Origin of the sequence: Actinomadura sp. NPDC000600 (assembly GCF_040492135.1) — a bacterium.
Taxonomy (GTDB): Bacteria; Actinomycetota; Actinomycetes; order Streptosporangiales; family Streptosporangiaceae; genus Spirillospora.
The window spans coordinates 485,667-539,708 of the sequence record NZ_JBEUPD010000001.1 but is presented as its reverse complement, the minus strand read 5'-3'; the positions used below and the strand labels follow the sequence as shown (position 1 = coordinate 539,708).

Below are 54,042 nucleotides of genomic sequence, written 5' to 3'. Positions count from 1 at the left end.
GCAGCTTCGCGATGCGCTCGGCGGCGGTGAACTGGTCGGGCATGTCCAGTTCCCAGCCGTCCGGCGCGGGGCTGCCGGTCTCCGGCGTGAGCGCCTGGCCGAGGAAGACCCGGCTCATCGCCTCGACGCCGCAGCCGATCCCGGTGTGGACCGCCCCGGACGCGATCAGCCCGGCGACGATGTGCACGGCCTGCTGGGACGACCCGCACGCGCAGTCGACCGTCGTGCACGCCGTCCGGTACGGCAGGCCGGCGTACAGCCAGGCGTTGCGGGTCACGTTGTTGGACTGCTCGCCCGCCTGCGTCACGCATCCGCCGACGACCTGACCGACGGTCGCGGCGTCCACGCCGGCGCGTTCGAGCAGCCCGCGCTGCGTCGCCCCGAGCAGCTGCACCGGGTGGAGCCCCGACAGGGCCCCGTACCGCTTGCCGACCGGGGTCCGGACGGCGTCGACGATGACGGCTTCGGGCATGAAGACGCTCCTTCACTGCGAACACGCTGAACTGGGGCAAGCTGATCGGTCCGCCGCCGGTGGTCCGGCGGCGGCGTTCTCGGGGCCGGAAGTCAGGCCGTGGGGGTCTCGCCGGTGAGGACGCGTTCGGCCCAGCGGTAGTCGGCCTTGCCGCTCGGGGAGCGGACCACCGGGGTGAAGGCGACCAGGGCCGGGAGCTTGTAGCCCGCCAGGTGGGCCCGGCAGTGGGCGCGCAGGTCGTCGGCGGTGGCGGACGTCCCGGGGCGCAGTTCGACCACGGCGGCGACGCGTTCGCCGAAGCGGTCGTCGGGGACGCCCGCGACCAGGGCGTCCATGACCGCCGGGTGCGACTTGAGCGCCTGCTCGACCTCTTCCGGGAAGACCTTCTCGCCGCCGGAGTTGATACAGCCGGAGCCTCGCCCGAGGACGACCACCGTGCCGTCGGCCTCGACGCGGGCCATGTCGCCGAGGATCGACCAGCGCCTGCCGTCGATGACGGGGAACGTCCGGGCGGTCTTCACCGGGTCGTTGTGGTAGCCGAGCGGGACGTGACCGGAGCGGGCGACATAGCCGACCTCGTCCGAGCCGGGCGGAATCGGCTTCATGTCCGTGTCGATGACGGTGACGCGCGGGCCGGCGGCGAGCCGCATGAGGCCGTCCTCGCCCACGCTGATGCTCCCGTCGACACCGGACTCGGAGGCGCCGAAGCCGTTGGCGATGTGGAGACCGGGGACCAGCTCGGCGAACTCCTCCTGGACGCTCCGCGACAGGATCGCGCCGCCGGACCCGAGCACCTTGAAGGACGACAGGTCGTGGCGGGAGCCGTGCGCGCGGATCGCGTCCGCGAGCGGGCGGGCGATCGCGTCCCCGACCACCGCGACGATCACCGGCTTCTCGCGGTCGATCAGGCCGAGCGCCTCGACCGGGTCGAAGCGGCGCATCAGGATCGTCGCGGAGCCGGTGAACAGAGCCATCAGGAGCGTGTAGGCGGCGGCGCCGTGCATCAGCGGCATGGTGAGCAGATAGCTGAGCGCGAACCCTTCCCGTGCGGCCTCGGCGAGGGACTCGGCGGTGAGGTGCGGGTCGCCGTAGGGGTTCCCGCCCCTCACGGCGGCCATGTAGAAGTCCTCGTGGCGCCAGACGACCCCCTTGGGCAGCCCGGTGGTGCCGCCCGTGTAGAGGACGTAGCGGTCGTCGGCGCTGCGGCCTTCCCGGAGGGACGGGTCGGGCTCGCACTCGTCCGCCTCGTACGCGGTGACGTCGATCCGGGGCGGCCATGCCGCGGAGCCGCCGTCCGTCCCGACGACCGCCACGTGGCGGAGCGCGGGGCAGTCGCCGGCCACCCGGGCGGCGGCGGGGGCGAACTCCGCGTCCACGACCAGGCCCGCCAGCTCGGCGTCGGTGTAGATGTGGCGCAGCTCGCGGTCGGTGTACCGGTAGTTGACGTTGACCGGGACGGCGCGGGCCTTCAGGCAGCCGAGGAGCGTCTCGACGTACTCGGCGCCGTTCAGCATGTGGACGCCGACGTGCTCCCCGGGAGCGATGCCCGCCGCGCGCAGCCGGTGCGCCACCGTGTCCGCGCGCCGGTCGAGCTCGGCGAAGGTCAGCCTGCGGTCGCCGCAGACCAGGGCGGGACGGCCGGGCACGGCCGCGGCCACCGCCTCGAAGAGGGTCGCCAGGTTCAGCGTCATGGCGCGAGACTAGAATTCATTCTCATCAGCGGGCAACCGATGTCCCGCTCAGCGGTCGCCGCCACTCGCACTACCTGCGGACATCCGCTCAGCGGGACGCCCCGGGCCCGCGAACTAGAATACGTACTAGTCTCCGCGGCGGACGATCCCGAAAACACTGACCCGGAGGCTCCGATGAACGCTGACCTCTCCCTGGCGGGCCGCACCGCCGTCGTCACCGGCGCGGGCGCGGGGCTGGGCCGCTGCGAGGCCCTCGCTCTGGCCGCGCGGGGCGCCAACGTCGTCGTCAACGACATGGGCCCGGCCGCCGAGGAGGTCGTCGCCGAGATCAAGCAGGCGGGCGGCCAGGCCGTCGCGGTGACCGGGGACGTCGGCGACTGGTCGATGGGCGACACGCTGGTGTCGGCCGCCGTCGACACGTTCGGGTCGCTGGACGTGGTGGTCAACAACGCGGGCGTGCTGCGCGACAAGATGCTGTTCAACCTGTCGGAGTCGGACTGGGACGACGTCATCCACGTCCACCTGAAGGGCCACGCGTCGGTGTCGCGGGCCGCCGCCGTGCACTGGCGCGCCGCGAGCAAGGCCGCGGGCGGTCCGGTCTACGGACGGGTGATCAACACCGCGTCGGAGGCGTTCCTGTTCGGGTCGGCGGGCCAGCCGAACTACTCGGCGGCGAAGGCCGGCATCGTCGCCCTCACGCTGTCGACGGCAGCGGGCCTCGGCCGGTACGGGGTGCGCGCCAACGCGATCTGCCCCCGCGCCCGGACGGCGATGACCGAGGCGACGTTCGCCGAGGGCACCTCCCCCGGCGGGCTCGACTCCATGGCGCCCGAGCGGGTCGGGACGTTCGTCGGCTACCTCGCGTCCCCGGCGGCGGAGAAGATCAGCGGGCAGGTGTTCGTCGTGTACGGCGACATGGTCGCGCTGATGGCCGCGCCGACCGTGGAGCACAAGTTCACCGCCGCGGAGGGCGTCTTCTCCGTCGAGGAGCTCGGCGAGCAGATCACCCCGTACTTCGAGGGGCGGGACGCGCACCGGACCTACGCCGCCTACAGCGTCGCCTCGCTCGACAACACCGGCACCAGCAAGTACTGATGCCCCCGAACGCCGGTGGCCGCCCTCGGCGCGAGGGGCGGCCACCGGTATTCCACGCGGGCGGTCGCGCTCAGAAAACGTCCGGGCCGCGGAGGGTGGCCTCGGCGCCGCCGTCCACGTAGATGACCTGGCCGGTCATGTGGGTGTTGACCGGGGAGATCAGCCAGCGCAGCGCCTCCGCGATCACCTCGGGGCCGGCGAAGCCGTTCAGCGGCATCGGGACGGCCTCCTTCATGATCTCGAACATGCCCTCGTCCTCGAACAGCGGGACGGTCATCGGCGTCTTGACGACGCCCGGCGCGATCGCGTTCAGCGGGATGCCCGCGCCCGCCCACTCGGGGGTGGTGCAGACCCGGCGCATCCACTGCGCGAGCGCCGACTTCGACGACGGGTAGAGCCGGCCGCCGGCGCCGCTCTCCTCGACCTTCGTCGCCGCCGCGATCGCCGCCGGCTCGTCCAGCTCCAGGCAGGCGCGGACGGTGTCGTCGTCCACCGGGTGGGTGCCGGAGATCGAGCCGACCACGGCGGCGCGCGGCGCCTCGGCCTTCGCCAGCGCGGGACGCAGCCCGTCCAGCAGCCCGACGACGCCGAAGAAGTTCACCTTGACCGGCATGACCGTGAAGTCGGAGACGCCGGCGCAGGCCACGACGGCGTCGAGCCGCCCGCCCGCCTTCTCCAGGGTCTCCGCGACCGCGCTCGCGCGGCCGTCGGGGACGCTGAGGTCGGCGCAGACGTCCGCGTCGTGGCGGTCGATCCCGATGACGGTCTCCCCCGCGTCGCGGAGCATCCCGGCGAGGGACTCGCCGATGCCGGACGCCGAGCCGCTGACGGCGATGGTGCGTGCCATGGTGGGGTTTCCCCTCTCAGGTGTGGGCGCCGCCGTCGACGCGGAGGTCGGCCCCGGTGAAGTAGGCGGCGTCGGACGAGGCCGCGAACGCTATCGCCGCCGCGATGTGCTCGGGCTCGGCCGCGCCGTAGTAGGAACGGATCTTGCTGAAGTAGGTGAGGTCCAGCCCGTCGGGGAACATGCCCGGCGCCCTGGTGAGCGGGGTGTCGACGGCGCCCGGGGAGATCGGCACGACGCGGATGCGGCGGGCGGCCAGCTCGGCGGCGAGGCTCAGCGAGAACGCCAGCACGGCGCCCTTGGACGCCGCGTACGCCGTCATGAACGGGTTGCCCTGGGTCGCCGCCAGCGAGGCGGTGTTGACGATCACGCCGGTGCGGTCGGGGAGGTGCTTGAGCGCCTCGCGGCAGAACAGGGCGGTGCCGACCAGATTGACGGAGAACATCCGGTGCAGGTCGTCGACCGTGAGGGTCTCGATCGGGGTGGTCTTGTGGACGCCCGCCACATTGACGAGGACGTCGATGCCGCCGAGCGTCTCCGCCGCGCCCGCCACGGCCGCGACCACGGCGGCCTCGTCGGTCACGTCCGCCACGCGGGTGGCGACGGTGCCGGGGCCGCCCGCCGCGGCGGCCGTCTCGGCGAGGCCGGGCTCGGAGACGTCCACGGCGTAAACCGCGGCGCCCTCGGCGGCCAGGCGGATCGCGGTGGCCCGCCCGATGCCCGACGCGGCCCCGGTGAGCAGCACTTTCACGCCGTCAAAGCGATTCATGGCGGCACGCTAGCCGCCGCCGCGGGCCGTCCGCCGGGACCATCCCGATCACCGGGAGGCGTCGGTCCCGCCGTCCGGCGCGCCGCCCGTGCCGCCGCCTCCCGGGGCGTTCGAGCGGGGCGCGAGCAGCAGCTTGCAGGCCAGGCGGATGTCGCTCTCGACGTCGGCCATGGACGCGCGGCCGTTCAGGCTCGACTGGAGCACGCCGTACCAGCACTGCATCAGCAGCCGGACGAGCGTGACGTCCTGCGCGGTCGGCACCTCGATCCCCACCGCCCGCAGCAGGATCTCCCGGAACGTGTTGTCGATGTAGACGGTGTCGGCGACGGTCGCGACGTGCGCGGTGTTGGACGCGTGCAGCATCGACGTCGACAGCACGGGCTGCGCCATGAGGTGGCGGCTGGCCTGCACCAGCAGGTCGGCGACCGCGTCCTCGGGGCTCGTGCCGGGCGCGGGCTCGGTGACCTGGTCGCGGAGCCGGTCGACCTGCTTGGCCATCACCGCGGTGAACAGGTGGACCTTGGACGGGAAGTACCGGTACAGGGTGCCGATCGCGACCCCGGCGGCCTTCGCGACCTCGTGCATCTGGACGCGTTCGAGGGACTTCTCGGCGCCGATGCGGGACGCGGCGCGCAGGATGCGCTCGCGCCGGTCGTGCTGCTCCGGCGAGCTCGGCTCGGCGGACAGCCTGCCCGCTGCGATCCTCGCCACGGTCCTCCCCCGGTCCCCTCGTGTCCGGCCGGTCTCGTCCCGCCGGTCCCGTCCTGCTGTTCCCGTCCTGACAGGGAACAATATCCGGGCTCCCGGCCGTCCCCGCGAACGTCCGTACCGGTCAGTGGGACCGTCCGCCCCTCCCGGCGCGGGCCGCGCTCTACGGTGTGCCGCGCCGAGATCCCGAGGTCGGAGGGGCTGCCACATGGGACGAGCCGGGTGGGACGACGAGTACGACGTGGTGGTGGCCGGCTCCGGGGCCGGGGCGATGGCGGGCGCGCTCGCCGCCGCGTCGGGAGGGCTGCGCACCGCCGTCCTGGAGAAGACGGGCCTGCTCGGCGGGACGTCCGCGTACTCGGGCGCGGCGATCTGGCTGCCGGGGACGCGGGTGCAGGAGCGCGCCGGGCTCGCCGACTCGACCGAGGGCGCGCGGGCCTACCTGCGCGCGCTGCTGGGCGACGCCGAGGAGGAGCGCCGCGAGGCGTTCCTGGAGACGGCTCCCGAGCTGGTGGACTTCCTGGAGGGCGACCCGGCGATCGAGTTCCGGTTCCAGGCGTTCCCCGACTACTTCGACGCGCCGGGACGCCTCGACATGGGGCGGTCGTTCGTCCCGGTGGAGCTGCCTTCCGAGCGGCTCGGGGAGCTGGCGGGCCTCGTCCGGCCGCCGGTCGACCGGGACAGGGCGGGCCGGGGGCACTCCGCGTCCAAGCCGCTGGCGCAGGGCCGGGCGCTGATCGGGCGGCTGCTGCTGGCGTTCACCGCGACCGGCGCCGGGGAGGTCCGCACCGGCACCGCCCTGACGGACCTGGTCGTCGAGGACGGCCGGGTGGCCGGGGTCGCGGCGATGACGGCGGACGGCCCGGTGCGGCTGCGGGCCCGGCGCGGCGTCCTGCTGGCGGCGGGCGGGTTCGAGGCGTCCGCCGCGCTGCGGGCCGAGCACGGCGTGCCGGGCGGCGCGGGCTGGACGATGGCCCCCGACGGCGCGAACACCGGCGACGCGATCGAGGCCGCCGTCCGGATCGGCGCCTCCACCGGCCTGCTCGACCAGGCGTGGTTCTGCCCCGGCCTCGTCACCCCCGACGGCGGGCCCGCGTTCACGCTCGGGTTCCGCGGCGGGCTGATCGTGGACGCCGCGGGCCGCCGGTTCGCCAACGAGTCCCTCCCCTACGACCGGATGGGCCGCCGGATGGCCGCCGCCGAGGGACCGTTCCACCTGGTCTGGGACTCGCGGTCGGACGGCCTGCCGGCGGTCTCCGTCCCGCCGCTGCGGGCGGACGAGCAGCTCGCCTCGGGCGCCTGGGTCCGGGCGGACCGGCTCGACGAGCTGGCCGGGATGATCGGGGTCCCGGCGGACGCGCTCACCGGCACGGTCGAGCGGTTCAACGGCTTCGCCGCCAAGGGCGCCGACGAGGACTTCCACCGCGGCGAGGACGCCTACGACCTGTACTTCTCCGGCGGCGGGCCGTGCGTCGTGCCCCTCGACCGGCCGCCTTACCTCGCGGCGCGGGTCGTCCTCAGCGACCTCGGGACGAAGGGCGGGCTGCGCACCGACGCCGACGCCCGGGTCCTGGACGGCTCGGACCGCCCCATCGCCGGCCTCTACGCCGCCGGCAACACCAGCGCCTCGTTCACGGGCCCCGTCTACCCGGGGCCCGGCGTACCGATCGGGTCGGCGATGGCGTTCGCCTACCGCGCCGTTCAGGACATCAGGAGGAACCACACGTGAGATCCACCGGAAGGGCCGCCGTCGCGGCCGCCGCGCTGGCCGGGGTCGCGCTGGCGGGGGTCGCCGCCGCGCCCGCGCAGGCCGCTCCGGCGAAGCGCGGGACGCTGGTCGGCGTCCGGCCGCTGGCGAACGCGGCGGCGCTGCCCAGCGCGTCCGCCAACCGGTTCGTCACCTACGTCTCCGAGGGCGTGGGCGGGAAGCGGATCACGGTGTCGGGAACGGTCGCCGTCCCGAAGGGCACCCCGCCGCGCGGCGGCTGGCCGGTGCTGAGCTGGGCGCACGGCACCACCGGGACCGCCGACGCCTGCGCCCCGTCCGCGGACACGGCCGGCGGTCCGGCCCACGACTACCTGTCGATCACCGAGTCGTACCTGGACAGGTGGGTCGCGAACGGCTTCGCCGTCGTCCAGACCGACTACGAGGGCCTCGGCACGCCCGGCGGGCACCCGTACATGAACGGGGCCGGCGAGGCGAACACCGTGACCGACATCGTCCGCGCGGCCCGCAGCGCCGACCGCCGCATCGGACGCGACTGGTTCGTCGCCGGACACAGCCAGGGCGGGCAGGCCGCGCTCTACACGGCGGCGGCCGGTCAGAAGCCCCGCGACATCCGGCTCAGGGGCGCGGTGTCGATCGCGCCCGGCTCGAACATGAGCCAGACCGCGCAGTACGTCAGGGCGCAGTACCCGGGGGCGGAGACCGCGCTGCCGTTCCTGTTCGTCCTGCTGAACGGCGCCTATGCGGCCGACCCGTCGATGCCGCCCGAGGACCTCCTGACCCCCGAGGCCGCGTCGGTCGCCAAGGCGGGCCGGACGAACGCCTGCCTCGCGCAGCTGCGGCAGCTCGGCGCGAGCCTGCCGCTCGACAAAGTCTTCCGCCCGGACGCCGACCTGACGCGGTTCGAGAGCTACTACGACTCGCAGGAGGCGCTGGGCCTGACCCTGAAGGTCCCGACGCTGGTCGTCCAGGGCACCGCCGACCGCGAGGTCTCCCCCGCCGCGACGCGGAACATCGTCACCGACCTGTGCAAGCGCTACGGGACCGTCGCCTACCGGACGTTCGAGGGCGCCGACCACCGGGGCGGCGTCACCGCGTCCTTCGAGGCGTCGCTGGCGTTCGCCCAGGCCGTCCGCAGGGGCGAGACACCGTCCACGACCTGCTGAGCGCACGCGTGGTCCCGCCCGCGGTTCCGTCCACCGGACCGCGGGCGGGACCGCGCCCGAGGCAGCAACTTGACCCTCTATGGGCCCGATTCGGGTGGTGCTTATGACCGCCGCTCACTACATGTAGTAATTGTCCGACTGCATGGAGTGAACGACCGTCTGAGAGGAAGAAGATGACCACCTCAGGGCTCACCCGGACCTGCGCCGGCCTCGCGGGAGCGGCGATGCTGATCGGGACCCTCGTCCCCGCGACGACCGCCTCGGCCAAGGAGCCGCCGTCCGCCTCGGCCGCGGAGTCGCCGTCCACCTCCACGGCGATCGCCTGGCGCAGGACCATCGAGAACACCCTCACCGCGATGCGCGGCGAGGCCCTGGCGCATGCGAGCTACCACTTCTACGGCGAGCAGGCCGGGTACGAGCGCCTGCCCAAGGTGCGCGCCCTGTTCGCGAAGACCGCGCACACCGAGCTCCACGACCATTTCACCAAGGAGGCGCAGCTCATCCACTACGTCCGCGACGACGCCGCCAACCTGCGCAGGAGCATCGCGGGCGAGATGGAGGAGGCCACCCGCACCTACCCGCGGTTCGCCAAGGAGGCGCGGGAGGACAAGGACTACAACGCCGCCCGCCTGTTCACCGAGCTCGCGGGTGACGAGAGGTCGCACGCCCGCAACTTCGCGAAGGCGCTCTACGCGATCACGCATCACCGCGGGGAGATCCCGGAGGGCCCGACCATCGACCCCGTCAAGGTCGTCGCGGGCAAGCCGAAGGTGCACTCGGCGAGGACGCTCCGCAACCTGGAGACGGCCCTGCGCGGCGAGTCGTTCGCGAACGCGAGCTACACGCTCTACGCCGAGCACGCCAGGGCCCGCAGCCCGAAGCTCGCCCAGCTCTTCGAGCGGACCGCCGCGGTCGAACTCACCGAGCACTTCGCCGAGCTGGCGAACCTCGCCGGGTACGTCCACCGCACCAGGGAGAACCTGCGCAAGAGCATCGCCGGCGAGACCTACGAGGCCACGAAGATGTACCCGGGCTTCGCCCGCACCGCCCGCGAGGAGCGCGCCTACCGGGCCGCGGCCCTCTTCACCGAGATCGCCGGTGACGAGGCCGCCCACGCCCGCGCGTTCGCGTACGCGCTCAAGCACCTCCACCACCACGGTCACCACGGCAAGCACGAGGAGCACGGCCAGCACGGCCAGCACCACGGCCAGCACGGCCAGCAGAGCCAGCACCACATGATGGGCGCCGACTTCTGACACGGCCCCGGCGCACGCCCCCCGAGGGCGTGCGCCGGGTGTCAGACCAGGTTGTCCTCCACCTTGAGCCCGAACTCGCCCCGTCCGTACATGGACAGGGCGTGTTCGACGTCGTTGGCGACGTGGACGCTGCCGGCGTGGGCGTCGCGCCAGGCGCGCTCGATGACGTTGCCGCGGTGCAGGGAGTTGCCGCCCGCGGTCTTGAAGAGGATGTCGATGGCCTCGATGGCGCGCTCGGTGCCGCGGACCTGGTCGCGGCGGGCGCGCAGCCGCAGCTCCATCGGGATCTTCTCGTTGCGGACGGCGTACTCGTGGATCTCGCGGACGTTGCGGTCGGTCTGCAGGATCGCCGCGTCGATCTCCGAGGCGGCGCGGGCGACGGCGACCTGGGCGAACTGGTCCTCGACGAAGCGGCCGCCGCCGAGGCTGAGGCGGATCCGGTCGCGCATCCGGGTCACGTACAGGTCGTGGCAGCCGGACGCCATCCCGATGACGCTGGCCGCGACGGTGCTGGTGAAGATCGTCCCGAAGGGCATGCGGTAGAGCGGGCCCGTGTTGACCTTGCGGCCGGGGTTGCGGAGCTGGGCCTGCTCGAAGTTGCGCATCGCGCGGTGCGACGGGACGAACGCCTTCTCCACCACGATGTCGTCGCTGGCGGTGCCGCGCAGGCCCATCGAGTCCCAGACCTCGGCGATCTCGTAGTCGCGGCGCGGGACGAGGACGGTCATGAAGTCGACCGGGCGGCCCTCGGCGCCCACGACGAGCGCGCCGAGCAGCGCCCATGAGGCGAACTCGCAGCCGGACGAGAACGACCAGCGCCCCGTCACCTCGTAACCGCCGTCCACCGGGGTGAGGCGGCCGATCGGGGCGTAGGAGGAGGCGATGAGGGTGTCCGGGCCGGCGCCCCACACCTCGCGCTGCGCCTCGTCGGCGAACAGGCCGAGGTGCCAGGAGTGGACGCCGAGCACCGCGGCGACCCACCCGGTCGAGCCGCACGCCCCCGAGATCGCGCGGATCACCTCGTAGAAGGCGACCGGGTCGTCCTCGGCGCCGCCGTACCGGGTGGGCTGGAGCATCCGGAACACCCCGGCGGCGGTCAGCTCCCGGATCGACTCGGCGGGGATGCGTCCCTTCTCGTCCACGGACCGGGCCCGCTCGGCGATGCCGGGCAGCAGTCCGCGCACGGCCTCCAGGACCTCGTTGCTCATCCCCGCTCCTTTCCTAGTACGGCCATTGCAGGAGACCATGGTCGCGCGTCGGCGCGGGGACGCGCGTCCCGGCCACCGGGACTCGGCGGTCGGGACGGTGACCTGCGACCTAACGTTCGAATCACCCGTCCATCGCTGAAGGGATGATCCACGTGACCGCAACCGAGTCGGACGCCGTCCGCGCCATCGAGGCGGAGGCGATCAACCGCCGTTTCGCCCGGGGATGGCACTGCCTCGGGCTGGCCGAGAAGTTCCGGGACGGCAAGCCCCACACGGTCGACGCGTTCGGGCAGAAGCTCGTGGTCTTCACCGGTGAGGACGGCAAGACGAACGTCCTGGACGCCTACTGCCGGCACATGGGCGGGGACCTGTCCCAGGGCACCGTGAAGGGCAACGAGATCGCGTGCCCGTTCCACGACTGGCGCTGGGGCGGCGACGGCCGCTGCAAGAAGATCCCTTACGCGCGCCGCGTCCCGCTGCGGGCCCGCACCGCCGCGTGGCCGACGATGGAGCAGGACAAGCTGCTGTTCGTCTGGAACGACCCGGAGGGCAACAAGCCGCCGGAGGACGTGACGATCCCGGTGATCGAGGGCGCCACCCGCGACGACTGGACCGACTGGCGCTGGACGGAGACGGTCGTCCACACCAACGCCCGCGAGGTCATCGACAACGTCGTGGACATGGCGCACTTCTTCTACATCCACAAGTCGTTCCCGACGTACTTCAAGAACATCTTCGAGGGCCACACGGCCACGCAGATCATGAAGGGCCGGACGCGCGAGGACGCGCGCCGAGAGGGCGGGGGCGGCGGGCCGCGGATGCTCGGCAACACCTCCGTCGCGTCCTACCACGGCCCCTCCTTCATGATCGACGAGCTGACGTACCACTACGAGGGGTACGACCTGCACTCGGTCCTGATCAACTGCCACTACCCGATCGACGAGAACTCGTTCTCGCTGCACTCGGGGATCATCGTCCAGCACAGCGACGCGCTGCCGCCCGAGGCGGCCGAGGCGACCGCGCAGAAGCTGTCGGAGTTCATCCTCCTCGGCTTCGAGCAGGACATCGAGATCTGGCGGAACAAGGCCCGCATCGACAACCCGCTGCTGTGCGAGGAGGACGGCCCCGTCTACCAGCTGCGCCGCTGGTACGAGCAGTTCTACGTGGACGTCGCCGACGTCACGCCGGAGATGACCGACCGGTTCGAGTACGAGATCGACACGACCCGTCCGGTGGAGTCCTGGCAGAAGGAGGTCGACGCGAACATGGCCCGCCGGGAGGCCGAGGGGGCGTCGGCGTGACGACCCGCCAGGACGAGCGCCTCCTGGACGGGCCGCTGCTGCCGGTGAGCTGCCGCCGCTGCGCCGCCGAGGTGCTGGTGCGCAAGTCGAGCTGGGAGCAGACGAGCATCCAGTGGAACGCCGAGGCCAGGGAGGCGTGCACGGGTCTGGACGACCCGCACGCGACCTGCCCGGCGCTCCGCTCGGCGATCCAGGAGGCCGCGCTGAACGGCGCCATCACGGTGGTCGAGTGACGGGCGGTCCGGTGGCGGGCGGCCGGCTGGCCGGGCGGGTCGCGGTCGTGACCGGCGCGGGCGACGGCATCGGGCGCGGCATCGCCCGCCGCTTCGCCGCCGAGGGGGCCCGCGTGCTCGTCGCGGAGCTCGACCCGGAGTCCGGGGAGCGGGTCGCCGCGGAGATCGGGGCGGACGCCCGGTTCGTCCGGACGGACGTCACCGACAAGGCGCAGGTCCACGCGATGGTGGCCGCGGCCGTCGACACGTGGGGCTCGGTGGACGTCCTGGTCAACAACGCCTGGGGCGCCGGGACGGTGGGCCGGGTGGAGGCCAAGACCGACGAGCAGCTCGCCCGCGGCTTCGCGATGGGCTACTACGGCCCGCTGTGGGCGATGCAGGCCGCGTTCCCGCACATGAAGGCCCGCGGGTGGGGCCGCGTCATCAACATGTGCTCGCTGAACGGCGTGAACGCCCACATGGGGACCCTCGAGTACAACTCGGCCAAGGAGGCGCTCCGCACGCTGACCCGCACGGCCGCCCGCGAGTGGGCGCCGACCGGCGTCGTCGTCAACGCGATCTGCCCGGGCGCCAAGAGCGCCGCGTTCCGCCGGATGGCGGCCGCGCACCCGGAGATCGAGGCGGCCGCCGACCGGGCCAACCCGATGGGCCGCCTCGGCGACCCGGAGGCCGACATCGCCCCCGTGGCGGTGTTCCTGGCGTCCGAGGACGCCCGCTACCTGACCGGAAACACGCTGTTCGCGGACGGCGGCTCGCACATCAACGGCGTCGCCTGGACCCCGGACCTGGACGGAGAGCAATGATCGACCGATACGGCCCGTGGGCCGTCATCGCGGGCGGCTCGGAGGGCGTCGGCGCGGCCTTCGCGCACCGCCTCGCCGACGCCGGCCTGAACCTCGTGCTGATCGCCCGCAAGCCGGGGCCGCTGGCGGAGACGGCCGCGGCCGTCCGCGCGAAGGGCGTCGAGGTGCGCACCCTCGAACTGGACCTGGTCGCCCCGGACCCCGTCAAGGCGGTCCGCGAGGTGACCGACGGCCTGGAGGTCGGGCTGCTGGTCTTCAACGCGGGCGCGAACAGCTACGGCCACGAGTTCGTCACCGGCGACCTGGACCGCTTCCAGGGCGTCATCGACCTCAACATCACCGCGCAGCTCGCGCTGACGCACCACTTCGGCGCGCTGATGAAGGAGCGGGGCCGCGGCGGCATCCTGCTGGTCGGCTCCCTCGCCGGCTACATGGGCCAGCCGCAGATCAGCATCTACTCGGCGGTGAAGGCGTTCGGCCGCGTCTTCGCCGAGGGGCTGTGGCTGGAGATGCGCGAGCACGGGGTGGACGTCCTGGAACTGGTCCTCGGCGTGACCCGCACCCCGGCGATGGAGCGCGCCGGCCTCAACATGGACATGCCGGGCCTGAACGTCGCCGAGCCCGACGACGTCGCCCGCGAGGGCCTCGAACACCTGGCGGACGGCCCGGTCTGGGTCGCGGGCGGCAACTACGACCTGGCACGCAAGCGCGCCGGCTTCCCTCGCGAGAAGCTCGTCGCGGGGGCGCACGCCGCGATGAAGCGAATGCTTCCGAAACCGTCCTGACACCCGCGGCCGGCGTCCGGTAGGCATGGAGCATGTCCGTTCGCCATGCCCACGTCCCGGTCGCCGGCCACTCGCTGCACGTCGCGGAGTCGGGAGACCCCTCCGGCCGGCCGTATCTGCTCCTGCACGGCTGGCCGGAGTCGTGGCGGACGTGGCGGGGCGTGATGGACGCCGCGCCGCCCGAGGCCCGCCTCATCGCGGTCGACCTGCCCGGCATCGGCGGGTCGACGGGGGCGACCGGCGGCTCGAAGCGGGCCGTGGCCTCGGTCGTCCACGCCCTGGTGCGGCATCTCGGGCTGGACGACCTCACCCTGGTCGGGCACGACGCGCGCCTTCCCGCAAGACGCCGAGGACAACGCCGCCCTGACGGGCCCGCTCCCCACGCCCGTCCTCTACCTGCGAGGCGACGGCGAGGGCGGCGACATCACCGCCTACGCGGAGGGCCTCCGCAAGGCGGGCGTGGAGAACCTGACCACCGCCGTCATCACGGACGCGGGCCACTTCACCCAGGAGGAGCAGCCCGGCGCGGTCTGGGCCGAGATCGAGGCATTCGCCACCCGGTGAAAGAACCCCTCGGTGGAATCGGTTCGGATTTCACTTGTCTTCCCCTCTCACACCCCTTCAGAATCAGCTGCAAGCTTCCGTGAGGCGCACCTCGATCCTGCGAACAGGGGGCGACCGTGATTTCGGGCACAGCGTGGGCGACGCACGCCGGGCAGTCGGGCGGCGGCCTGGCCGCGGTCCTCTGGGGCCTGGGCACACTCGCCTTGTGCATACCGGTCGTGTTCAATTACCGTGGCGCCGCTGATTGGCTCGCAGGCATACGCTGGAACAGGGCGCAGCACAAGACCACTCGCCAGGCCGTGTGGTATCAGCGTGGTTCGGCGGCCGTCTTTGCCGCATTGGGCGTTGCCGTTCTCGTCATTGGCGCCACTGAGATGATCCGCGGATAGGCCCGGCATCCGGAATGGCGCCCCCGACGCGTCGCCCTCCGATTGCCACGAGGAACTGCTCGACGCGACGACGCCGCCCGCCGCTGCCTTGACCAGCCCGTCTCGGCGGGGTTCGTCCGCTCATCTGGGTTCGTAGGTGCCGTCGCGGTGCTCGTAGACGGGGTCCTGCGTGTCGCGGCCCTCGGCGCGGAGCGTGCGCTTGACGACCTTGTTGGTGGGGGTGCGGGGCAGTTCGGTGACGATGCGGATGTAGCGGGGCGTCCACTTCGTGCCGAGGTCGGGCTGCGCGTCCAGGAAGGCCGTGAAGGCGGACGGGTCGAACGCCTGGCCCGGGGCCAGGGTCACGGCGGCCATCGCCTGGTCGCCCACGCGGTCGTCCGGGACGGCGTAGACCGCCACGTCGGTGAAGGGCTCGAAGCGGGCCAGGAGGCGCTCGACGGGGGCGGCGGCGAAGTTCTCGCCGTCCACGCGCAGCCAGTCGTCGTCGCGGCCGGCGAAGTACCAGTAGCCGTCGGCGTCGCGGTAGGCGAGGTCGCCCGACCAGGTCCAGCCGTTGCGGACGCGCCTCGCCGTCGCCTCGGGGTTGTTGTAGTAGCCCTCGAACTTGGCGGCGCCCATCGTGTCGACGATCTCGCCGATGGCCTCGTCCGCGTTGAGCAGCACCCCGTTCGCGTCGAACTCGGCGCGCGGGCACTCCCGCAGGGTCCCGGGGTCCATCACGACGGTGCCCGCCTCGGCGACGCCCAGCGATCCGGGCGGCGTGCCCGGGACGCGGTTGAGGCGGATCTCCCCCTCGCTCGACCCGTAGGAGTCGATGACGGTGCAGCCGAAGCGGCGGGCGAACGCGTCGATGTCGCGCTGCGCCGCCTCGTTGCCGAACGCGATGCGCAGCGGGTTGTCGGCGTCGTCCGGCTTCTCGGGGACGGCCAGGATGTAGCTGAGCGGCTTGCCGACGTAGTTGAAGAACGTGACGCCGTAGCGCCGCACGTCCGGCAGGAAGCCGGAGGCCGAGAACCTGCGGCGCAGGACGATGCGGCCGCCCGCGGCGACGGCGGGCGCGATCCCCGCCATCAGGGCGTTGGAGTGGAACATCGGCATGACGACGTAGAACACGTCGTCGCGGGTGAGGCCGCGCCGGTCGCGCTGCTGGACGGCGATCCGGCCCAGCCTGCGCTGCGTGCAGACCACCGCCTTGGGCGCGGACGTCGTCCCGGACGTGAACACCAGCGAGAAGATCGCGTCGGGGTCCACCGGGGCGGGGGCGGTCAGGCGGGCGGAGGCGAGGCGCTCGGCGTGGGCGGGCGTGTCGACCGCCAGGGACGGGACGTCCGCGAGCCCGTCGAGCAGCGGCGCGCGGGACGTCTCGGTGACCAGCAGCGCGCAGTCGGTGTGGGCGATGTCGCGGGCCAGCTCGGCGCCCCGCCGCGTCGGGTTCAGCTCCACGACCGGGACGCCCGCGAGCGCCGCGCCCAGCAGCCAGAACAGGTGCTCGGGCCCGTTCTCCAGGAACAGGCCGACGTGGCCGGTCAGGTCCCGGACGAGCGAGGCCCGCCGCAGGGACTCCGCGACGACCTCGCGCCAGGTCCAGGAGCGGTCCTCGAAGCACAGGCCGGTCCGGTCGTCGTCGCCGCGCGCCGCCACCAGCTCCGCGAACGCGGGCTCGCGGGCCGGGCGGTCGTCGCCGAGTACGGCGGTCTTCTGCTCCTGCATGCCTCTCCCTGTCTCAGGCCCGTTCAGCCGTCGCGCCGCCTCCGGACGGGACGGGTCTCGATCGAGTCGATCCGCTGCTCGCGCCGGGCGAACCGCCAGGTCCCGCCGTCCAGCCGGTAGGCGTCGGTGTACCGGCAGTGCCAGACCAGGTCCCGGGTCGCGCCGTCCGCGCCCTCGGTCAGGTGGTGGGCGACGCAGGCGATCTCGCCGGTGGCGGTGCCGGGCTCGGGCCCCGCGTCGAACACCTCCCCGGCGAGCGCGTGGAAGGTCACCGGGATGCCGCGCAGCGCCGACAGCGTCGCGGCGATCTCGGCGCGTCCGGTGAAGGTCCGCACCGGATCCAGCTCGCCGGGGGCGTCGGGCAGGACGAGGACCGCGTCCTCGGCGAACAGGCCCGCCATGGCGTCGAGCTCGCGGCGGTCGGCGTACAGCGCGTACCGGGCGACCAGGTCGCCGAGCGCCGTCCGGTCGGCGGCCCCGAGCGTCATGCCGGGCCTTCGCCCGACAGGCCCAGGCGGTCGGCGCAGGCGGACAGTTCGTCCTTGGCCTCGCCGAGGTCCGCCGTCACCGCCCCGCTCAGGACGAGCCGGTCCGCGCCCAACGCGGCCAGCCTCTCCGCCTTCTCCGGCGTGACCGCGGCCAGCGAATGGCCGAGGGTGAGTTCGAGCGCGTCCGGGTCGCGGCCGTTCTTCTCGGCCTCCTCCCGCATCAGCGCCACGAGCCCGCGCAGCTCCTCCCCCTTCACGCCGAGCGGCTGGAAGCCGTCGCCGTAGCGGCCCGCGCGCCGCGCGGCGGCCCTGGTGTGGCCGCCGATGTGGATGGGGATCCCGCCGTTCTGGACGGGTTTCGGGTAGCTCATCGCCCCCTCGAACCGGAAGAACTCCCCGTCGTGAGAGGCGCCCCCGGGCGCGGTGCCGGCCCACAGCGCGCGCAGCACCCGGAGCTGCTCGTCGCCGCGCCGGCCGCGCGTCTCGAAGTCGGCGCCGCACGCCTCGATCTCCTCGCGCATCCAGCCCATGCCGACGACGAGCCGCAGCCGCCCGCCCGACAGCGCGTCGACGGTGGCGAGCCGCTTGGCCAGCACCACCGGGTGGTGGTTCGGCAGGACGAGCACGCCGGTGGCGAGGCCGATCCGGCTCGTCCGGCCGGCGAGGAACGCCAGCAGGTCCAGCGGGTCGGGGATGTCGACGTCGTCGGCCAGCTCCATCCGCCCCGACCTGGCGTAGGGGTAGACGCTGCTGTAGCCGCTCGCCACCACCGCGTGCTCGACCGCGCCGACCGACTCGAAACCGCAGGCCTCCGCGTGCCGGGCGTACTCGCCGACCCACGCGGGGTCGGCGGTGACGCCCGCCGCCACCGGCAGCAGGACGGAATACCTCATGCGAGCCCCCTCAGTTCCGGGCGGCGGCGCGCCCGGCGCGGCGGCCGAAGAACGTGCCGTCGCCGAGGGACGTCCCGCTGATGTAGCCCTCGCCGTGGATCCCGGAGGCCGCGCGCCCCGCGGCGTACAGGCCGGGGATCGGCTCACCGGAGTTGTTGCGGACCTCGCCGTCCACGCTGGTGTCCAGGCCGCCCAGGGTGAATCCGCCGGCGCCCGTCCCGGCGCCGTGCTTGCCCGCGCCGAAGAACCCGTCGGCGGGGTCGATCGCCGCGAACGGGCCCTTCAGGGGACGCAGCCACTTGGGGTCCTTGTGGAAGTAGGGGTCCTCGCCCCTCTCCGCGAACCGGTTGTAGGTCTCGACGGTCGCCTCCAGCGAACCGGGCGGCAGGCCGAGGGACTCCTCAAGCTCCGCGATCGTCTCCGCCGCGTGCTTGGGACGGACGCCCCACATGTCGGCCTCGGCGATCTCGTCGTGCCCCGCCTCGTCGATGATCGCCCAGTAGGGTCCGGGCTGGTGCTGGACGGCCTGGTGGCTGAACAGCCCCGGGTAGACGTCCTCGTTGATGAACCGGCGGCCGAGGCCGTCCACGAGCATGCCCCGGCAGACGACGGCGGGGTTGGCGGTGAGCGCGATCTCCACCGCCGCCATGCGGCGCGTCGCGGCGCCGAGCGCGGTCGCCATCCGGATGCCGGACCCGTCGCTGGTGCCGTCGCTGACCTTGTCGTGCCCGAGCAGCACCGGGGCGTGGTCGGCGAGCATCTCCTCGTTGTCGACGAACCCGCCGGAGGTCAGGACGACACCCCGCCGCGCCCGGTAGGCCACCCGGTCGGAGAACTTGCGCGCGACAACGCCGGCGACGCGTCCGGTGTCGTCCACGACGAGGTTCGTGGCGTAGGTGTCCTGATGGGCGGCGGCGCCCGCCTCGACGGCGGCCGCGATCAGCTTCTCCATCAGGATCCCGCCGGCGAACATCGGCGCCTCGGGGCGGTGGCCGCGCGGCACGGGCCGGGCGATCGTGTTGTACGGCCAGGCGTTCTCGCCGAGCCACATCAGGCCGTCCTCGGTGTACGGCATCCAGCCCGGCGCGTCGAACAGGCTCTCCTTGAACGGGACGCCCCGCGCGCGGAACCACTCGAAGTGCTCCACGCTGCCGTCGCAGTACAGCCGCAGCTTCTCCTCGTTCGCGTGCGGGCCGAGCGCCGCCCTGAGGAACGCGAACATGTCGTCGGGCGTGTCGTCGAAGCCGCACGCCTTCTGCACCCGCGTGCCGCCGCCGAGGTACAGCTCCCCGCCCGACTGGGCGGACGTCCCGCCGGGACCGCTCGACCGCTCCAGGACGAGCACGTCCGCGCCCGCCGCCGCGGCCTCGTACGCCGCTGCGGCGCCGGCCGCTCCGAAGCCGACCACCAGCACGTCGCACTCGTGGTCGAACTCCACCTCCGCGGCGCCGACCGGTTCCACCGAGGGCTTCGCCACCGGCGTCAGCCCTTCTTCGGCGGGGTGAAGGCGGCCAGCGGTTCGGAGCCCGACCAGTCGTGGCCCCAGTAGCTGTCCCTGGTGATCTCCTCGGCGGTGTAGTACGCCTCGTCCACGACCATGCCCTCGCAGCCGTACTCGACGTCCCAGCCGCCGGGGGCGCGGACGTAGAACGACACCATCTTGTCGTTGGTGTGGCGGCCCAGCGTGGAGGAGATCGAGAAGCCCCTCCCGGTGACGGTGTCGAGCGCGATGCCGACGGCGTCGAGGGTGTCGACCTCCACCATGAGGTGGACCAGGCCAGGGTCGCCGTCGAACGGTGCGGGGCAGATCGCGAGGCTGTGGTGGCGCTGGTTGACGCCCATGAACCTGACCTTCGCGCCGCCGCCGCCGACCTTCATCGCGCCGCGCGGCAGGAACCCGAGGACCTCGGCGTAGAACGCGGTGGTCTCGGCGAACCTCGGCGTGGGCAGCACGACGTGGCCCATGCCCATGCCGCCGGTGACGAACTTCTGCGCGAAGCCGGTGCGCACCGGGCTGTGGTCGAGCACCGGGCCCCAGAACACCTCGACCGGCGTGCCGCCCGGGTCGGTGAACGCGATGGCCTCCTCGGCGTCGCGCTCCGCCGCCTCCTTGGACGTCAGCTCCGTCACGGCCGTCCCGGACTTCTCGACGGCCTCGCGGACGGCGGCCAGCGCGTACTGGTCGCGGACCTCCCAGCCGACGGCCAGCACCCGGTCGCTGTCGCCGGGCAGCACCCGCAGGCGCGAGCGGCGCTCGTCCATGCGCAGGTACAGGCCGTCCGGGTCCGGTCCGCTCCCCTCGGCGAACCCGAGCCCGTCCAGGGCGAACTCGCGCCAGCGGTCGATGTGCCGGGTCTGGACCTTCAGATACCCCAGCCCTCGGATCTGCGTCACTGTCCTCGGTCCCTTCTGGATAGCCCGCCGCGGCGGGGTGGTCGATGCGCGGCGTGCCGGGCGGTGGAGGCGCCCACGCTCCCGGCACGCCGCGGGTCTGCGGCGCTCAGATCATCGAGCGCATCGGGCCCTGGGGCGGCTCGATGTCCAGCTCCGTCAGGGCGGAGACGTGGTAGACCGAGCCCGGGACGTGGATGGCGTGGGCGAGGCCGACGTGCGCGTCCCGCCAGAACCGCTGGATCGGGTTGTCGTTGCGCATCGCGTTGCCCCCGGACCGGACGACGATCTCGTTCATCGCCTGCACCGCCCGCCACGCCGCGCGGACCTGGGTGCGGCGCCCAGCGGCGCGCTCGGCGAACGTCGGCTCGTGCCCGGCGGCGACCATGTCGTACATGCGCGAGCAGTTGTCGAGCAGCGCGGTGCGGGACGCCTTGATCTCCTCGGCGGCCTCGCTGATCGCGTACAGCACGTACGGGTCGTCCTTGATCTTCGTGCCGGTGATCTGGACGCGGTTGCGCTGGTAGGCCAGGTGGTGGTGCAGCGCGCCCTCGGCGATGCCGATCACCGCGGAGGTGATGCCGAGCGGGAACACGCAGGAGAACGGCATCAGGTAGGACGGGTTGGTCAGCCCCGCCTCGCGCGGCGCCGACCCGTCCACGACCTTGGAGTACTCCAGCGTCCGGTACGTCGGGACGAACGCGTCCTTGACGATGATGTCCTTGCTGCCGGTGCCCTTCAGCCCGGCGACGTCCCAGGAGTCCTCGACGATCTGGTAGTCCGAGCGGGGCAGGATCATGTGCAGCGACCGCGGCGGCAGCGCCATCTTGCCCTCGTCGTCGCCCAGCATCGCGCCGAGGAAGATCCAGTCGCAGTGGTCGGTGCCGGAGGAGAACTGCCAGCGGCCGTTGAAGACGTAGCCGCCGTCCACCGGCCGGGCGATGCCCATCGGCGCGTACGGAGACGCGATCCAGGTGTCGGGGTCCTCGCCCCAGATCTCCTCGCGCACCTTCGGGTCGGCGTAGGCCATCTCCCACGGGTGGACGCCGACGATGCCGGCGATCCAGCCGGTGGAGCCGTCCAGGGAGGCGATCCCCATCACCGTCTCGGCGAACTCGCGCGGGTGGACCTCCAGCCCGCCGTGCGCCTCCGGCTGCAGCAGCCGGATGACGCCCGCGTCGCGCAGGATCCGCGCCGCCTTGTCGTCGAGCCTGCCGAGCGCCTCGTTGGCGGGGCCGAGCTCGCGGATCTGCTCCGCCCTCTCCATGATCGTGTCAAGCACGCGGTTGGCCATCGCCTGTCTCCCGTATGTGTCGTCAGCCGTCGTAAGTGATCTTCAGCCGGTCGGTGACCGGCCTCGCCTGACAGGCGAGGATGAGGCCGTCGGCGAGATCCTGCTCGTCGAGGACCGTGTTGGCGTCCAGGGTGACCTCGCCCTCCAGCGCCACGCAGGCGCACGCCGAGCAGGAGCCCTCCCGGCAGGAGAACGGGGCGTCCACCCCGGCGCGCAGCAGCGCGTCGAGGAGCCGCTCCGACTTCGGCCACGGCACCGTGCGGGTCTCGCCGTCCATCTCGACCTCGATCTCCCCCGCGTCGCCGTCCTCCGCCTGCTCCTCCGGCGCGTCGGGCTCCTCGAACGGGTCGCCCTCAAGGGAGAAGAACCGCTCGACGTGCACCCGCGCACCGAGGGCGGCGAGCGTCTCGGAGACCAGGTCCATGAAGATCTCGGGCCCGCACACGTACGCGGCGCGGCCGGAGTAGGGGCCCGCCAAGGACCGGACGGCGGCGGCCGTCGGCAGCCCCTGCACCGACTCCAGCAGGTGGAGGACGGTGAGCCGGTCCGGGTACCGCTCGGTCAGCTCCCTCAGCTCGTCGGCGAAGATGACCGACCGCTCGTCGCGGTTGGCGTAGAGCAGCGCCACCTTCGCCGAGCCGCCCGCCAGGCACGACTTGAGGATCGACATGACCGGGGTGATGCCGCTGCCGCCCGCGACGAGCAGGAGGTCCTCGTCCAGCGAGGGCGGCGTGAACGTCCCGGCCGGGCGCAGCACCTCCAGGACGTCGCCCGCCGTGACGTTGTCGCAGATCCAGTTGGACCCGAGACCGCCCGCGACCCGCTTCACCGTCACCTTGAGCCGGTCGTCGGTGAGCGGTGAGCTGCACAGCGAGTAGCAGCGCGCGGCCCAGCCCCCCTCGGCCGGCACCCGGACGGTGAGGAACTGCCCGGGACGGTAGGTGAACCGGCCCCGGTCGCCCTCGGCGGGTTCGAGGACGAGCGAGTGGGCGTCGGCCGTCTCGTGGACGACCTCCACCACCCGCGCCTTCAGTGCCGTCATGAGCTTTCCGCGGCCTTCCCGGCGGGCGTGCCCGCGGCGTGCAGGGCCGCGATGTAGCCGAACACGATGGCCGGGCCGATCGTGGCGCCCGGGCCCGCGTACTCGTTGCCCATCACCGACGCCGACGAGTTCCCCGTCACGTACAGGCCCTCGATGACCGAGCCGTCCTCGCGCAGGACGCGGGCGTGCTCGTCGGAGACGAGGCCGCCCTTGGTGCCGAGGTCGCCGACCTCCATCCGGAACGCGTGGTACGGCCCGCCCTCGATCACGTCGAGGTTGGGGTTCTTCAGGTTCGGGTCGCCGTAGTAGCGGTCGTAGGCGGAGTCGCCGCGGCCGAACTCGGGGTCCTTGCCCTCGCGCGCGTACCCGTTGAACGTCTCGACGGTCTCGGTCAGCGCGTCCGCCGGCACGCCGATCTTGCCGGCGAGCTCGGCGAGGGTGTCCGCCTTGAACGCGATGCCGGCCTCGTAGAACGCCTTCGGGATCGGCGCGCCGGGCAGGATCTGCGCGAACGGGTAGCGCGCCCGCGCCTTGGCGTCCATCACGAACCAGCAGGGGACGTGCCCGCCCTCAAGCTGGTCGTGGACGAAGTTGACGTACGGGGCCGACTCGTTGGTGAACCGCTTCCCGTCCTGGGAGACGATGACCGACCTCGGGATGCACCGCTCGGACAGCAGCGGGATCGTCGCCCCCGCCGGGTGCCGGACGGCGGGCATCCACCAGGCGTCGTCCATCAGGTCCAGCGCGGCGCCGACGCCCTCACCGGCGCGGATGCCGTCGCCGGTGTTCTCGCGGGCGCCCATCGCGAAGTCCTCCTGGCCGCCCTTCGGGAGGTACTTGTCGCGCATCTCCTGGTCGTGGTCGAAGCCGCCCGTCGCGAGCAGGACGCCCTTGCGCCCGCGGACGCGCAGCGTCTCGCCGTCCCGCCGGACGACGACGCCGGTGACGCGGCCGTCCTCGACGACCAGCTCGGTCATGGGGGTCTTCAGCCAGAGCGGGACGCCGGCGTCCTTCAGCGCCATCCGCAGCCGCGCGGCGAGCGCCCGGCCGCCCGTCGCCATGTGGCGGCGGCGGACCATGTTGGACGACACGCGCCACGCCGCGACCAGCGACGCGCGCCGGCCCGTCCAGGTGCGCTTGGCCATCGCGAGGTCGTGGTAGTCCTTCGCGGTGATCCACAGGCCGAGCGGGCCCTTCATGCTGTTCGGCCGCTGGTACCGCTCGTCCTCGCCGAGCTTGCGGGTGTCGAACGGCTTGGCCTCGATGGACCGGCCGAGCGGCCGCCCGCCCTCGTACTCGGGGTGGTAGTCGGCGTAGCCCTTCGTCCAGAAGAACCGCATCCACTTGCTCTTGCAGAGCAGCTCCATGGCGGCGGGTCCGTGGTCGACGAACGCGTCCAGCCGCGCCGCCGGGACGCGCCCCTCGGTGAGCCGGTCCAGGTAGGCGCGGATCGACTCGCGGCTGTCGTCGTGGCCGCGGGCCTTCAGCGTCGGGTTGTTGGGGATCCAGATCCCGCCGCCGGAGATCGCGGTGGAGCCGCCGAACTTCTTGCCCTTCTCCACGATCAGCGCCGAGAGCCCGGCGTCGTGCGCGGTCAGCGCGGCGGTCATCCCGCCGCCGCCGCTGCCGACGACGACGAGGTCGTACTCGTGGTCCCAGCCGCTCCCGGGCTCCCTGCCGCCGTCGCTCATTCCTCGTCCTTCCGGGTCAGGAACGCCAGCACGGCGCTCTCCCAGGCGGACTTCTGCTCGATCATCACCCAGTGCCCGCAGTTGGGGAAGATGTTCACCTGGACGTCGGGGATCGTGCGCATCGGCACCAGCACCATGTCGACGGGGCTGACCCGGTCGTCGCGGCCCCAGGTGATGAGGGTCTTGGCCTTGAGCTTGTGGAGCATCGCCCAGTAGGGCGGCTCGTTCGAGGCGGCCATCGCCTTGGCGCGGGCCGCCATCGCCTTCGACCCGTACATGCGTCGGGCGCTGGCGAGGGTGTCGGGGTCGGTGGCCTGCCGCCAGCGCTCCTCGATCATCTCCTCGGTGACGATCCGCGGGTCGTACACCATCGAGTTGAGCCACCGGACGAGGCCCTCGCGGGTCGGGTCGTCGGTGAACTCGGCCAGCAGCCTGATCCCCTCGCCCGGCGCGGGACTGAAGACATTGGTCCCGATCCCGCCGATGGTGACCAGCCGCCCGACGCGGCCCGGATGCCGGATCGCCACCTGCGCCGCGACGATGCCGCCCATGGAGTTGCCGACCACGTCGACCCGGTCGAGGCCGAGGCCGTCCAGGAACCGGACGACGGCGCCGCCGGCGGCCATCATCGGGTGCTCGTCGGTCGGGTCGCTGACCCCGAAGCCGGGGAACTCCAGGACCAGGCAGCGGAAGTGCTCGGCGAACCGGGCGAGGTTGCCGCGGTAGTTGCGCCAGCCGGTGACGCCGGGACCGGAGCCGTGCAGCATCAGCAGCGGCGGGCCCTCACCGGCCTCGTGGTAGCGCAGGACGCCCTGGTCGGTGGCGAGCTCGCGCAACGTCGACTCGTAGGTCAGCTCCGCAGGCATGATCTCCCAGTCCTTCGACGGTGGCTTGTCCGGAACGTAATCGGCGGGGCGGCGCGGTCACGCCGTGGATCCCGATCAGCGGGACGCGGGTCCCAGGGCGGCTCCGCGGGGGCGCGGAAGCACCCGCTTCCACTCATCGGGATCGCGGGGAGTGGCCGCGGCGGAGCGTGCCTACGTTCGAGCCCACCGGCCGCCGCTTGACCGGTGCCGGGTGGGTACCCCTTAGTGGAAATACCGCATAGTTGACCCGACCGACCGCACGCTCGCAGCCCCGAGGTGAACAGATGCCAGCCGAGCCAGCGCTCACCCCCCTGCACGACGCCGATGCGAACGACTGGCAGGCGGACGCCGCCGCGGCGCCGGAGCCGGCGGACTTCCGCAAGGCCATGGCGGAGTTCGCGACGGGCGTCACCGTCATCACCGCCCTGGACGGCGGCGAACCGGTCGGCTTCGCCTGCCAGTCGTTCGCGTCGGTCTCGCTGGACCCTCCGCTCATCCTGTTCTGCGCCGACAAGCGCGGCCGCTCGTGGCCGCGGATCCGCTCGGCGGGGCGGTTCTGCGTGAACGTGCTCGCCGAGGAGCAGCGCGAACTGTGCGAGCGGTTCGGGTCGAGCCGTGGCACCAAGTTCGAGGAGCTGGACTGGGAGGAGTCGCGGTGGGGCGCCCCCCTGCTGCCGGACGTCCTGCTCGCGGTCCACTGCGTCGTGCACGACGTGCACGAGGCCGGCGACCACGAGGTGGTGATCGGGCGGGTCCTCGCGGTGGACCGGCACGAGGTGGTCGACGGCGCGTGGCGGCGTCCGATGGTGTTCTTCCGCAGCCGGTTCGGCGTCGGCGAGCCGGACGCGCCGATCGCCCCCGACCCGTGGGGCATCGGCGACCGGTGGGGCTGGGGCTGAGGTCACTTCGGGCCCGCCGTCACATCGGGTCCGCCCGTCACATCCAGTCGCCGCGGCCGTCGACCGCGAGCAGCCGGTTCATGGTCTCCGGTGACCAGCTGGTCTCCTCGCCGGTCCGGACGGCGCGCCGGGTGCGCCCGCCGGGGCGTCCCGCGCGGGTGCCCGGGGCCGAGCCGGGGAACAGGATCTGCGACGCCTCGCGCGCGGCGGTGACGACCAGCGGCGCGACGTTCTCCAGCGGCGCCCGGATGTCGCCGGCCAGCGAGATGCCCGCGACCGGCCCCTCGGCGCCGCGGATCGCCGCGGCGACGCAGGCGATGCCCGGGTAGGACTCGCCGCGCTCGAACGCCAGGCCGCGGCGCTGCCGGATGCGGTGCAGCTCCTGGTGGAGCGTGCCCAGCTCGCCGATCGTGCGGCTGGTGAACCGGCTGATGCCCGAGCCGAGCAGCGCGTCCACCTGCTCGGGCTCCAGCCAGGCCAGCATCGCCTTGCCGAGCGCGGTGCAGTGCGCCGGGGCGCGGCCGCCGACCCGCGACGGGACGGAGGTGGCGAGCCGCCCGCCGAGCTTGTCCAGGTAGAAGACCTCGGCGCCGTCCAGGACGGCCAGGTGCGCGACGAGCCCGGTGGTGACCTGCAGCTCGTGCAGCAGCGGCGCGGCCGCCTCGCGGATCTTGCCGTGCCCGCCGTCCTGCCCGCCGAGGCCGAGGGCGCGCTGGCCGAGGCCGTAGCCGAACGAGTGGTGCGCGAGCCAGCGCTGCTTGACGAGCTGGTCCAGGATCCGGTGCGCCGTCGAGCGCGGCAGCCGGGTGCGGCGGGCCACGTCCTCCAGGGTCAGCCGGGCGGTCGGTCCGTTGAACGCGTCGAGGATCAGCGTCATCCGCTCGATCATCGACGGCGGCGACTCCCGGCGCGCGTTCGCCGTCGTCATGACGTCCCGCCGCGTCATCGACTCCGGCGCGGTCATGGCCTCCGGCGTCGCTGCCTCCGGCGTCATGGCCTCGGTCATCGCACCTCCCAGAACATGACTGAAATGAATTCTTGTTACCTGGAATGTAGCAACCGCTTGCTCCCAGCGGAAGAGGGGTCGTAAGACCAGGTCAGCCGGAGCATATGAGACCGGGACCGCGCCCCAGGTCGGACCGGAGGCCGTGATAGAACGTTTTTCTGCCAACGAGGGGAGCAGCGATGCGTGTCGGGATCGTCACGCCGGTGGCGGCCCAGCCGCCCGGCCATGCCGCCTGGGAGCGGGACGCGGGCGTCGAGGAGATCGGCCTGATCGCCGCGACCGCCGACCGGCTCGGCTACCACCACCTGACGTGCAGCGAGCACGTAGCCGTCCCGGCGGAGGCCGCCGAGCAGCGCGGCGGCGTCTACTGGGACCCGCTCGCCACCTTCGGCTACCTCGCCGCCCGCACGTCCCGGATCCGGCTCGCCACGCAGGTGCTCGTGCTCGGCTACCACCATCCGCTCGCCATCGCCAAGCGCTACGGCACGCTCGACAGGATCAGCGGCGGGCGGCTCACGCTCGGCCTCGGCGTCGGCAGCCTGGAGGAGGAGTTCGACCTGCTGGGCGCGCCGTTCGCCGGCCGCGGGGCGCGCGCCGACGACGCGCTGGCCGCGCTCCGGGCGTCCCTGTCGCGGCGGACGCCGGAGTACCGCGGCGAGCACTACGCCTACTCGGGGCTGGTGGTGGAGCCGCACGCCGTCCAGGAGCGCGTGCCGCTGTGGATCGGCGGCCGCTCCGGCCGCTCCCTGCGCCGCGCGCTGACCGCCGACGGCTGGGTCCCGTTCGGCCTGCCGCTGCGCACGCTCGCCGGGATGCTCGCGGACGCCGACGTGCCGCCCGGCTTCGACGTGGTGCTCGCGCCGACGCGCCCGCTGGACCCGATCGGCGCGCCGGAAGCGTCCGGGACGGCGCTCGCCCGGCTGCGCGAGGCGGGCGCGACGATCGCCGGCGTCCGGATGGACTCGCGGTCGGCCGCGCACTACTGCGAGCAGCTCGCCGCCCTCCGTGCGCTGGCCGCCGACTACGACCTGGCCTTCGGGGAGGAAGCGTGAGCGTCGAAGCCCGCCTGGCCGCCCTCGAGGAGCGCCTGCGCGCCCTGGAGGACGAGCGCGAGATCACCCGGCTGATCCTGTCGTACGGCCCGCTGGTCGACAGCGGCTGCGCGTCCGAGGTCGCCGCGTTGTGGGAGCCGGACGGCGTCTACGACGTCGACGAGCTGATGATGGCCGGCGGCCCGGAGATCGAGGCGATGGTCCGCTCCGACGGCCACCAGCGTTGGATCTCCGGCGGGTGCGCGCACGTCGTCGGGCCGCCGCACGTGACCGTCTCCGGCGACGAGGCCACCGCCGTCGGCTACACCCTCATGATCGTCAAGCGGCCGGACGGCTTCGTCCTGCGCCGCGCGACCGCCAACCACTGGCGCCTGCGCCGCACCCCGTCCGGCTGGCGCGCCGTCACCCGCACCAACCGCGTCCTCGACGGCCGCGAGGAGTCCCCCGACCTGCTCGCCTCACACTTCCCGGGCGCCGTCCGCCACCGCTGACCGCCCCGGGGGAAGCCGCTTTACCCGCCCGGCGATGACATCATGCAGTAGCATTCCGATTACTTAGAGCAGGGGTTCCGAAGCGCCGCTCGAGCCGTACTCGAGCTTGATCGAACATACTTTCGACAGACCCGGAGAGGTGGCGGGCTTGAGCCGCGGACATACACTGGTCGACGTGACGGCTCCTGCGCCCCTTCGCGGTCCGGCGGCGGCCATCGCCTACCTTCTGGCGTCCGCCCGAGCCCACGGCATGCGCGTGAACCGCACCAAGCTCACCAAGCTCCTCTACCTGGCCGATCTGCGAGCCGTCGAGCACGGCCTGCCGCCGGGCTCCGGCGTGGAGTGGAGATGGCGGCACTACGGGCCGCACAGCCTCCGCCTCAAGGAGATCGAGCGCGACCTGCAAGACGCCGGGCACGTGCAGGTCGAAGGCACCGTCGATCCCTTCACCGGGAACTGCGAGTACACCATCCACCTGATGGACGCCCCGCAGACCGTCGTCGACGCCGCGTTCACCAGGATCGTGGACAGCGTCCTCGACGATTTCGGAGACTGGTCCGCGAGCCAGCTCCGCGACCTCACGTACCAGACGCCCCCCATGCAGGAGGCCGCGAAGCGCGGCAAGCGCGAGGTGCGGCTCGACCTCTCCGGCGGAGCGCCCTTCCCGGACCTCGGCCCAGGGCTCGCCCACCTGCGCGACTGGGCCGCGCGCAACCCCCTCCCCGCGGACGAGCCGGGCGGCACCGACGACCTCGCCGAGGAACTGGACGACCTCGCCGAGCACCGCGCCGACGCCACGCGGCGCTACCTGGACGAGTGATGCCCGGCCCTTACCTGGCCGGCGGCATCTACCTCGTCCCCGACAAGACGCTGCGTCTCATCCCCGAGGAGGGCAGGGAGGTCCACGACGAGCGCCGTCCCGTGGTGGTGGTCACCGGCGGCGAGACCAACGGTGACGCCGACTGGCCCTTCGTCCTCATCTGCCCCGTCTCCGGCTCGACACGGCGCCGCACCCGTTTCGACGTGCAGCTCTCCAAGGGCCAGGGCGGTGCCACCAAGAAGTGCTGGATCCGCGTGCCCGCCGTCCAACCGCTCATGAAGGACGTTCTGGAAGATCGCACGGGCGTCCTGGACGAGGACCTGCTGACCCAGGTCCAGGGACGGCTCGCGCAGTATCTCGGGCTGCTCGGCTGATGCGGGCGGACGTCAGGGCGTGATGCCCATGGTGGAGACGATCCTTTCCGCCAGCTCCCGGTCGCCCTCGGTGCGGACGGTCACGTCGGCGGCGGTGCAGCGGCCGGCGGTCAGCCGGACGTAGGTCTCCCAGTCCATGGCGAGCCGCGCCGACGGGGACTCCGGAACGTCCGACCACGTGCCGCGGCCGTCGTCGCCGACCGTGACGGCGACCTCGAAGTCGGGCGGGCCGGAGATCGCGAAGACGGCGCTCCGGCCGGGGACGCCCTCCGCGGCGCGGGAGGCGATGCGGGGCAGGGCGCGGCTCAGCAGCTCCCAGAAGCACCGCGCCGCCGGGGCGTCGAGGTTGCCGGGACGGCCGACCGCGCGGCGGACGTCCTGCTCGTGCGTCCAGCAGTCCATGGCGCGGAACATCATGAACCGCGTGTAGGGGCCCTGCTTGCCGTCCGGGCACATCAGGACGCGGTCGGGGTCCTCCCCGGCCACCTGCACGAGGCGCCGTTCGAGCGCGCCGGCCAGCTCCGCCGCCACCTGCGGGCCGGGGACGGGACGCCGCGCGTGCACCGCGGCCTCCAGGTAGCGGGCGAAGTCGTTGCGGACGTGGCCGAGCTCCGGCACCTCGACGGGCTGGGCGGGATCGCCGAGCAGGTCGCGCTCCACCCCGACGAGGTGGGCGAACTGGTCCTTGACCGTCCAGCCGGGACATTCGGTGGGGCGGTCCCAGTCGTCCTCGGCGAGCGTCGCGGCGAGCGCGAGAGAGGAACGGATCGTCTGCTCGTAGGCGGCGCAGTTGGCGCGCATCTCGTCGTTCATGTCGGCCCCTCCATCGGCCGCCCGAGCCGCGCGGCCGGGCGTTCGGCGCGTTGCCGACGATGGTGGCACAGGCGGCGTCCCGCCCCGCGTCCGGGTGCGCCACCGGGCGGCGGAACCGGGTATTGCGCGGAGATCATTTATAAGTGATCATGGTCGCGTGGCCACGGCCGACCGGTAACCCAGTTCCCGGGAAAGGACGCCTGTCGTGATTTTCGCTTCAGTGGGGCTGATAATGGTCGGCGTCGTCGGTGTGCTCAACCTGGCGATTCTCCTCACCATGCTCCGGCGGTGGCGGGAACTGGCCGAGACGGGCGGGGTCCCCGCCGCCGGAGCCGCCTCCACCGTCCGGATGATCGATCGGATTCCCGCCTTCTCGGCCCGCGCCCTCGACGGCACCGCCGTGACGGAGCGGACCCTGCTCGGGACCGAGACCCTGGTCGGCTTCTTCTCCCTGACCTGCAAGGCCTGCGCCGACGCCGTGCCCCTCTTCGCCGAGCACGCCGAGCGGCTGCGGGCCACCGGGGGGTCCTCCCTGGCGATCGTCCACGGAGACGGCTCGGCCGGAAGCGACCTGGCCGCGGCGCTGAGCGAGGTGATGGACATCGTGATCGCCGAGGACGCGAAAGCCGAACTGTCACGGCGGTACGGAGCCAAGAATTACCCGACCTACGCTTGGTACAACGCCAACGGAATAGTGACGTCGGCAGGCGCGGGCATCGCCGCCATGCGCACCGAACTGGTCACTTCATAGCGCGCCGGAAAAGCCGCTACCTAATGCCCCGCGGGCCCGGCCCGCCGCGTATCACCCGTTCTCGGCGGTACTCGGCCCGTGCGCGGAAACAGATCCCCCCACCCCAAGGAGGAACCATGCTCCAGAGCGTGACCCGGCGCGTCACCCGCGCCATCGAGGTGCTGCTTCCCGCGGCCGACGCCGACGCCGGCTGCCCGCCGGACTCCTGGATGGAGTACAAGTACATCAACGGCATCTGCTTCGGCCGCACCTGCTCGGTCAGCGGCGACTGCAAGACCCACTGCGGCACCTGGTACAGCTACAGCAGCAACTACTGCTGATGCCCCGCAGGCCGGTATGACACCTGTCTGACGCCGGTGCGGCCGCCCTCGGGCGAGAGCGGCCGCACCGGCCCCGGTGCTACCCGGCCCCGCCTCGGCCCAGCCCTCGTCCAGGAGCCCCCGTGCTGTTCGTATCGTTCGCCTGCCGCCTCACCCTGATGGCGGTGTTGACGCTGGCGGCGGTGGCCAAGCTCCGCACACCGGGCGTCTTCGCCGCCTCACTGGAAGGCCTCGCCTTCGTTCCCGCGCGGCTGCGCCGCCCGCTGGCCGTGCTCGTCCCGGCAGCCGAACTGCTCATCGCGCTGCTGCTGGCCCTGCCCGCCACCGTCACCACCGGCTTCCTCGCCGCCGCGCTGTTCTGCTGCGGCCTGACGGCAGTCCCGGTCCTCGTCGTCGCCCGCGGGCAGAAGGTGGAGTGCGCCTGCTTCGGAGCGGCCAAGGCGCCCATGGACGGCTGGCACATCGCACGCAACGCGGTGCTGCTGGCCGCGGCATGCGCGGGCTCGTCCGTGGCGATGACCCGCGGCGGCGGCGTCCCCGGCGAGGCGCCGGGGATCGCGCTGGCCGCGGTCTCGGCGGGCCTGCTCACCACCCTCACCGTCTTCGTCGACGACATCGCCGCCCTCTTCCGGTCCCCGGTCGCGGCGGGGAACCGCGGCCGGTGAGGCGCCGGAACCGGAAAGGACATCCGTGGAACTCCTCATCGCAGGGCTCGTCCTGGTCGCGGTGCTCACCGCGCTGAACCTCGCGCTCACCGCGGCCGTGGTGCGCCGCTGGCGGGCCGGGCCGGACGCTCCGCCGGGCGCCGGCCACCACGGCCGCTCCGGCGGGGAGCCGGAACTGGGCATCGCGCCCGGCGACCGGATGCCGGAGTTCCGCGCGACCGCCGCCGACGGCGCGACGCTCACCAGGGACGGGCTGGCGGGCCGTCCGGCGCTGATCGCCTTCCTGTCCCTGGACTGCCCCGGCTGCGACGACAGCGTGCCAGGGTTCGCCGAGCACGCGCGCCTGGTCCGGGACGCGGGCGGGCGGGTGCTGGCCACGGTGGTCGGCGCCGACGCGGCCGGCAGCGACCTGGCCGCCCGGCTCGCCGGCGTCGCCGACCACGTGGTGCCCGAGTTCCTCGACGCGCCGCTCGGCGCCGCCTTCGGCGTCCGCTACTACCCCGGCTTCGCGCACTACGGCCCGGACGGGATCGCCACCGCCGCCAGCGTCGGCCTGCGCGGACTGGACGAGCCCCTGCGGCCCTCGACACCGTGAGCGGCGACGACGACGTGACGGGGCCCGGTGTCTCCGTCCTCCGCGGTATGAAGGCGGCCTACGCGCTCGCTTGGCGGGCATGCCCCGGCATGCTGCTCCTCCAGTTCGCCATGGCGGTGACCGGCGGCGCGGCGCCGGTGGCGACCGCCTGGCTGACCAAGGTCGCGCTGGACGAGCTCACCGCCGCGCATCCCCGCATGGGGGCGCTGCTGTGGACGGCGGCCGGCATCGGGGCCGTCGGTGTCGCGACGGCCGCCGCCTCGGCCGTCACCGCCTACGCGCAGGGACGCGCCCGGCGCGCCATCGGCCTGCTCTCCCAGGACCGCCTGTTCGACGCGGTCAACCGGATGAACGGGTTGTCGCGCCTCGAGGAACCGCGCTTCCACGACCGGCTGCGGCTGGCCCAGCAGTCCGCCGAGCACGCCCCCGACCAGCTGGTGCAGATGGGCCTGTCCACCCTGCGGGGCACCCTCGGCATCACCGGGTTCCTGGGCACCCTCGTGGCGATCAACCCGATCATGGCGGGCGCCGCGCTGGTGGCGGCCGCGCCCGCGCTGCTCGCCCACCTGGGGCTGAGCCGGCGGCGGGCCGGGCTGCTCTGGCACGTGAGCCCCGGTCTGCGGCGCAAGCTCTTCTACCAGATGCTGCTGACGGACCTGCAGGCCGCCAAGGAGGTCCGCCTGTTCGGGCTGGGAGGCTTCCTGCACGGCCGGATGCTCACCGAACTGCGCGCGGCCAACGGTGCCGAGGACCGGCTGGAGCGCAGCGTCGTGCGCGTCCAGGTCCTCCTCGCCGCCCTCGGTGCGCTGCTGGCGGCCGGGGGCCTGCTCTGGGCCGTGCACGCCGCGGCCGTCAGGACGATCAGCATCGGCGACGTGTCGGTCTTCATCGCGTCCCTGGCCGGCGTCCAGTCCGGTCTCCTGGCCCTGGTGGAGGGCATCGCCCAGGGGCACCAGTCGGCCCTGGTCTTCAACCACTACATGACGGTGGTCGGGATCGGCGACGACCTGGCCGAGCCCTCGCGGCCCCGCAAGCTCGCCCCGCTGACGCGTTCCATCGAGCTGCGCGATGTGTGGTTCCGCTACAGCGAGGACTCCCCGTGGGTGCTGCGCGGGCTGAACCTGACCGTCCCGCACGGCACCAGCCTGGCCGTGGTCGGCCTCAACGGCGCCGGCAAGAGCACCCTCGTCAAGCTGCTGTGCCGCCTTTACGATCCGGAGCGCGGCGCCGTGCTGTGGGACGGGGTGGACGTCCGCGACGTCCCCGTGGAGCAGTTGCGGCAGCGGATCGGGGCGGTGTTCCAGGACTACATGGACTACGACCTCACCGCCGCCGAGAACATCGGGCTCGGGGACCTGGAGGCGATCGGCGATCCCGACCGGATCCGGGTCGCCGCCGAGCGCGCCGGCGTCCACGAGACCGTCGAGCGGCTGCCGGCCGGCTACCGGACGATGCTGAGCAGGCTGTTCCACGCGGGGGACGAGGACGGCGACGAGGAGGAGGCCGCGCGGACGAGCGGGGTCCGCCTCTCCGGCGGGCAGTGGCAGCGCCTGGCGCTGGCCCGCGGGCTGATGCGCCAGGGCCGCGACCTCATGATCCTGGACGAGCCCAGCTCCGGTCTCGACGCGGTGGCCGAGCGGCAGGTCCACGACCGGCTGCGGGAGATGCGCGCGGGCGCCACGAGCATCCTGGTCTCGCACCGGCTCAGCGCCGTCCGCCAGGCCGACCGGATCGTCGTCGTGCAGGACGGCCGCATCCTGGAGAGCGGGGACCACGCGTCCCTCATCGCGGCCCCCGGCGGGGTCTACGCCCGGCTCTTCCGCAGCCAGGCGGAGGGCTACCAGGAGGACGTGCCCGCCGTGCGGGAGGGCGCGGCCCCGCCCGAGGTGCCGGGAGACGCCGTGCCGCCCGAGGTGCCGGGAGACGCCGTGCCGCCCGCGGTGACCGCCGGATGAGCCGGGCTCTCGGCCGGGCCGTGCTCCCGGCTCTGGTGGCCGGGGCCGCGGCGCTGGCGGCCCGGCACCTGCTGTCCACCGTCACCGTGCGGGGCGGCAGCATGACCCCGACCCTCCACCCCGGTGACGTGCTGCTGGTGCTGCGCCACCGCCGCCGGGCCCGGCCCGGCCGGATCGTGGTCGTCCAGCGGCCCGACCGGCACGCGGGGTGGCGCGGCCCTGCGGCCCCCTCCGGCGGCGCCGGGTGGTACGTCAAGCGGGTCGTCGCGGCGCCCGGGGACCCGGTACCGGCCTGGGTGGCGGGGGACCTGCCCGGCCGCGTGCCGCCGGGCATGCTCGTGCTGCGCGGAGACCACCCCCGCTCGGAGGACTCCAAGCAGTGGGGCCTGTGCCCGGCGGACCGGATGTACGGGGTGGTGCTGATGCGGCTGCGCACCGGCGGGAGGGTCGGCTAGCGAACGCGGTCTCGGCCGGAGTGCCGGCCGGGGCGCCCCGCCGACCTGGCCTGGAGCACCGGCCCGCCGGGGCGCCCTCGAAGGAATCCTCGAGTTGCCCGCGTCAGGCGTTGAGGGCGGCGCCGATGACGGCGGCGTAGGCGGCCTCTCCCTGCGCGTTCGGGTGGAGGGGCGCGGCGGAGTGGACGGGGACGTAGCCCTCGACCCAGCGGGCGGACGCCGACTGGCAGGCGTCATGGCCGGCGCTGGGCGTGACCAGGTCGATGTAGGTGCCGCCGTGGGCGGTCGTCTGCTGGCGGATCACATCGTTCATGGCGTTCACGGAGCCCTGGAGGAAGTTGGCGTCCGTGGGCAGCACCGGCTGGACGGGCCAGCAGCCGTTCCGCTTGATGTAGAGGCCGTAGCCGGTGACGACGATCCGGGCCTGCGGGGAGCGGGCGCGGATGCCGTCCAGGACGGCGGAGAGCTTCGGGCCGAGGTCGCTGGTGCGCTGGGCCACCTCGTCCTCGAACTTGCCCTTGCACGGGGTGGCGGTGGGGTCGAGGGTGGCGCAGTCCTGGGCGATGCCGACGAGGCCGACGTCGTTGCCGCCGATGGTGAGGGTGACCAGTGCGGTGGACGCGGTGAGCGCGTCGAACTGCGGCGGGACGGTCCCGGTGTCGACGCCGCCGACGCTCGTGCTCTGCGACTGCGTCATGTGGGTGGTCTTGGCGCCACTGCAGGTGACGTCCCGGAGGCTCGCGCCGATCTTGGACGCCAGTTCGTGCGCGTAGTTGTGGGTGGAGCGCCCGCAGCCGATCGGACCGGTGATGTCGGGGATGAGCGGGCCGGAGGCCATCGAGTCGCCGAGCGCGACGTACTCCACCGCGGCCGCCGACGCGGGCACGGCCGTCCCGCCGAGAGCCGCCCCCGCCAGAACGAGCGCGCCCGCCGCGCTCCTGACGACCCGGCCCTTGCGGGCCCTGCCTTCGACGACCAGGCCCTTGCCGGCCCTGCCTCTGGGGACCACGCCAGTGAACGGACGGCCGTTGAACAGACGCTTCATGAGCTGACTCCCGGCGCCATGGACGATGTCGCCGTGATCGTCCAGAATCTGGACACGCCGTTCAACTGGCGTGAAAACAGACTCTTTCGGGAGCCGTTGTGACGCGGGACAAGATGCCGGCGCTGCGGGTGGCCGGCCGGCCGATGGCGGCCCATCTGCGGGTCCGCGCGCCGCTGCTGACCCGCCGCGTCGTGGCGCGGCTGCTCGCCGAGCTACCGGTCTACGCCGAGCTTCCGCAGGAGGAGGTCGCCGGGGACATCGCCGGGATCGTCCAGCACAGCCTGCGGCAGTTCGCGGACGTCCTGGAGCGGCGCCGGCCCGCCCGCGCCGCCGACTTCGCCCGGCAGCGCGACTCGGCGGCGCTGCGGGCCGAGGAGGGCGTGCCGCTGGACGCGATCCTCGCCGCGTACCAGATCGGCGCGGCCATGGCGTGGGAGGAGCTGACCGCCGGGGCGGAGCCCGCCGACCTGCCCGCCTTCCAGGAGGCGCTCGGCTACTTCCTGGACTTCCAGCGGCTGCTGACCTCGGCCGTCAGCGCCGCCTACCTGGAGGTGCGGCAGATCCTCGACAGCCAGGAGCACGGAGGCCGGCACGCCCTGATGACCGCGCTGCTGGCAGGGGAGACCCAGGGGCACCGACCGGCGCCCCGGTACGCGGTCCTGACGCTGGCGTTCGCCCCGCATCCGGACGAGTCCGGCTCCGGCCAGCGCGCCCGCATCGCCGCCCGCCGCAAGATCCGCCGCGTCCGGACCGCGCTGGACGCCGTCGCCGACGAGCCCGCCCTCACCGCCCTGGACGCGTCCGGCGGGACGGCCCTGCTCCCCTTCTCCGCGGGCTGGGAGGCGCTCGACGACCTGGTCTCGGGCGCGGCGAAGGCGGCCGACATCGACGTCACGGCCGCGGCGGAGATCACCGGTCCGGCCGGCGTCCCGGCCGCCGTCGCCCAGACCGCGGAGATCATGGACCTGGTCCGCCGCGCGGGCCGCCCACCCGGCCTGTACCGGCTCGCCGACGTGCTGCTGGACTACCAGCTGAGCCGGCCGAGCGGCGCGCTCGCCGCGCTCGCCGCCCTGCTGGCGCCCCTGGAGCGCAGGCCCGACCTGCTGAGCACGCTGGAGCGCTATCTGGCGTTCGACCTGGACCGCAGGGCGACCGGGGCGGCCCTGCACGTCCATCCGAACACGGTCGCCTACCGCGTCCGCCGCATCAGCGTCCTCACCGGCCTGGACCCCGCCCGCCCCGGCGACCTGCAACTGCTGAACGCCGCCCTGGTGGCCCGCCGCTCGCTGGGCGAGCCGCCTCGGCGGCGATGATCCTGAACCGTGATCCCATGATCACGAAATGCGTGCCGGGCACGCCCGTGAGCCGGGGGTGCGTCAGGCGTGCTCGGTGCGGAGGTGGTGCTTGAGCGTCGAAAGCTCGAGGTGCGGCTCGTGGCAGCGGTCGCACGCCCAGATGCCGCTGGGCACGGTGATGCCGCGCGCACGCGCGTCCTCGCGCGCGCACAGCAGGTTGTATGACTGGACGAGGCGCCGCCACGTCCGCCGGACCGCCGTTGACATTCCCGCTCCCCCTCCGAGCCGGTTCGTGCTCTTTGGCTCAGCATAGGGTAACGGGAATGTCAAGGCGAAACGCCGGACATCACTGCCCGATCTTCACGCCCGGTTCGCCCTGCCGGTACTCCAGGGGCCGGACCGCCCGGCCGCCGGGCAGGTTGGCGCCCTTGCGGATCTTGCCGGTGGGCAGGATCGTCCGTCCGAAGCTGTTCTCGAACATCAGCGAGGCGGCTCCGTACAGGGCGATCACCGCGGCCGCGACGAACAGCCAGCCGCCGACGTCCAGCGGCCATGTCGAGCCCGCCCAGAATCCGGCGGCGGTGAAGCCCGCGGCGACTCCCATGCAGGCCCACACCAGGGCGATCACCAGATTCTCGCCGAGCGCGGCGAGCGCGCCCAGGCCGCTGATCACGGCGAGCGGGACGAACCAGAACGCGAAGCCCGCATAGGTCGCGCCCAGGACGGGCGCCAGGGCCACAGGCGCCGCGCCGATGGCGACCAGCAGGAACAGCAGGCTCCAGCCGATGAAGAACGCGCCCCACATCCCGTGCATCGCCGTGGCGATGCCGTCGCGGGCACGGTAGCCCCACAGGCCGGCCAGCAGCTGCGCGATGCCGCCGAAGGTCAGCACCAGCGGCCACAGGATGAGCGGGGTTCCGACTCCGCCGTACCAGCCGGCCTGCCAGGCGCCCACCATCATGGTCGCGGCGGCGAGCCCGAACAGGCCGAGGATCGACGGGGCCGCGATGGGCTGCAGGAAGACGCGGGTGCGGTCCTCCCAGAGCGCGTGCTCGCCGGGCTGGTCGGCGCCCCTGCCGGGCGCCATCGCCGCGCCCTGCGGCTGTGCTGCCGCGCCGTAGCCCGGTGCGGCCCCGCCGTACCCGGGCGTGGCCGCGCCCTCCGCGGGCATCGCCGATCCGGTGTGCTCGCCGGGCGTCGGCGCGGATTGTTGCTCTCTACGCCTTGCCATGAGATCCCCCTCTGAATCGGAGAGCTGTAAACCCCTCCTAACCGTGTTCTAGCAGGTCAAACGGCATATAACCGTTTCCTGAAGAGGTTCGCATTTGCCCGGGTTGTCCTTTGCCGCGCGGTGACGCGGGCATGGTCGTCCGGTGGTTCAGGGGCCCCGGTGGCGCGGGCGGGCGGCGCCCGGGCGGTCCGGCGGTCCGGCGGCTCAGCGGCGCGGCGGGCAGTGGATCTCCAGGCCCGGGGAGGCGTTCCACCCGATCAGGCTGAAGAGCCGCTCGATGTGCGGGGGGACCCCGTGCAGGACGAGCAGGCCGCCGCGGTCGTGCAGGGCGCCGGCGGCCTCGGTGAAGGCGCGCAGGCCGGCCACGTCCATGAACTCCACGCCCGTCAGGTCGGCGTGGACGTCGCCGGGCACGCGCTCCTGGACGGCGCGCAGAGCGCGCGTGACGGCGGCGGTGTTGGACACGTCGACCTCACCCGTGATCAGCACCCGGGGCAGGCCCGACGCGGCCGTGATGCGCAGCAGCGCGGAGTCGTGCTCGACGATGTCGTAGTGGGGGCCCTCCCGCGCGCCGGGATCCGGGCCGCCCTCGCCGCCGGTGATCCGCCAGACCGTCATCCGCTCCTCACCCTCAACGGGGCGCCGCCGCTACCGTGCGCGGCCCCGTATATGCAAGGCTCTCACCTGTCGGGACCATCTGGCCCCCACCAGAGCGGAAAACCACGATCGGAAGCCATTTCATGGACGAGAAGGCGATCCTGGAACGTATCAACGACTTCATCGAGGAGGAGCACGCGCTTCGCCAGTCGCACGAGCGGGCCGAGACCTCCAACGCCGAGGCCCAGGGACGGCTGCGGGATCTGGAGGTGGCCCTCGACCAGTGCTGGGACCTGCTGCGGCAGCGGCGCGCCCGACTCGCGGCGGGACAGAACCCGGAGGACACCGCGGTCCGTCCCGCCGCCGAGGTGGAGGGCTATCAGCAATAGCCCCCCACGGCCCCTTACGGGACCATCCAGCCGAGCACGGCGGTGGACTGCAGGCCGGACAGCAGGCACATCCCGGCGAGGAACAGCAGGCTCCACAGCACGACGCGGCGGAAGATGTCGCCCTCGCGCCCGTCCAGGCCGACGGCCGCGGCGGCGATGGCGAGGTTCTGCGGCGACACCATCTTGCCGAGGACGCCCCCCGAACTGTTGGTCGCCGCCATGAGGACCGTCGACAGGTCGGCCTTGTTCGCCGCGGTGACCTGGAGTGCGCCGAACAGCGAGTTGGACGAGGTGTCCGATCCGGTGACGGCGGTACCGAGCCAGCCGAGGATCGGCGACAGCAGCGCGAAGGCGCCGCCCGCCCCGGCCATCCACGTGCCGAGCGTCACGGTCTGCCCGGAGGCGTTCATCACGAACGCCAGGGCCAGGACCGCCATGACGGTGATGATCGCCCACCGGAGCTGGACGAGGGTCGTCCAGTAGGCGCGCAGGGCCGTGCCGAAGCCGACGCCGAGCGCGGCCATGGTGATCAGACCGGCGACGAGCATCTGCGTGCCGGGCGTGGTCAGGTAGTTGAAGTTGAAGGTCGGCAGGGCCAGCGGCTTGCCGGACGGGCTGGTCAGGTGCAGGCCCGGCCAGGAGAACGTCCGCGTCGCCCGGTCCAGGAGGTCCTTGACCGGCCCGATCTGGCAGACGACGAACACCGCGATGATGATCGCGTAGGGGGCGTAGGCGCGGGCGACCTCGGCGCGCGAGTCCCCGCCGTGCCCGCCCCGTCCCCCGCCCTGCCCCTCGACGCGGGCGGCGAACTCGGGGGTCGGCTCGTCCGCCGCGCCGCCGGCGACCGGGGCGGGCTTCGCCGGCGCCGCGGACGGGCGCAGCCGGACGGCGAGGACGACGGCGGCGGCCGACACCAGCGACGCCACGACGTCGGCGAGCGGCACCGAGATGAAGTTCGCGGTGACGTACTGGGCGGCGCCGAACGCGGCGCCGCACAGCAGGGCGACGGGCCAGGTCTCGCGCAGGCCGCGCCGCCCGTCCACGATGGCGACGAGGACGAGCGGGACGAACAGCGCGAGGATCGGGGTCTGCCGCCCGACCATGGCGCCGAGCGTGTCGCTGGACTCGCCGGTGACCTTGCCGAGCGTGAGGATCGGCGTCGCCATCGCGCCGAACGCGACGGGCGCGGTGTTGGCGGTGAGGGCGAGGACGGCGGCCTTGAGCGGCTGGAAGCCGAGCGCGATCAGCATCACGGAGGTGACCGCGACCGGCGTGCCGAACCCGGCCAGCGCCTCCAGCAGCGCGCCGAACGAGAACGCGATCAGCACCGCCTGGAGCCGGCTGTCGTCGCTGACCTGCGCGAACGACCGGCGTAGCACGTCGAAGTGGCCGGTGGTGACGGTGATGTTGTAGACCCAGAGCGCGTTGATGACGATCCACAGGATCGGGTAGAAGCCGAACGCGGCGCCTTCGGAGCCGGCGAGGAGCGCCTGGTCGGCGGGCATGCCGTACGTCCAGACGGCGACGGCGAGCGAGACGGCCAGCGCGATCAGGGACGCGAGCCACGCGCGCATGCGGACGCCGCCGAGCAGCACGAACAGCACGGCCAGCGGCAGCGCGGCGACCAGGGAGCTCCAGCCGAGCGAGTCGGCGACGGGATCGAGGACCTGCTGGTACACGGCGATCACCTCGCGGGTTGGCGGTGGCCCCCGAGTACGTCTTCTCTACCCGCCCCGGTGACGGAGATCACCTTGATAGTGAACTTTTCAACCGGTCAGAGCTCCTGAAGGATCCGGGCGGGGGTGAGGGGCAGGTCGCGGAAGCGGACGCCGGTCGCGTGGTGGACGGCGTTGCCCACGGCCGCCGCCGCGCCGACGATGCCGATCTCGCCGATGCCCTTGGCGCCCATCGGGTTCAGGTGGGGGTCGGACTCCTCCACCCACACCGCGTCGATGTCGCGGACGTCGGCGCAGGCCGGGACGTGGTACTGGGCCAGGTCGCGGTTCAGGTAGTCGCCGAACTCCCGGTCCATGACGCTCTGCTCCATCAGCGCCATGCCGATGCCCATGGTCATCCCGCCGATGAACTGGGACCGGGCCGTCGTGGGGTTGATGATCCGTCCGGCGGCGAACACGCCGAGCATCCGGCGGACGCGGACCTCGCCGGTGTCGGCGTCCACCTCCACCTCGGCGAACTGCGCGCCGAACGCGTGCCGGGCGTACTCCTCCCGCCCCTTCAGCTCCTCGCCCGTGTCGGCGGACGCCTCGATCCCCTCGGGCGGGACCTCGCCGTCCAGCTCGCCGAGCAGCGCCTCGCAGGCGCGGACGACGGCCGTGCCCCAGCCGGCCGTCCCGCCGGAGCCGCCCGCCACCGACGCCCTGGGGAACGAACTGTCGCCGATTTCGACCCTGACGTTGCCGAGGTCCTCCTTGAGCGTCTCGGCGGCGATCAGGGCCAGGGCGGTGCGGGCGCCGGTGCCGATGTCGGCCGCGGCGATCCGGACGGTGAACGTCCCGTCGGGCTCGGCGCGCGCCAGGGCCCGGTTGGGTCGCTGGTAGGCGGGATAGGTGGAAGAGGCGACGCCCATGCCGACGAGCTTGCGGCCCTCCCGGCGGGCGCCCGGCCGGGGGTCGCGCGCCGCCCATCCGAAGCGCTCGGCGCCCTCCCGGAGGCAGGCGACGAGGTTGCGCGAGCTGAACGGCAGCCCGCTCTCCGGGTCGCGGTCGGTGTCGTTGCGCACGCGGAGTTCGACCGGGTCGACGCCCGCGGCGACGGCCAGTTCGTCCATCGCGGTCTCAAGGGCGTACATGCCCGGCGTCTCACCCGGGGCGCGCATCCAGGACGGGGTGGGGACGTCCAGGGCCACCACACGGTGCGCCGTACGGCGGTGCGGGGCCTGGTACATCATGCGGGTGGGCGTCGCGGTCTGCTCGGCGAACTCCTTGACGGTCGAGGTCTGCTCGGCCGCCTCGTGGATGATCGCGTTGAGCCGCCCGTCCTCGCCGGCGCCGAGCCGGACGCGCTGGACGGTCGGGGTCCGGTAGCCGGTGGTGGCGAACATCTGCTGGCGCGGGACGGCGAACTTGACCGGGCGTCCGGCGGCGCGGGCGGCCATCGCGGCCAGGACGACGTTCGGCCTCGGCGTTCCCTTGGAGCCGAACCCGCCGCCGACGTGGGGCGACACGACCCGCACCTGGGAGGGGTCGAGCCCGAGGACCTTCGCGATCATGGACTGGACGGTCGACGCGCCCTGGTTCGAGTCGTGGAGCGTGAGGGACCCGTCCGCGTTCCACTGGGCGATCGTCGCGTGCGGCTCCATCGGGTTGTTGTGCTCGGCCGGCGTCGTGTAGACGGCGTCCACCCGCACGGCCGAGTTCGCGAACGCCTCGTCGGGCTCGCCCTGCTCGGTGTCCGCCGGGAACACCGGGTTCACCTTGTCCGGCTTGTAGAGGCCCTTGTGGTCGGCGACGAGCCGCACGTCCGGCGCCTCCTCGGTGTACTCGACGCGCAGGAGGCGCGCCGCCTCCCGGGCGGTCTCCAGGGTCTCCGCGACCACGGCGGCGACGAACTGGCCGCGGTAGGAGACCGTCCGCGACTGGAACAGGGCCAGTTCGCCGTCCGAGGTGTCGCTGAGCTCGGGGGCGTTCTCGCAGGACAGGACGGCGAGCACGCCGGGCAGCTTCAGCGCGGCCTCCGCGTCGACCGACTCGATCCGGCCCTTGGCCACGCTCGCCTGGACGGCGGCGGCGTACGCGGCGTTCTCCACGGGGTACTCGAACGCGTACCGCGCCGTCCCGGTGACCTTCTCGCGGCTCTCCAGCCGGTCGGTCATGAGTCCTCCCCCAGCTCGGTCAGCGTCCGGACGATCAGGTTGCGGGCCAGCGGCACCTTGTAGGCGTTGTCGCGCAGCGGCTCGGCGGCCTCCAGTTCGGCCTCGGCGGCGCGCAGGAGCGACTCCTCCGTGGGCTCGGCGCCGCGCAGGGCCTCCTCGGCGCGGCGCGCCCGCCACGGCTTGTGGGCGACGCCGCCGAGGGCCAGCCGGACGTCCCGGATCCGGCCGTCGGCGACGTCCAGGGCCGCCGCGACGGAGACCAGCGCGAACGCGAACGACGCGCGCTCGCGGACCTTGCGGTAGCGGGACGGCATGCCCAGCGCGGGAACCTCCACGGCCGTGATGAGGTCGCCCGGTTCGAGCGTGGTGTCGCGCTGCGGGTCGTCACCGGGCAGCCTGTGCAGGTCTTCGAAGGGGATGGTCCTCTCCCCGCCGCGCCCCTGGACGCGCACGGACGCGTCCAGGGCCGCCAGGGCCACGGCCATGTCGGAGGGGTGCGTCGCCACGCAGGCGTCCGAGTGGCCGAGGATCGCCAGGTTGTGGTGCTCGCCCTCACGCGCCGGACACCCGCTGCCAGGGTCGCGCTTGTTGCAGGGCTTGGAGGCGTCCTGGAAGTAGGAGCAGCGGGTCCGCTGGAGCAGGTTGCCGCCGACGGTGGCGAGGTTGCGGATCTGGCCGGACGCCCCCGCGAGCACGGCCTGCGCCAGGACGGGATGCCCTTCGCGCACGGTCCGGTCGGCGGAGAGGGCGCTGTTCGTCACCGCCGCGCCCACGACGAGGCCGCCGTCCGGCCGCAGTTCGATCCGGTCGTAGGGGAGATGCGCGACGTCGACGAGCCTGGTGGGCTCCTCCACACCGAGACGCATCAGGTCCACGAGGTTGGTTCCGCCCCCAAGGTAGACGGCTCCGTCGTGGTGGCGCCGGAGGGCGTCCTCGGCGCTGGTGGCGCGCTCGTAAGTGAAGGGCCTCATGCCTCGGCCGCCTCCGTGCGCTGGGAGGCCTGCTTGAGTGCCGCGACTATGCCGACGTAGGCGCCGCACCGGCACAGGTTGCCGCTCATGCGCTCGCGTATCTCGTCGTCGTCCAGGACGGGGTCGGTCCCGAGGTCCGGGGTCACGGCGCTGGGCCAGCCGCGTTCGGCCTCGTCCAGCATTCCCGTGGCGGAGCAGAGCTGGCCGGGGGTGCAGTACCCGCACTGGAAGGCGTCGTTCTCGATGAACGCCTTCTGGACGGGACTGAGTTCTCCGTCCAGCGCCAGACCCTCGACCGTGACGACGTCCGCTCCGTCATGAGCGACGGCCAGCGCCAGGCACCCGTTCGCCCGGCGCCCGTCGAGCATGATGGTGCAGGCTCCGCACTGGCCGTGGTCGCAGCCCTTCTTCGACCCCGTCAAGCCGAGATCCTCGCGCAGGACGTCCAGGAGGGACGCTCGTGTGTCGACGTCGAGACGGTGCTCCGTCCCGTTAACGACCAGGGTGATGCCGGCGTGCACCGGGGAGGCTTCGCTTTCCATGCGGGGTGCCTACCCCGGATCTCCCCCTCGGTCACAGAAGATCGGGGCGGCGTCCCGGCGCCCTCAGTCGGATTCGGTGAGGATCTCCACGACCTGCCGCGCCGTATCGGTCGGCAGCGGCGCCGGCAGCCCCTTCCACTTGCGGGACGCCGCCACCGCCGCGGCGCCCGCGCCGCCCCCGTACACGGCGGCGGTGATGAACGACGCCAGCTCGGGCGGCAGCTTCTTCTCCAGAAGCAGCACGTTCATCCGGTAGGTGGCGGCGGTGGCCATGACGCCGAACGCCCCGGCCACGGCCCCCAGCCGCAGCGCCGGGATGCGCTGCCTGGCCTTATCGATCATTTCCTGCTGCGCCGCCTCGACCACACGCCGGGCGAGCACGAGGTTCTGCTCCAGCGGTTCGGCGGCCGCGGCGGGTTTGCGCGACTCCGACATGACCTCGGCTTACCCGTCTGAGGGGAGGAGATTCCGGCAAGCATGATGTCACTTTCCGTGACTTTGACGGTGCTGTAAGTTGCCGGAACGGACCCGACAGAGAGGCCGGTTCATGCAACCCTTCGAGCTGCCCGACTTCTACGTCCCGTACCCCGCCCGGCTCAACCCGCATCTGGAGGGCGCGCGTCGGCACACCACGGCGTGGGCGCGGGAGATGAGGATGCTGGACGGCCACCGCGACCCCGGCACCCCCGACATCTGGGACGAGCGCGCACTCGAAGCGATGGACTACGCCCTGCTCTGCGCCTACACGCACCCCGACTGCGCCGCCCCCGAGCTCGACCTCGTCACCGACTGGTACGTCTGGGTCTTCTACTTCGACGACCACTTCCTGGAGGTCTTCAAGAAGCCGCAGGACCAGGAGGGCGCCCGCGCCTACCTCGACCGGCTGCCGGCGTTCATGTCGCTCGACCCGCCCGAACCGGTGAACGCCGTCGAGCGCGGCCTCGCCGACCTGTGGGCGCGCACCGTCCCGGCGCGGTCGGACGCCTGGCGCCGCCGCTTCTCCCTGAGCACCCTGAACCTGCTGCGCGAGTCGCTGTGGGAGCTGTCCAACATCCGCGGGGGGCGCGTCCCGAACCCGGTCGAGTACATCGAGATGCGGCGCAAGGTCGGCGGCGCGCCCTGGTCGGCCGACCTCGCCGAGCACGCCGCGGGCGTCGAGATCCCCGAACGCGTGGTGGGGACGCGGCCGCTGCGCGTGCTGAAGGACGCGTTCGCCGACGGCGTCCACCTGCGCAACGACATCTTCTCCTACCAGCGCGAGACCGAGTCCGAGGGCGAGGTCAACAACTCGGTCCTGGTGATGGAGCGCTTCCTGTCGGTGGCGCCGCAGGTCGCCGCGGACACCGTCAACGACCTGCTGACCTCGCGGCTGCGCCAGTTCGAGAACACCGCGGTCACCGAGCTGCCGCACATCTTCGAGGACCACGCCCTCGACCCCGCCGAGCGGGCGGGCGTGGCCGCCTACGTGAAGGCCCTCCAGGACTGGCAGTCCGGCGGCCACGAATGGCACCTGCGGTCCAGCCGGTACATGAACGACAGGTCGCTCGGCATGTCCGCCGCCCGCATCCCCGCTCTGCTGAGGTCGGCCCGGATCAGCCTCCCGCACGTCCCGTTCCAGAGGGTGGGGCGCACGCCGCTGCCCGAGTTCGACATCCCCTACCGGGCCCGCGTGAACCCGCACAGCGAGCGCGCCGGGCGCAACCTCCTCGTCTGGGCGCGGGAGATGGGCATGTTCTCTCCCCATCCCCGCACGCCCGTCCCGGTGTGGAACCCCGACCGGCTCTCGGGGATGGCGCTGGAGGTCTGCGCCGCGTCCCTCGCGCCGGACGCCGATCCGGAGGCGCTCGACCTCGCCGTCCAGTGGCTCGCCTGCGGCACCTTCGGCGACGACTTCTTCCCCGCCGTCTTCAACCGCGACCGCGACATGGCGGGCGCGAAGGCCTTCAACGCCCGCGTCCCCCGGTTCCTGCCGCTGGACCGCGGGCCCGTCCCGACTCCGGAGAACCCGTTCGAGGCCGCGCTGGCCGACCTGTGGCTGCGCACCGCCGGGCCCATGGACGACGCCGGCCGCCGCGAGTTCCGCGCGTCCGTCGAGCACATGGTCGAGAGCTGGCTGTGGGAGCTGAACAACCACCTCCAGGCGCGCATCCCCGACCCCGTCGACTACGTCGAGATGCGGCGGCACACGTTCGGCTCCGAGCTGACGATGAGCCTGGCGCGCATCGGGCGCGGCAAGGAGATCCCCGCGCACGTCTTCGAGACCCGCACCCTGCGCGAGATCGACGCCTCCGCCATGGACGTCGCGTGCCTGCTGAACGACTGCTTCTCCTACCAGAAGGAGATCGAGTACGAGGGTGAGCTGAACAACGGCGTCCTCGCCGTCGAGAACTTCTTCGGCATCGGCCGCGACGAGGCGCTGCCCGTCGTCAACGACCTCATCACCTCGCGCCGCCGCCAGTTCGAGCACCTGGCCGGGAGCGAGCTCCCCGCGCTGTGCGACGAGCTCGACCTGGACGACACCGCCCGCGCCGCCCTTTCCGCGTACGTCGAGGAGCTGCGCGACTGGATGGCCGGCATCCTCGAGTGGCACCGCGAGACCGACCGCTACGACGAGCGCGAGCCCGTCTTCCACCTTCCCCGGCCCTCCGGCCTCGGGACGTCGGCCCTCCACCTGTTCACTCGCGCCTCACACTGAGGCGGACTTTCAGGCCGCTTTGTTAGGCCCTTCCCCAGGTCATCCCGCACATCACCGCCCCGGGTCCCCGCACCGGGGCGGTGGTCTGCGGGGTGAAGCGAAATGCTGTGTCATGTGCGGACATGTGCCCTGCGTCCGGCCAGAACGCCGCGACGAGAGGAGAGGGCTTGCCATCCCCATTGCAGGCATCGCACCCGCCCGACGACAGGCGGCGCCGTTTCGAAGACATCTACGCGGCCAACCGCGCCCGGATCCTCGGGTACGCGCTGCGCCGCACCAGCGACCCGCAGGACGCCGCCGACGTCCTGGCGGAGACGTTCCTGACGGCCTGGCGGCGGCTCGACGACGTCCCGCCGGGTGACCAGGCCCGGCTGTGGCTGTACGGAGTGGCGCGGCGCGTCCTGGCCAACCACCACCGCGGCGAGCGCCGCCGGTCCGCGCTGGCCGCCGACCTCGGCGCCCGGCTGCGCGACGGCCTGGGCGTGCAGGACGCGTCCGGCGACGACCTGACCCGCGTGGGCGCCGCGTTCCGGAGCCTCTCCGAGGCCGACCGCGAGCTGCTCTCCCTGATCGGCTGGGAGGGGCTCGGCCACGCCGAGGCCGCGACCGTCCTCGGCTGCTCCCGCAACGCGCTGCGGATCCGCCTGCACCGCGCCCGCCGCCGGTTCGCCCGCGCCCTGGCCCGCATGGACGCGGACGTTCCCACCTCCCTGCCCGCCACGACGCTTCCTCCCAAGGTGCGGATCCCGAACGGAGACACCCCATGAACCGCGACATCGACCCCCTGATCGGCGGACTCGCCTCCGTCACCGACCGCCAGGCCGCAGACCTCCTGCCGGAGGACGCGGCCGCCGCCCTCGCCGACCGCATCACCGCCACCGCGGTCCCCTCGGCCGCCCCGCGCAAGCGGCGCTCGCCGATCACGTTCGTCGGCGTTCCGCTCGCGGCGGCCGGTCTCGCCTGCGCGGCCGTGTCGGCGGTCGTGGTGACCCACGACGGCGGCTCCGGCGGAGCCCCGGCCGTCACGCCGTCGAGCCCGCGCGTCCAACTGGCCGCGGCCCTGGCCTTCACCCGGAAGGGCGACTACATCGACGTGCGGGTCCGCGACCCGCTGGCCGACCCGAAGCGCTACAAGGAGGAGTTCGCCGCCCGCGGCCTCAACGTGACGCTGTCGATGGTGCCGGCCTCCCCGTCCATCGTCGGCACGGTCGTCATGGAGGAGGCCAGCGACAACACCGACGAGCGGGACTTCAGAACGATCATCTCCAAGGGCGAGTGCGAGACCGGCGGCGGGGGCGACATGTGCCCGGTCGGCGTCCGGATCCGTATCGGCTACAAGGGCGCCGCCACCGTCGTCTTCGGACGGGAGGCCCGCCCGGGCGAGAAGTACAACAGCAGCGGGCCCGTGACCGCCCCGGGCGAGGTCATGCATGGCATGACCTACCGCCGGCACCACGTGGGCGAGGTGCTCGCCGCCCTGCGCAAGCGCCACGTCACCGTCCCCGAGTACCGCGTCATGGAGGGGAACATCAGCATGGTCCGGAAGCCCGGCCAGATCCCGCCCAACTGGTACGTCCACGGCGCGAGCCCTTGGGCCAAGAACCAGGTCCTCCTCTTCGTGGGTCCCAAGCCCACCGAGGAGATGTCGAGCCAGCCGCCCGCGCCGGCGCCCGCCTCCCCCACCCCCACGGCGACCCCGTAAGGAAGGCCGGACCGCCCCCTCGCCGGGGCGGTCCGCGCTCCCTTCCCAGGCTCTTATGGCCTCTTCCCCGCGGTCTCACCCGCTGACGGGGGCGGCGGACCGTGCTCCGGGGTCAGAGCCCGTCCATGCCGCGGGGGCGCCGCCCCCGTCCGCGGTCCGCGCCGGGAGAGCGTCCGGCATACGTGGGCGCCGCATCCGGCCACAGCGACCCCGTGCCGGCATGCGTCTGCGGGGCCCGTTTGTCGGTCGGCGCTGCCATGATCTAGAAGCCATGCCGCCAGCCCCCCGGAGGAGCCATGCTCAAGGTGACGGACGACGACCTCGAGTGGGCCGAGACGCTCGGTGCGATCTTCTGTGTCACCTTCGTCAGAGGAGTCGACGAGACCGAGGCGCTGTCACGGCTGGGCGCTCTTCCCGACACGCTGGGCCGCCGCACCCTGGAAGAGGCGCGCGAAGCCTACGACTCCTACGAGGCGGGCTACGCCGACTTCGCGGCCGCGATCAGCCTCGGCTCCTGGACCGTGCTGATCGAGCCCAACGGCTTCCTGGGCTCGCAGACCGAGTCGCTGGCGGCGCTGTCGCGCGGCACCGAGGCCGTCTCGGTACTGCGGCACGACTACGCCGACCACGGCTTCCGCTACGCCGTCGACGGCACGCTGGTCACCGGGTTCGAGCCCACCTGGCCCGAGCACCGCTGGGGCAGCGAGCCCGACCTGCTGCTGGGGAAGATGCGGGCGGCGGGCCTGGACCCCGACGCCGAGGACGACGACGACCTCGTCCCGGGCGCCTACCTCTCGGCCCTTCTGCTGGCGGGCCTGGTCACTCGCGTCCTCCCCCATCCCGACTCGCTGGACGGGGGGCTCCTGACCGCCGCGATCGAGCCCTGGTTCTGCGCGGCGCCGCCCCCGCTCACCCACGGGCCCGCCGCTCCCGCCATGCTCGAAGCCCTCGACGCCGCGCCGCCGCACCTGCTCCGCGCGGTCGCCGCCCGCGAGACGATGCGGCTGGCCGCCGTCCTGGATCTCGACGGCACTCCGGGCCTCGCCGAGGCGGTCGCCGCCGCCGAGCGCGGCGAGCGGGTCACGGTGTCCCCCGGCTCCGAACTCGGCACGCACGTCCGCTCCTGGGTGACGCGCTCACGCCAGGCAGGACGATCGCTCAACGATCCTGTCGCCCGCCACCACATGAGCGACGCCGAGCGGGACGCCGCCCACCTGCTGGGATGGTTCGCGAGTGCGCTGAAAGCCGCGCTGTGGCACGAGCCTCACGCCGCCGCGCGTGCCGCGCTCCGTCCGCTCACCCAGGGCCCTCCTGCCCTCCGCGACCCGGCTCAGGAGGCCGCCATCCTGGAGACCCTCCAGGGCCGCACCGCGTAGCCGCGACGCGCACCGCCGGACGGTCGAGAAGGCGCGGTCAGGAGGAGAGCGCCTCGCGGGCGGTCATCAGGGCGAAGCCCAGGAGGTTCTCGCCGCGCCAGGCGGCGGGGGTCTCGGCGCGGGGGTCGTCGGCGGCCAGGCCTATGCCCCAGACGCGGTCCAGGGGGCTCGCCTCCACGAGGATGCGGTCGCCGGTGCCGAGAAGGTAGTCGCGGAGTTCTTCGTTCTGGGCGAACTTGGCCTCGCTGCCCTTTGTGACAATGGTCACACGATTGTCGCGCCATGTTTGCTCGTCGAAGTCGCGGACGCGGCGGCCGAGCTCTTTCGCGTCGCGGGGATGGGACGCCGCGACGATCGCGGCGGCCGTTTCCTCGTCGCCGAAGAGGCGGGCCTTTTCCGCCATCATGTAGTGCTCGGCGGTCGCGTAGGCGACCCCGCCGAGGGTGAACGGGGACGGCCACCACTGGCTGAGATAGCCGCGGCCAGGGGTTTGGTGGCCCCAGAAGAACAGGAACTTCAAGCGCGCGCCCTGCTCCTGGAGGCGGGCCAGCTCGGCAACGTCCATGGATGAGAGCGTGCCAGGGACGGCCGCCGCGGTCCATCCCGTTTTCCCGCCGGGAATGGATGATCGATTGGCGTTGTTGGGATGTTCGCCGCGGTCCGGGGTGGGGATCGCGGTCTAGACCATTTTGCGGTCCCGGCACCCCGCCGGGACCATCTATTGATCCGGCCCGGCCTTGAACAGGAGGACTGCGGTAACAATGGACAACGCCCTGGCGAACCCCCGGCGCACCAAGATCGACGCGTGGCCCGAATGGCGGCCCGCGGAACCGGACTCCGAGCGTCCCGCGGAGGCCGACGCGTCCGAGGACGAGCTCGCCGCGCACTGACGGCCCTCCGGCCGATAGATGAGGACCCGCCCGGTTCCCCGGGCGGGTCTTTCGCGTCCGGGCCAAGTGGCCTGCGGAGTTTCGGGCAGCGTGGTCAGGCCGGGGTGAGGAGGCCTTCGATCGTCCGGCGGGCCTTGCCGGTCGCGCCTTGATCGCCCAGGCGCAGGGCGGTGTTGGCCGCGTTGAGGACCGCGTCCACCTGGAAGGCGGCCAGATCGGGATCGAGGGGGCCGATCTCGCCCGCCTCCATCGCGTCGCGCATCTCCCGTTCGAGCAGCGCCAGCCACTGCCGGCGCTGGTGTGCCAGCGCGTCCCGGACGGGGCCGGGGCGGCTGTCGAAGTCGGGGAGGTTGGCCGCCCAGAAGCAGCCGCCGGTGAACAGGGGCTTCTCCGCGTATTCGATCCAGTGCTCGGTCAGGGCCCGCACCCGGGCGACGCCGGCGGGCGCGGTCTGCGCGGGGCGCACGACCGCGTCGACGAACAGTTCGCGCGCCGCCTCGACGGTGGCCAGATGCAGGTTCTGCTTGGTGCCGAACAGCGTCTGGATGCCGCTCTTGCTCACCTGGAGGTCGGTGGCCAGCCGCCCGAAGCTCAGCCCGTCGAGTCCCTCCATTGACGCGACGTCCACGGCGTGCCGGGTGACGGTCCGCCGCGCCCGGGCGCCGCGCAGGAGCCGCCCATCGGTCACGCCCGGCTCCGGGGACGGGACGTTCTCGCTCATCCCGGCCATCCTCCCACAGCATTGCCTATACGTACGATCGACCGTATTGTTTGTTCCGCTCCTGGGGGCGGCGTCCGGCACCGGCCCGCCCCCGGCACCCCGGTATCGCCATCGACGGAGGGCCGATCGTGGACAGCGACCGCATGTTCGAGCTGGCGCAGGCACTCGCCGCCGCCAAGAGCCGCCAGGACGTCCCCGCGGCGATGAAGCTGCTGCACCCGGAGATGCTGCTGGAGAGCCCGGCCTTCGGGACGGCGGTCCGCGGCACGGCGGCGAACGAGAAGGCGCTGCACTGGTTCTTCGCCTCGTTCCCCGACTACGACGTCGTCCTGGAGGGCCACGCCGCGAGCCGCGACGCGCTGGTCTGCTGGGGCACCGTCCGCATGACCATGACCGGCGACCGGTTCGGCGTCGTGCCCAACGGCAGGCGCGCGGAACTACCGGTGTACATCCGGTTCGGGTTCCGGGACGACCTGATCGCCGCCGAGCACTTCTTCTTCGACCTGTCGGAGCTGTGCGCCCAGTCGGGCGTCTCGACCGACGCCGTTCGCGCGGTGCTGTTCGGATCACGCGATGCCGTTCGGGGCTCCGCCTGAAGCCCTCCGACGACGAAAGGCGATGAGCCATGCTGACGGACCCGCGCGTGAAGGACGTGGGCGAGATCCGCGCCGAATTCCTCTTCGACATCGTGGTCGATCTGGACCCCCTCCTGGACTTCGGCCGGGGGCCGGCCGGGCGGCGCGTCCTGTTCGGAGCGGCGGGCGGGGCGTTCGAGGGACCGATGCTGCGCGGCGAGGTCCTGCCGGGCGGCGGTGACTGGGCGCTGTTCCGGTCCGACGGGACCATGCTCCTGGACGTCCGGCTGACCCTCCGCACCGACGACGGCGCCCTGGTCCACATGACCTACGGCGGCCGCTACGCCACCCCGCCGGACCTGCGCGCCGAGATGGCCGACCCCGACACCAGGCACCGGGTCGACCCGTCGCGGTACTACTTCCGCACCAATCCGCTCTTCGAGACGGGAGCCGAGCAGTACGCGTGGCTGAACGACATCGTCTGCGTGGGCTCGGGCTACCTCGTCCAGGACGGGATCGCCTACAAGGTCTTCCAAGTGGTGTGAAAGAGCGTCGCAGGCGGGGCGGCTAGAGGACGTTCACCGCCAGCTCGCGGACGAC

General features: G+C 72.9%; 57 protein-coding genes and 1 pseudogene (2 of these 58 running past the window's edge). 29 read left to right on the top strand and 29 right to left on the bottom strand.

All coding sequences use genetic code 11. The features are described from left to right. Together ABWI07_RS02570 and ABWI07_RS02565 are read right to left on the bottom strand one after the other, a co-directional pair. Positions 1-472: the 5' portion of a steroid 3-ketoacyl-CoA thiolase gene (locus tag ABWI07_RS02570; RefSeq protein WP_353817466.1), read on the bottom strand. Its footprint begins 689 nt before the window's first position; only the first 472 of its 1,161 coding nucleotides appear in the window; the start codon lies at positions 470-472; the stop codon falls past the left edge of the window. Positions 473-564: 92 nt separating this feature from the next. Further along, a complete protein-coding gene (locus tag ABWI07_RS02565; RefSeq protein WP_353817465.1) occupies positions 565-2,163 on the bottom strand; it encodes an acyl-CoA synthetase in 1,599 nt (532 codons plus the stop codon). 174 nt (positions 2,164-2,337) lie between these two features. Between ABWI07_RS02565 and ABWI07_RS02560 the strand changes: the two genes are divergently transcribed. Continuing rightward, a complete protein-coding gene (locus tag ABWI07_RS02560) occupies positions 2,338-3,258 on the top strand; it encodes a 3-oxoacyl-ACP reductase (protein ID WP_149262524.1) in 921 nt (306 codons plus the stop codon). 70 nt (positions 3,259-3,328) lie between these two features. Here ABWI07_RS02560 and ABWI07_RS02555 read toward each other — a convergent pair whose 3' ends face one another. Genes ABWI07_RS02555 through ABWI07_RS02545 form a run of 3 tightly spaced genes read right to left on the bottom strand, consistent with a single transcriptional unit; the run spans position 3,329 to position 5,582 of the window. Further along, entirely contained in the window at positions 3,329-4,105 is a 777-nt protein-coding gene (locus ABWI07_RS02555) for an SDR family oxidoreductase (protein ID WP_353817464.1), read from the bottom strand. Between the two features lie 16 nt (positions 4,106-4,121). Continuing rightward, positions 4,122-4,871, bottom strand: a complete 750-nt coding sequence (locus ABWI07_RS02550) for an SDR family NAD(P)-dependent oxidoreductase (protein ID WP_149262522.1) — start codon at positions 4,869-4,871, stop codon at positions 4,122-4,124. A 48-nt stretch (positions 4,872-4,919) separates the two neighbouring features. Beyond that, positions 4,920-5,582, bottom strand: coding sequence for a TetR/AcrR family transcriptional regulator (locus tag ABWI07_RS02545; protein WP_235037178.1), 663 nt, complete (start codon positions 5,580-5,582; stop codon positions 4,920-4,922). Positions 5,583-5,787: 205 nt separating this feature from the next. Between ABWI07_RS02545 and ABWI07_RS02540 the strand changes: the two genes are divergently transcribed. From ABWI07_RS02540 to ABWI07_RS02530, 3 genes are all read left to right on the top strand, one after another. After that, positions 5,788-7,308, top strand: coding sequence for an FAD-binding protein (locus tag ABWI07_RS02540; protein ID WP_353817463.1), 1,521 nt, complete (start codon positions 5,788-5,790; stop codon positions 7,306-7,308). Then, positions 7,305-8,471 carry an alpha/beta hydrolase gene (locus ABWI07_RS02535; protein WP_149262519.1) on the top strand — a complete coding sequence of 389 codons (1,167 nt, stop codon included), beginning with the start codon at positions 7,305-7,307 and terminating at the stop codon, positions 8,469-8,471. Before ABWI07_RS02540 ends, ABWI07_RS02535 begins: the two co-directional genes overlap by 4 nt. 173 nt (positions 8,472-8,644) lie before the next feature. Beyond that, on the top strand, positions 8,645-9,727 hold the full coding sequence (locus ABWI07_RS02530; protein WP_353817462.1) for a ferritin family protein: 1,083 nt from the start codon (positions 8,645-8,647) through the stop codon (positions 9,725-9,727). A 41-nt stretch (positions 9,728-9,768) separates the two neighbouring features. Here ABWI07_RS02530 and hsaA read toward each other — a convergent pair whose 3' ends face one another. Next, complete coding sequence (hsaA, locus tag ABWI07_RS02525) at positions 9,769-10,935, bottom strand: 3-hydroxy-9,10-secoandrosta-1,3,5(10)-triene-9,17-dione monooxygenase oxygenase subunit (RefSeq protein WP_353817461.1); 1,167 nt, start codon at positions 10,933-10,935, stop codon at positions 9,769-9,771. 143 nt (positions 10,936-11,078) lie between these two features. Between hsaA and ABWI07_RS02520 the strand changes: the two genes are divergently transcribed. The 5 genes and pseudogenes from ABWI07_RS02520 to ABWI07_RS02500 all read left to right on the top strand — a co-directional run. Further along, positions 11,079-12,236, top strand: a complete 1,158-nt coding sequence (locus ABWI07_RS02520; RefSeq protein WP_149262516.1) for a 3-ketosteroid-9-alpha-monooxygenase, oxygenase component — start codon at positions 11,079-11,081, stop codon at positions 12,234-12,236. Further along, complete coding sequence (locus ABWI07_RS02515; protein ID WP_149262515.1) at positions 12,233-12,469, top strand: ferredoxin; 237 nt, start codon at positions 12,233-12,235, stop codon at positions 12,467-12,469. The genes ABWI07_RS02520 and ABWI07_RS02515 overlap by 4 nt, the downstream gene beginning before the upstream one ends. Next, the gene (locus tag ABWI07_RS02510; RefSeq protein WP_353817459.1) at positions 12,466-13,272 is read left to right on the top strand and encodes an SDR family NAD(P)-dependent oxidoreductase; all 807 of its coding nucleotides are present in this window, start codon (positions 12,466-12,468) and stop codon (positions 13,270-13,272) included. Before ABWI07_RS02515 ends, ABWI07_RS02510 begins: the two co-directional genes overlap by 4 nt. Next, complete coding sequence (locus ABWI07_RS02505) at positions 13,269-14,057, top strand: SDR family NAD(P)-dependent oxidoreductase (protein ID WP_353817458.1); 789 nt, start codon at positions 13,269-13,271, stop codon at positions 14,055-14,057. The genes ABWI07_RS02510 and ABWI07_RS02505 overlap by 4 nt, the downstream gene beginning before the upstream one ends. Positions 14,058-14,089: 32 nt before the next feature. After that, positions 14,090-14,371, top strand: a pseudogene (locus tag ABWI07_RS02500) (alpha/beta fold hydrolase); the annotation flags it as partial. 759 nt (positions 14,372-15,130) lie between these two features. Here the strand turns inward: ABWI07_RS02500 and ABWI07_RS02495 are convergent. The 9 genes from ABWI07_RS02495 to ABWI07_RS02455 all read right to left on the bottom strand — a co-directional run bounded on the left by ABWI07_RS02495 (position 15,131) and on the right by ABWI07_RS02455 (position 25,385). Beyond that, a complete protein-coding gene (locus ABWI07_RS02495) occupies positions 15,131-16,720 on the bottom strand; it encodes an AMP-binding protein (RefSeq protein ID WP_353817457.1) in 1,590 nt (529 codons plus the stop codon). A 23-nt stretch (positions 16,721-16,743) separates the two neighbouring features. After that, a complete protein-coding gene (locus ABWI07_RS02490) occupies positions 16,744-17,208 on the bottom strand; it encodes a nuclear transport factor 2 family protein (protein WP_149262512.1) in 465 nt (154 codons plus the stop codon). Further along, the gene (locus ABWI07_RS02485; RefSeq protein WP_353817456.1) at positions 17,205-18,101 is read right to left on the bottom strand and encodes an LLM class F420-dependent oxidoreductase; all 897 of its coding nucleotides are present in this window, start codon (positions 18,099-18,101) and stop codon (positions 17,205-17,207) included. The genes ABWI07_RS02490 and ABWI07_RS02485 overlap by 4 nt, the downstream gene beginning before the upstream one ends. A gap of 10 nt (positions 18,102-18,111) precedes the next feature. Beyond that, positions 18,112-19,578, bottom strand: coding sequence for an FAD-dependent oxidoreductase (locus tag ABWI07_RS02480; protein ID WP_149262510.1), 1,467 nt, complete (start codon positions 19,576-19,578; stop codon positions 18,112-18,114). Positions 19,579-19,583: 5 nt separating this feature from the next. Further along, positions 19,584-20,495 (bottom strand): VOC family protein, encoded by a 912-nt coding sequence (locus ABWI07_RS02475; protein ID WP_149262509.1) that lies wholly within the window; start codon positions 20,493-20,495, stop codon positions 19,584-19,586. Positions 20,496-20,601: 106 nt separating this feature from the next. Beyond that, the gene (locus ABWI07_RS02470; protein WP_353817454.1) at positions 20,602-21,786 is read right to left on the bottom strand and encodes an acyl-CoA dehydrogenase family protein; all 1,185 of its coding nucleotides are present in this window, start codon (positions 21,784-21,786) and stop codon (positions 20,602-20,604) included. A 22-nt stretch (positions 21,787-21,808) separates the two neighbouring features. Beyond that, a complete protein-coding gene (locus ABWI07_RS02465) occupies positions 21,809-22,828 on the bottom strand; it encodes a ferredoxin--NADP reductase (protein ID WP_149262507.1) in 1,020 nt (339 codons plus the stop codon). Continuing rightward, positions 22,825-24,519, bottom strand: a complete 1,695-nt coding sequence (locus ABWI07_RS02460; protein WP_149262506.1) for an FAD-binding protein — start codon at positions 24,517-24,519, stop codon at positions 22,825-22,827. Before ABWI07_RS02460 ends, ABWI07_RS02465 begins: the two co-directional genes overlap by 4 nt. After that, a complete protein-coding gene (locus tag ABWI07_RS02455) occupies positions 24,516-25,385 on the bottom strand; it encodes an alpha/beta fold hydrolase (RefSeq protein WP_149262505.1) in 870 nt (289 codons plus the stop codon). Before ABWI07_RS02455 ends, ABWI07_RS02460 begins: the two co-directional genes overlap by 4 nt. A gap of 284 nt (positions 25,386-25,669) precedes the next feature. Here ABWI07_RS02455 and ABWI07_RS02450 point away from each other — a divergent pair, with 284 nt between their 5' ends. Then, positions 25,670-26,284, top strand: a complete 615-nt coding sequence (locus tag ABWI07_RS02450) for a flavin reductase family protein (protein ID WP_149262504.1) — start codon at positions 25,670-25,672, stop codon at positions 26,282-26,284. 37 nt (positions 26,285-26,321) lie between these two features. Here the strand turns inward: ABWI07_RS02450 and ABWI07_RS02445 are convergent, their stop codons facing one another. Continuing rightward, a complete protein-coding gene (locus ABWI07_RS02445) occupies positions 26,322-27,290 on the bottom strand; it encodes an IclR family transcriptional regulator (RefSeq protein ID WP_353817453.1) in 969 nt (322 codons plus the stop codon). 179 nt (positions 27,291-27,469) lie between these two features. Between ABWI07_RS02445 and ABWI07_RS02440 the strand changes: the two genes are divergently transcribed. The 4 genes from ABWI07_RS02440 to ABWI07_RS02425 all read left to right on the top strand — a co-directional run bounded on the left by ABWI07_RS02440 (position 27,470) and on the right by ABWI07_RS02425 (position 30,027). Next, a complete protein-coding gene (locus ABWI07_RS02440) occupies positions 27,470-28,342 on the top strand; it encodes a TIGR03619 family F420-dependent LLM class oxidoreductase (RefSeq protein ID WP_353817452.1) in 873 nt (290 codons plus the stop codon). Further along, complete coding sequence (locus ABWI07_RS02435) at positions 28,339-28,833, top strand: nuclear transport factor 2 family protein (protein ID WP_149262502.1); 495 nt, start codon at positions 28,339-28,341, stop codon at positions 28,831-28,833. Before ABWI07_RS02440 ends, ABWI07_RS02435 begins: the two co-directional genes overlap by 4 nt. A gap of 175 nt (positions 28,834-29,008) precedes the next feature. Beyond that, complete coding sequence (locus ABWI07_RS02430; protein WP_353817451.1) at positions 29,009-29,653, top strand: type II toxin-antitoxin system antitoxin SocA domain-containing protein; 645 nt, start codon at positions 29,009-29,011, stop codon at positions 29,651-29,653. Continuing rightward, a complete protein-coding gene (locus tag ABWI07_RS02425; protein WP_160161077.1) occupies positions 29,653-30,027 on the top strand; it encodes a type II toxin-antitoxin system PemK/MazF family toxin in 375 nt (124 codons plus the stop codon). Before ABWI07_RS02430 ends, ABWI07_RS02425 begins: the two co-directional genes overlap by 1 nt. 12 nt (positions 30,028-30,039) lie before the next feature. Here the strand turns inward: ABWI07_RS02425 and ABWI07_RS02420 are convergent, their stop codons facing one another. Then, positions 30,040-30,840, bottom strand: a complete 801-nt coding sequence (locus ABWI07_RS02420) for a maleylpyruvate isomerase family mycothiol-dependent enzyme (RefSeq protein ID WP_353817449.1) — start codon at positions 30,838-30,840, stop codon at positions 30,040-30,042. Positions 30,841-31,060: 220 nt separating this feature from the next. Between ABWI07_RS02420 and ABWI07_RS02415 the strand changes: the two genes are divergently transcribed. From ABWI07_RS02415 to ABWI07_RS02390, 6 genes are all read left to right on the top strand, one after another. After that, positions 31,061-31,591, top strand: a complete 531-nt coding sequence (locus tag ABWI07_RS02415) for a redoxin domain-containing protein (RefSeq protein ID WP_149262500.1) — start codon at positions 31,061-31,063, stop codon at positions 31,589-31,591. Positions 31,592-31,707: 116 nt separating this feature from the next. Then, positions 31,708-31,911 (top strand): hypothetical protein, encoded by a 204-nt coding sequence (locus ABWI07_RS02410; protein ID WP_149262499.1) that lies wholly within the window; start codon positions 31,708-31,710, stop codon positions 31,909-31,911. Positions 31,912-32,033: 122 nt separating this feature from the next. Continuing rightward, the gene (locus ABWI07_RS02405; protein WP_149262498.1) at positions 32,034-32,576 is read left to right on the top strand and encodes a MauE/DoxX family redox-associated membrane protein; all 543 of its coding nucleotides are present in this window, start codon (positions 32,034-32,036) and stop codon (positions 32,574-32,576) included. Between the two features lie 25 nt (positions 32,577-32,601). After that, positions 32,602-33,171 (top strand): redoxin family protein, encoded by a 570-nt coding sequence (locus ABWI07_RS02400; RefSeq protein WP_353817446.1) that lies wholly within the window; start codon positions 32,602-32,604, stop codon positions 33,169-33,171. Continuing rightward, positions 33,168-35,126 (top strand): ABC transporter ATP-binding protein, encoded by a 1,959-nt coding sequence (locus ABWI07_RS02395; RefSeq protein WP_353817445.1) that lies wholly within the window; start codon positions 33,168-33,170, stop codon positions 35,124-35,126. Before ABWI07_RS02400 ends, ABWI07_RS02395 begins: the two co-directional genes overlap by 4 nt. Beyond that, positions 35,123-35,581, top strand: coding sequence for a S26 family signal peptidase (locus ABWI07_RS02390; protein WP_353817444.1), 459 nt, complete (start codon positions 35,123-35,125; stop codon positions 35,579-35,581). Before ABWI07_RS02395 ends, ABWI07_RS02390 begins: the two co-directional genes overlap by 4 nt. A gap of 103 nt (positions 35,582-35,684) precedes the next feature. On the opposite strand, the gene ABWI07_RS02385 is transcribed toward ABWI07_RS02390, so the two are convergent. Beyond that, entirely contained in the window at positions 35,685-36,626 is a 942-nt protein-coding gene (locus tag ABWI07_RS02385) for an SGNH/GDSL hydrolase family protein (protein WP_149262495.1), read from the bottom strand. 98 nt (positions 36,627-36,724) lie between these two features. Here ABWI07_RS02385 and ABWI07_RS02380 point away from each other — a divergent pair, with 98 nt between their 5' ends. Next, positions 36,725-37,939, top strand: coding sequence for a PucR family transcriptional regulator (locus tag ABWI07_RS02380; protein WP_353817443.1), 1,215 nt, complete (start codon positions 36,725-36,727; stop codon positions 37,937-37,939). Between the two features lie 63 nt (positions 37,940-38,002). On the opposite strand, the gene ABWI07_RS02375 is transcribed toward ABWI07_RS02380, so the two are convergent. From ABWI07_RS02375 to ABWI07_RS02365, 3 genes are all read right to left on the bottom strand, one after another. Further along, on the bottom strand, positions 38,003-38,188 hold the full coding sequence (locus ABWI07_RS02375; protein ID WP_149262494.1) for a hypothetical protein: 186 nt from the start codon (positions 38,186-38,188) through the stop codon (positions 38,003-38,005). A 79-nt stretch (positions 38,189-38,267) separates the two neighbouring features. Next, positions 38,268-39,152: an acetate uptake transporter family protein gene (locus ABWI07_RS02370; RefSeq protein WP_149262493.1), complete on the bottom strand. Its 885-nt coding sequence runs from the start codon at positions 39,150-39,152 to the stop codon at positions 38,268-38,270. A 204-nt stretch (positions 39,153-39,356) separates the two neighbouring features. Further along, on the bottom strand, positions 39,357-39,770 hold the full coding sequence (locus ABWI07_RS02365) for an STAS domain-containing protein (protein WP_353817442.1): 414 nt from the start codon (positions 39,768-39,770) through the stop codon (positions 39,357-39,359). 122 nt (positions 39,771-39,892) lie between these two features. Here ABWI07_RS02365 and ABWI07_RS02360 point away from each other — a divergent pair, with 122 nt between their 5' ends. Further along, positions 39,893-40,138, top strand: coding sequence for a DUF2630 family protein (locus tag ABWI07_RS02360; protein WP_353817441.1), 246 nt, complete (start codon positions 39,893-39,895; stop codon positions 40,136-40,138). Positions 40,139-40,152: 14 nt separating this feature from the next. Here ABWI07_RS02360 and ABWI07_RS02355 read toward each other — a convergent pair whose 3' ends face one another. The 5 genes from ABWI07_RS02355 to ABWI07_RS02335 all read right to left on the bottom strand — a co-directional run bounded on the left by ABWI07_RS02355 (position 40,153) and on the right by ABWI07_RS02335 (position 45,918). After that, positions 40,153-41,817, bottom strand: coding sequence for an L-lactate permease (locus ABWI07_RS02355; RefSeq protein ID WP_149262489.1), 1,665 nt, complete (start codon positions 41,815-41,817; stop codon positions 40,153-40,155). A gap of 95 nt (positions 41,818-41,912) precedes the next feature. Continuing rightward, complete coding sequence (locus tag ABWI07_RS02350) at positions 41,913-43,970, bottom strand: xanthine dehydrogenase family protein molybdopterin-binding subunit (protein ID WP_353817440.1); 2,058 nt, start codon at positions 43,968-43,970, stop codon at positions 41,913-41,915. Then, complete coding sequence (locus ABWI07_RS02345; protein ID WP_353817439.1) at positions 43,967-44,941, bottom strand: FAD binding domain-containing protein; 975 nt, start codon at positions 44,939-44,941, stop codon at positions 43,967-43,969. Before ABWI07_RS02345 ends, ABWI07_RS02350 begins: the two co-directional genes overlap by 4 nt. Further along, positions 44,938-45,462, bottom strand: coding sequence for a (2Fe-2S)-binding protein (locus ABWI07_RS02340; RefSeq protein ID WP_502912777.1), 525 nt, complete (start codon positions 45,460-45,462; stop codon positions 44,938-44,940). Before ABWI07_RS02340 ends, ABWI07_RS02345 begins: the two co-directional genes overlap by 4 nt. An 84-nt stretch (positions 45,463-45,546) precedes the next feature. Further along, positions 45,547-45,918: a phage holin family protein gene (locus tag ABWI07_RS02335; RefSeq protein WP_149262486.1), complete on the bottom strand. Its 372-nt coding sequence runs from the start codon at positions 45,916-45,918 to the stop codon at positions 45,547-45,549. A gap of 112 nt (positions 45,919-46,030) precedes the next feature. On the opposite strand from ABWI07_RS02335, the gene ABWI07_RS02330 reads away from it, so the two are divergent. The 4 genes from ABWI07_RS02330 to ABWI07_RS02315 all read left to right on the top strand — a co-directional run bounded on the left by ABWI07_RS02330 (position 46,031) and on the right by ABWI07_RS02315 (position 51,256). Next, positions 46,031-48,178, top strand: coding sequence for a terpene synthase family protein (locus ABWI07_RS02330; RefSeq protein ID WP_353817437.1), 2,148 nt, complete (start codon positions 46,031-46,033; stop codon positions 48,176-48,178). Between the two features lie 167 nt (positions 48,179-48,345). Then, positions 48,346-48,945 (top strand): RNA polymerase sigma factor, encoded by a 600-nt coding sequence (locus ABWI07_RS02325; RefSeq protein WP_353817436.1) that lies wholly within the window; start codon positions 48,346-48,348, stop codon positions 48,943-48,945. Next, positions 48,942-49,880, top strand: coding sequence for a hypothetical protein (locus ABWI07_RS02320; RefSeq protein ID WP_353817435.1), 939 nt, complete (start codon positions 48,942-48,944; stop codon positions 49,878-49,880). Before ABWI07_RS02325 ends, ABWI07_RS02320 begins: the two co-directional genes overlap by 4 nt. Before the next feature lie 296 nt (positions 49,881-50,176). Next, entirely contained in the window at positions 50,177-51,256 is a 1,080-nt protein-coding gene (locus tag ABWI07_RS02315; RefSeq protein WP_149262482.1) for a DUF6461 domain-containing protein, read from the top strand. Positions 51,257-51,293: 37 nt separating this feature from the next. Here the strand turns inward: ABWI07_RS02315 and ybiA are convergent, their stop codons facing one another. Next, positions 51,294-51,821, bottom strand: a complete 528-nt coding sequence (gene ybiA, locus ABWI07_RS02310) for a riboflavin biosynthesis intermediates N-glycosidase (RefSeq protein ID WP_149262481.1) — start codon at positions 51,819-51,821, stop codon at positions 51,294-51,296. Positions 51,822-52,017: 196 nt separating this feature from the next. On the opposite strand from ybiA, the gene ABWI07_RS02305 reads away from it, so the two are divergent. Continuing rightward, a complete protein-coding gene (locus ABWI07_RS02305; RefSeq protein WP_268843285.1) occupies positions 52,018-52,146 on the top strand; it encodes a hypothetical protein in 129 nt (42 codons plus the stop codon). A gap of 94 nt (positions 52,147-52,240) precedes the next feature. On the opposite strand, the gene ABWI07_RS02300 is transcribed toward ABWI07_RS02305, so the two are convergent. Further along, complete coding sequence (locus ABWI07_RS02300; RefSeq protein ID WP_353817433.1) at positions 52,241-52,867, bottom strand: TetR/AcrR family transcriptional regulator; 627 nt, start codon at positions 52,865-52,867, stop codon at positions 52,241-52,243. 128 nt (positions 52,868-52,995) lie between these two features. Between ABWI07_RS02300 and ABWI07_RS02295 the strand changes: the two genes are divergently transcribed. Together ABWI07_RS02295 and ABWI07_RS02290 are read left to right on the top strand one after the other, a co-directional pair. Beyond that, positions 52,996-53,463 carry an ester cyclase gene (locus tag ABWI07_RS02295; protein ID WP_200842209.1) on the top strand — a complete coding sequence of 156 codons (468 nt, stop codon included), beginning with the start codon at positions 52,996-52,998 and terminating at the stop codon, positions 53,461-53,463. 29 nt (positions 53,464-53,492) lie between these two features. Beyond that, entirely contained in the window at positions 53,493-53,987 is a 495-nt protein-coding gene (locus ABWI07_RS02290; RefSeq protein WP_353817431.1) for a DUF3237 domain-containing protein, read from the top strand. Positions 53,988-54,009: 22 nt separating this feature from the next. On the opposite strand, the gene ABWI07_RS02285 is transcribed toward ABWI07_RS02290, so the two are convergent. After that, a protein-coding gene (locus ABWI07_RS02285) for a mandelate racemase/muconate lactonizing enzyme family protein (RefSeq protein ID WP_353817430.1) crosses the window boundary here: on the bottom strand, positions 54,010-54,042 show its 3' portion. The gene runs 1,092 nt beyond the window's last position; 33 of the gene's 1,125 nt are visible here — the last part of the coding sequence; the start codon falls outside the window, past its right edge — the gene reads right to left on this strand; it ends in the stop codon at positions 54,010-54,012.

Excerpts from the sequence above, each read along its gene's own strand:
- ABWI07_RS02565 (WP_353817465.1), bottom strand. The coding sequence starts at position 2,163 with ATGACGCTGAACCTGGCGACCCTCTTCGAGGCGGTGGCCGCGGCCGTG.
- ABWI07_RS02560 (WP_149262524.1), top strand. The coding sequence starts at position 2,338 with ATGAACGCTGACCTCTCCCTGGCGGGCCGCACCGCCGTCGTCACCGGC.
- ABWI07_RS02555 (WP_353817464.1), bottom strand. The coding sequence starts at position 4,105 with ATGGCACGCACCATCGCCGTCAGCGGCTCGGCGTCCGGCATCGGCGAG.
- ABWI07_RS02550 (WP_149262522.1), bottom strand. The coding sequence starts at position 4,871 with ATGAATCGCTTTGACGGCGTGAAAGTGCTGCTCACCGGGGCCGCGTCG.
- ABWI07_RS02540 (WP_353817463.1), top strand. The coding sequence starts at position 5,788 with ATGGGACGAGCCGGGTGGGACGACGAGTACGACGTGGTGGTGGCCGGC.
- ABWI07_RS02530 (WP_353817462.1), top strand. The coding sequence starts at position 8,645 with ATGACCACCTCAGGGCTCACCCGGACCTGCGCCGGCCTCGCGGGAGCG.
- hsaA (WP_353817461.1), bottom strand. The coding sequence starts at position 10,935 with ATGAGCAACGAGGTCCTGGAGGCCGTGCGCGGACTGCTGCCCGGCATC.
- ABWI07_RS02520 (WP_149262516.1), top strand. The coding sequence starts at position 11,079 with ATGATCCACGTGACCGCAACCGAGTCGGACGCCGTCCGCGCCATCGAG.
- ABWI07_RS02505 (WP_353817458.1), top strand. The coding sequence starts at position 13,269 with ATGATCGACCGATACGGCCCGTGGGCCGTCATCGCGGGCGGCTCGGAG.
- ABWI07_RS02495 (WP_353817457.1), bottom strand. The coding sequence starts at position 16,720 with ATGCAGGAGCAGAAGACCGCCGTACTCGGCGACGACCGCCCGGCCCGC.
- ABWI07_RS02490 (WP_149262512.1), bottom strand. The coding sequence starts at position 17,208 with ATGACGCTCGGGGCCGCCGACCGGACGGCGCTCGGCGACCTGGTCGCC.
- ABWI07_RS02485 (WP_353817456.1), bottom strand. The coding sequence starts at position 18,101 with ATGAGGTATTCCGTCCTGCTGCCGGTGGCGGCGGGCGTCACCGCCGAC.
- ABWI07_RS02470 (WP_353817454.1), bottom strand. The coding sequence starts at position 21,786 with ATGGCCAACCGCGTGCTTGACACGATCATGGAGAGGGCGGAGCAGATC.
- ABWI07_RS02465 (WP_149262507.1), bottom strand. The coding sequence starts at position 22,828 with ATGACGGCACTGAAGGCGCGGGTGGTGGAGGTCGTCCACGAGACGGCC.
- ABWI07_RS02460 (WP_149262506.1), bottom strand. The coding sequence starts at position 24,519 with ATGAGCGACGGCGGCAGGGAGCCCGGGAGCGGCTGGGACCACGAGTAC.
- ABWI07_RS02455 (WP_149262505.1), bottom strand. The coding sequence starts at position 25,385 with ATGCCTGCGGAGCTGACCTACGAGTCGACGTTGCGCGAGCTCGCCACC.
- ABWI07_RS02450 (WP_149262504.1), top strand. The coding sequence starts at position 25,670 with ATGCCAGCCGAGCCAGCGCTCACCCCCCTGCACGACGCCGATGCGAAC.
- ABWI07_RS02445 (WP_353817453.1), bottom strand. The coding sequence starts at position 27,290 with ATGACCGAGGCCATGACGCCGGAGGCAGCGACGCCGGAGGCCATGACC.
- ABWI07_RS02440 (WP_353817452.1), top strand. The coding sequence starts at position 27,470 with ATGCGTGTCGGGATCGTCACGCCGGTGGCGGCCCAGCCGCCCGGCCAT.
- ABWI07_RS02425 (WP_160161077.1), top strand. The coding sequence starts at position 29,653 with ATGCCCGGCCCTTACCTGGCCGGCGGCATCTACCTCGTCCCCGACAAG.
- ABWI07_RS02420 (WP_353817449.1), bottom strand. The coding sequence starts at position 30,840 with ATGAACGACGAGATGCGCGCCAACTGCGCCGCCTACGAGCAGACGATC.
- ABWI07_RS02410 (WP_149262499.1), top strand. The coding sequence starts at position 31,708 with ATGCTCCAGAGCGTGACCCGGCGCGTCACCCGCGCCATCGAGGTGCTG.
- ABWI07_RS02390 (WP_353817444.1), top strand. The coding sequence starts at position 35,123 with ATGAGCCGGGCTCTCGGCCGGGCCGTGCTCCCGGCTCTGGTGGCCGGG.
- ABWI07_RS02385 (WP_149262495.1), bottom strand. The coding sequence starts at position 36,626 with ATGAAGCGTCTGTTCAACGGCCGTCCGTTCACTGGCGTGGTCCCCAGA.
- ABWI07_RS02375 (WP_149262494.1), bottom strand. The coding sequence starts at position 38,188 with ATGTCAACGGCGGTCCGGCGGACGTGGCGGCGCCTCGTCCAGTCATAC.
- ABWI07_RS02370 (WP_149262493.1), bottom strand. The coding sequence starts at position 39,152 with ATGGCAAGGCGTAGAGAGCAACAATCCGCGCCGACGCCCGGCGAGCAC.
- ABWI07_RS02365 (WP_353817442.1), bottom strand. The coding sequence starts at position 39,770 with ATGACGGTCTGGCGGATCACCGGCGGCGAGGGCGGCCCGGATCCCGGC.
- ABWI07_RS02360 (WP_353817441.1), top strand. The coding sequence starts at position 39,893 with ATGGACGAGAAGGCGATCCTGGAACGTATCAACGACTTCATCGAGGAG.
- ABWI07_RS02350 (WP_353817440.1), bottom strand. The coding sequence starts at position 43,970 with ATGACCGACCGGCTGGAGAGCCGCGAGAAGGTCACCGGGACGGCGCGG.
- ABWI07_RS02345 (WP_353817439.1), bottom strand. The coding sequence starts at position 44,941 with ATGAGGCCCTTCACTTACGAGCGCGCCACCAGCGCCGAGGACGCCCTC.
- ABWI07_RS02335 (WP_149262486.1), bottom strand. The coding sequence starts at position 45,918 with ATGTCGGAGTCGCGCAAACCCGCCGCGGCCGCCGAACCGCTGGAGCAG.
- ABWI07_RS02330 (WP_353817437.1), top strand. The coding sequence starts at position 46,031 with ATGCAACCCTTCGAGCTGCCCGACTTCTACGTCCCGTACCCCGCCCGG.
- ABWI07_RS02320 (WP_353817435.1), top strand. The coding sequence starts at position 48,942 with ATGAACCGCGACATCGACCCCCTGATCGGCGGACTCGCCTCCGTCACC.
- ABWI07_RS02315 (WP_149262482.1), top strand. The coding sequence starts at position 50,177 with ATGCTCAAGGTGACGGACGACGACCTCGAGTGGGCCGAGACGCTCGGT.
- ybiA (WP_149262481.1), bottom strand. The coding sequence starts at position 51,821 with ATGGACGTTGCCGAGCTGGCCCGCCTCCAGGAGCAGGGCGCGCGCTTG.
- ABWI07_RS02305 (WP_268843285.1), top strand. The coding sequence starts at position 52,018 with ATGGACAACGCCCTGGCGAACCCCCGGCGCACCAAGATCGACGCGTGG.
- ABWI07_RS02300 (WP_353817433.1), bottom strand. The coding sequence starts at position 52,867 with ATGAGCGAGAACGTCCCGTCCCCGGAGCCGGGCGTGACCGATGGGCGG.
- ABWI07_RS02290 (WP_353817431.1), top strand. The coding sequence starts at position 53,493 with ATGCTGACGGACCCGCGCGTGAAGGACGTGGGCGAGATCCGCGCCGAA.